53 protein-coding genes and 1 tRNA gene (2 of these 54 running past the window's edge) are annotated in these 56968 nt (G+C 62.6%); 33 read left to right on the top strand and 21 right to left on the bottom strand.

Translation table 11 applies throughout. From position 1 onward, the window contains the following. The 16 genes from rsmH to lpxC all read left to right on the top strand — a co-directional run. On the top strand, nt 1-415 hold the 3' end of the coding sequence (gene rsmH, locus P3T20_RS08250) for a 16S rRNA (cytosine(1402)-N(4))-methyltransferase RsmH (protein ID WP_074262565.1). Its footprint begins 539 nt before the window's first position; 415 of the gene's 954 nt are visible here — the last part of the coding sequence; the start codon falls outside the window, past its left edge; it ends in the stop codon at nt 413-415. Continuing rightward, nucleotides 412-774, top strand: a complete 363-nt coding sequence (ftsL, locus tag P3T20_RS08245) for a cell division protein FtsL (RefSeq protein ID WP_429286658.1) — start codon at nt 412-414, stop codon at nt 772-774. The genes rsmH and ftsL overlap by 4 nt, the downstream gene beginning before the upstream one ends. Then, nucleotides 771-2639, top strand: coding sequence for a peptidoglycan D,D-transpeptidase FtsI family protein (locus P3T20_RS08240; RefSeq protein WP_429286657.1), 1869 nt, complete (start codon nt 771-773; stop codon nt 2637-2639). Before ftsL ends, P3T20_RS08240 begins: the two co-directional genes overlap by 4 nt. Continuing rightward, nucleotides 2636-4195, top strand: coding sequence for a UDP-N-acetylmuramoyl-L-alanyl-D-glutamate--2,6-diaminopimelate ligase (locus P3T20_RS08235; RefSeq protein ID WP_429286656.1), 1560 nt, complete (start codon nt 2636-2638; stop codon nt 4193-4195). Before P3T20_RS08240 ends, P3T20_RS08235 begins: the two co-directional genes overlap by 4 nt. After that, nucleotides 4192-5619: a UDP-N-acetylmuramoyl-tripeptide--D-alanyl-D-alanine ligase gene (locus P3T20_RS08230; RefSeq protein WP_429286655.1), complete on the top strand. Its 1428-nt coding sequence runs from the start codon at nt 4192-4194 to the stop codon at nt 5617-5619. The genes P3T20_RS08235 and P3T20_RS08230 overlap by 4 nt, the downstream gene beginning before the upstream one ends. Nucleotides 5620-5636: 17 nt before the next feature. Next, nucleotides 5637-6806 carry a phospho-N-acetylmuramoyl-pentapeptide-transferase gene (mraY, locus tag P3T20_RS08225; RefSeq protein WP_074262560.1) on the top strand — a complete coding sequence of 390 codons (1170 nt, stop codon included), beginning with the start codon at nt 5637-5639 and terminating at the stop codon, nt 6804-6806. 27 nt (nt 6807-6833) lie between these two features. After that, on the top strand, nt 6834-8348 hold the full coding sequence (murD, locus tag P3T20_RS08220) for a UDP-N-acetylmuramoyl-L-alanine--D-glutamate ligase (protein ID WP_429286654.1): 1515 nt from the start codon (nt 6834-6836) through the stop codon (nt 8346-8348). After that, nucleotides 8345-9607 (top strand): putative lipid II flippase FtsW, encoded by a 1263-nt coding sequence (gene ftsW / locus P3T20_RS08215; RefSeq protein WP_074262558.1) that lies wholly within the window; start codon nt 8345-8347, stop codon nt 9605-9607. Before murD ends, ftsW begins: the two co-directional genes overlap by 4 nt. Further along, nucleotides 9604-10743 (top strand): undecaprenyldiphospho-muramoylpentapeptide beta-N-acetylglucosaminyltransferase, encoded by a 1140-nt coding sequence (gene murG / locus P3T20_RS08210; protein WP_429286653.1) that lies wholly within the window; start codon nt 9604-9606, stop codon nt 10741-10743. The genes ftsW and murG overlap by 4 nt, the downstream gene beginning before the upstream one ends. Next, nucleotides 10740-12146 (top strand): UDP-N-acetylmuramate--L-alanine ligase, encoded by a 1407-nt coding sequence (murC, locus tag P3T20_RS08205; protein WP_429286652.1) that lies wholly within the window; start codon nt 10740-10742, stop codon nt 12144-12146. The genes murG and murC overlap by 4 nt, the downstream gene beginning before the upstream one ends. Then, the gene (locus P3T20_RS08200; RefSeq protein ID WP_074262555.1) at nt 12143-13084 is read left to right on the top strand and encodes a D-alanine--D-alanine ligase; all 942 of its coding nucleotides are present in this window, start codon (nt 12143-12145) and stop codon (nt 13082-13084) included. Before murC ends, P3T20_RS08200 begins: the two co-directional genes overlap by 4 nt. Nucleotides 13085-13094: 10 nt before the next feature. Next, entirely contained in the window at nt 13095-13847 is a 753-nt protein-coding gene (locus tag P3T20_RS08195; RefSeq protein WP_074262554.1) for a cell division protein FtsQ/DivIB, read from the top strand. A gap of 27 nt (nt 13848-13874) precedes the next feature. Then, on the top strand, nt 13875-15107 hold the full coding sequence (gene ftsA / locus P3T20_RS08190; protein WP_074262553.1) for a cell division protein FtsA: 1233 nt from the start codon (nt 13875-13877) through the stop codon (nt 15105-15107). Between the two features lie 129 nt (nt 15108-15236). Continuing rightward, nucleotides 15237-16433 (top strand): cell division protein FtsZ, encoded by a 1197-nt coding sequence (gene ftsZ / locus P3T20_RS08185; protein WP_074262552.1) that lies wholly within the window; start codon nt 15237-15239, stop codon nt 16431-16433. Between the two features lie 272 nt (nt 16434-16705). Further along, nucleotides 16706-17209 (top strand): peroxiredoxin, encoded by a 504-nt coding sequence (locus P3T20_RS08180; RefSeq protein ID WP_429286651.1) that lies wholly within the window; start codon nt 16706-16708, stop codon nt 17207-17209. A gap of 267 nt (nt 17210-17476) precedes the next feature. Beyond that, a complete protein-coding gene (gene lpxC, locus P3T20_RS08175) occupies nt 17477-18394 on the top strand; it encodes a UDP-3-O-acyl-N-acetylglucosamine deacetylase (RefSeq protein WP_074265844.1) in 918 nt (305 codons plus the stop codon). 87 nt (nt 18395-18481) lie between these two features. Here the strand turns inward: lpxC and P3T20_RS08170 are convergent, their stop codons facing one another. Then, complete coding sequence (locus tag P3T20_RS08170) at nt 18482-18979, bottom strand: DciA family protein (RefSeq protein WP_074262550.1); 498 nt, start codon at nt 18977-18979, stop codon at nt 18482-18484. A 279-nt stretch (nt 18980-19258) separates the two neighbouring features. On the opposite strand from P3T20_RS08170, the gene secA reads away from it, so the two are divergent. The 4 genes from secA to P3T20_RS08150 all read left to right on the top strand — a co-directional run bounded on the left by secA (nt 19259) and on the right by P3T20_RS08150 (nt 24789). Then, nucleotides 19259-22060 (top strand): preprotein translocase subunit SecA, encoded by a 2802-nt coding sequence (gene secA / locus P3T20_RS08165; protein WP_429286650.1) that lies wholly within the window; start codon nt 19259-19261, stop codon nt 22058-22060. Nucleotides 22061-22213: 153 nt separating this feature from the next. Then, the gene (gene argJ / locus P3T20_RS08160; protein ID WP_429286649.1) at nt 22214-23455 is read left to right on the top strand and encodes a bifunctional glutamate N-acetyltransferase/amino-acid acetyltransferase ArgJ; all 1242 of its coding nucleotides are present in this window, start codon (nt 22214-22216) and stop codon (nt 23453-23455) included. Nucleotides 23456-23485: 30 nt separating this feature from the next. Then, a complete protein-coding gene (locus P3T20_RS08155) occupies nt 23486-24355 on the top strand; it encodes an ATP-binding protein (protein ID WP_074262547.1) in 870 nt (289 codons plus the stop codon). Further along, nucleotides 24352-24789, top strand: a complete 438-nt coding sequence (locus P3T20_RS08150) for an NUDIX domain-containing protein (protein ID WP_074262546.1) — start codon at nt 24352-24354, stop codon at nt 24787-24789. Before P3T20_RS08155 ends, P3T20_RS08150 begins: the two co-directional genes overlap by 4 nt. Nucleotides 24790-24837: 48 nt before the next feature. On the opposite strand, the gene yacG is transcribed toward P3T20_RS08150, so the two are convergent. The 9 genes from yacG to P3T20_RS08105 form a co-directional block, all read right to left on the bottom strand. Next, nucleotides 24838-25035, bottom strand: a complete 198-nt coding sequence (gene yacG, locus P3T20_RS08145; protein WP_429286648.1) for a DNA gyrase inhibitor YacG — start codon at nt 25033-25035, stop codon at nt 24838-24840. A 98-nt stretch (nt 25036-25133) separates the two neighbouring features. Continuing rightward, nucleotides 25134-25889, bottom strand: coding sequence for a cell division protein ZapD (gene zapD, locus P3T20_RS08140; RefSeq protein WP_074262544.1), 756 nt, complete (start codon nt 25887-25889; stop codon nt 25134-25136). A gap of 202 nt (nt 25890-26091) precedes the next feature. Next, nucleotides 26092-26697 carry a dephospho-CoA kinase gene (coaE, locus tag P3T20_RS08135; RefSeq protein ID WP_429286647.1) on the bottom strand — a complete coding sequence of 202 codons (606 nt, stop codon included), beginning with the start codon at nt 26695-26697 and terminating at the stop codon, nt 26092-26094. Nucleotides 26698-26700: 3 nt separating this feature from the next. Next, on the bottom strand, nt 26701-27630 hold the full coding sequence (locus tag P3T20_RS08130) for a prepilin peptidase (RefSeq protein WP_429286646.1): 930 nt from the start codon (nt 27628-27630) through the stop codon (nt 26701-26703). 28 nt (nt 27631-27658) lie between these two features. Beyond that, complete coding sequence (locus tag P3T20_RS08125; protein ID WP_429286682.1) at nt 27659-28885, bottom strand: type II secretion system F family protein; 1227 nt, start codon at nt 28883-28885, stop codon at nt 27659-27661. Between the two features lie 5 nt (nt 28886-28890). Then, nucleotides 28891-30111: a GspE/PulE family protein gene (locus P3T20_RS08120; protein ID WP_429286681.1), complete on the bottom strand. Its 1221-nt coding sequence runs from the start codon at nt 30109-30111 to the stop codon at nt 28891-28893. Between the two features lie 273 nt (nt 30112-30384). Next, on the bottom strand, nt 30385-31701 hold the full coding sequence (locus tag P3T20_RS08115) for an HlyC/CorC family transporter (protein WP_429286645.1): 1317 nt from the start codon (nt 31699-31701) through the stop codon (nt 30385-30387). Nucleotides 31702-31867: 166 nt separating this feature from the next. Then, a tRNA-Pro gene (locus P3T20_RS08110) sits at nt 31868-31944 on the bottom strand. A 58-nt stretch (nt 31945-32002) separates the two neighbouring features. Further along, on the bottom strand, nt 32003-32995 hold the full coding sequence (locus tag P3T20_RS08105) for a polyprenyl synthetase family protein (RefSeq protein ID WP_429286644.1): 993 nt from the start codon (nt 32993-32995) through the stop codon (nt 32003-32005). A 215-nt stretch (nt 32996-33210) separates the two neighbouring features. Here P3T20_RS08105 and rplU point away from each other — a divergent pair, with 215 nt between their 5' ends. From rplU to proB, 4 genes are all read left to right on the top strand, one after another. Next, complete coding sequence (gene rplU, locus P3T20_RS08100) at nt 33211-33522, top strand: 50S ribosomal protein L21 (protein WP_007180329.1); 312 nt, start codon at nt 33211-33213, stop codon at nt 33520-33522. A 24-nt stretch (nt 33523-33546) separates the two neighbouring features. After that, nucleotides 33547-33810: a 50S ribosomal protein L27 gene (gene rpmA / locus P3T20_RS08095; protein ID WP_074262538.1), complete on the top strand. Its 264-nt coding sequence runs from the start codon at nt 33547-33549 to the stop codon at nt 33808-33810. Between the two features lie 181 nt (nt 33811-33991). Continuing rightward, nucleotides 33992-35116 carry an Obg family GTPase CgtA gene (gene cgtA / locus P3T20_RS08090; RefSeq protein ID WP_429286643.1) on the top strand — a complete coding sequence of 375 codons (1125 nt, stop codon included), beginning with the start codon at nt 33992-33994 and terminating at the stop codon, nt 35114-35116. A 78-nt stretch (nt 35117-35194) separates the two neighbouring features. After that, a complete protein-coding gene (proB, locus tag P3T20_RS08085) occupies nt 35195-36313 on the top strand; it encodes a glutamate 5-kinase (RefSeq protein ID WP_429286642.1) in 1119 nt (372 codons plus the stop codon). 48 nt (nt 36314-36361) lie between these two features. Here the strand turns inward: proB and P3T20_RS08080 are convergent, their stop codons facing one another. Both P3T20_RS08080 and P3T20_RS08075 read right to left on the bottom strand, forming a co-directional pair. Continuing rightward, a complete protein-coding gene (locus tag P3T20_RS08080) occupies nt 36362-36913 on the bottom strand; it encodes a CNP1-like family protein (RefSeq protein ID WP_074262535.1) in 552 nt (183 codons plus the stop codon). 76 nt (nt 36914-36989) lie between these two features. After that, nucleotides 36990-37649 (bottom strand): RNA pyrophosphohydrolase, encoded by a 660-nt coding sequence (locus P3T20_RS08075; RefSeq protein WP_074262534.1) that lies wholly within the window; start codon nt 37647-37649, stop codon nt 36990-36992. A gap of 301 nt (nt 37650-37950) precedes the next feature. Here P3T20_RS08075 and P3T20_RS08070 point away from each other — a divergent pair, with 301 nt between their 5' ends. Together P3T20_RS08070 and P3T20_RS08065 are read left to right on the top strand one after the other, a co-directional pair. Next, nucleotides 37951-39687, top strand: a complete 1737-nt coding sequence (locus P3T20_RS08070; RefSeq protein WP_429286641.1) for a proline--tRNA ligase — start codon at nt 37951-37953, stop codon at nt 39685-39687. Between the two features lie 12 nt (nt 39688-39699). Then, entirely contained in the window at nt 39700-40299 is a 600-nt protein-coding gene (locus P3T20_RS08065) for a MarC family protein (RefSeq protein ID WP_429286640.1), read from the top strand. Between the two features lie 122 nt (nt 40300-40421). Here the strand turns inward: P3T20_RS08065 and P3T20_RS08060 are convergent, their stop codons facing one another. Continuing rightward, on the bottom strand, nt 40422-40973 hold the full coding sequence (locus P3T20_RS08060; protein ID WP_074262531.1) for a hypoxanthine-guanine phosphoribosyltransferase: 552 nt from the start codon (nt 40971-40973) through the stop codon (nt 40422-40424). A 152-nt stretch (nt 40974-41125) separates the two neighbouring features. Continuing rightward, on the bottom strand, nt 41126-42493 hold the full coding sequence (gene ffh / locus P3T20_RS08055) for a signal recognition particle protein (RefSeq protein WP_074262530.1): 1368 nt from the start codon (nt 42491-42493) through the stop codon (nt 41126-41128). A gap of 81 nt (nt 42494-42574) precedes the next feature. Here ffh and P3T20_RS08050 point away from each other — a divergent pair, with 81 nt between their 5' ends. From P3T20_RS08050 to P3T20_RS08020, 7 genes are all read left to right on the top strand, one after another. Continuing rightward, on the top strand, nt 42575-43492 hold the full coding sequence (locus P3T20_RS08050) for a cytochrome C assembly family protein (RefSeq protein WP_429286639.1): 918 nt from the start codon (nt 42575-42577) through the stop codon (nt 43490-43492). A 7-nt stretch (nt 43493-43499) separates the two neighbouring features. Continuing rightward, nucleotides 43500-43850 (top strand): PP0621 family protein, encoded by a 351-nt coding sequence (locus tag P3T20_RS08045; RefSeq protein ID WP_074262528.1) that lies wholly within the window; start codon nt 43500-43502, stop codon nt 43848-43850. Continuing rightward, on the top strand, nt 43847-44443 hold the full coding sequence (gene ampD / locus P3T20_RS08040) for a 1,6-anhydro-N-acetylmuramyl-L-alanine amidase AmpD (protein ID WP_429286638.1): 597 nt from the start codon (nt 43847-43849) through the stop codon (nt 44441-44443). Before P3T20_RS08045 ends, ampD begins: the two co-directional genes overlap by 4 nt. Nucleotides 44444-44971: 528 nt before the next feature. Further along, on the top strand, nt 44972-47983 hold the full coding sequence (locus tag P3T20_RS08035) for a ribonucleoside-diphosphate reductase subunit alpha (RefSeq protein ID WP_429286637.1): 3012 nt from the start codon (nt 44972-44974) through the stop codon (nt 47981-47983). Between the two features lie 521 nt (nt 47984-48504). Beyond that, the gene (locus tag P3T20_RS08030; protein ID WP_429286636.1) at nt 48505-49761 is read left to right on the top strand and encodes a ribonucleotide-diphosphate reductase subunit beta; all 1257 of its coding nucleotides are present in this window, start codon (nt 48505-48507) and stop codon (nt 49759-49761) included. A gap of 102 nt (nt 49762-49863) precedes the next feature. After that, nucleotides 49864-50181 carry a hypothetical protein gene (locus P3T20_RS08025; RefSeq protein WP_074262524.1) on the top strand — a complete coding sequence of 106 codons (318 nt, stop codon included), beginning with the start codon at nt 49864-49866 and terminating at the stop codon, nt 50179-50181. A gap of 30 nt (nt 50182-50211) precedes the next feature. After that, nucleotides 50212-50778, top strand: a complete 567-nt coding sequence (locus P3T20_RS08020) for a histone H1-like DNA-binding protein (RefSeq protein ID WP_074262523.1) — start codon at nt 50212-50214, stop codon at nt 50776-50778. Nucleotides 50779-50921: 143 nt separating this feature from the next. Here the strand turns inward: P3T20_RS08020 and P3T20_RS08015 are convergent, their stop codons facing one another. The 7 genes from P3T20_RS08015 to aroQ form a co-directional block, all read right to left on the bottom strand. After that, nucleotides 50922-51860, bottom strand: a complete 939-nt coding sequence (locus P3T20_RS08015; protein ID WP_429286635.1) for a carbohydrate kinase family protein — start codon at nt 51858-51860, stop codon at nt 50922-50924. Between the two features lie 143 nt (nt 51861-52003). Then, nucleotides 52004-52504: a thiol peroxidase gene (gene tpx, locus P3T20_RS08010; protein ID WP_074262521.1), complete on the bottom strand. Its 501-nt coding sequence runs from the start codon at nt 52502-52504 to the stop codon at nt 52004-52006. Between the two features lie 80 nt (nt 52505-52584). Further along, complete coding sequence (locus tag P3T20_RS08005) at nt 52585-53820, bottom strand: zinc-ribbon and DUF3426 domain-containing protein (protein WP_429286634.1); 1236 nt, start codon at nt 53818-53820, stop codon at nt 52585-52587. Nucleotides 53821-53868: 48 nt separating this feature from the next. Beyond that, nucleotides 53869-54771 (bottom strand): 50S ribosomal protein L11 methyltransferase, encoded by a 903-nt coding sequence (gene prmA / locus P3T20_RS08000; RefSeq protein WP_429286633.1) that lies wholly within the window; start codon nt 54769-54771, stop codon nt 53869-53871. A 3-nt stretch (nt 54772-54774) separates the two neighbouring features. Continuing rightward, nucleotides 54775-56142 (bottom strand): acetyl-CoA carboxylase biotin carboxylase subunit, encoded by a 1368-nt coding sequence (gene accC, locus P3T20_RS07995; RefSeq protein WP_074262518.1) that lies wholly within the window; start codon nt 56140-56142, stop codon nt 54775-54777. A 111-nt stretch (nt 56143-56253) separates the two neighbouring features. Next, nucleotides 56254-56721: an acetyl-CoA carboxylase biotin carboxyl carrier protein gene (gene accB / locus P3T20_RS07990; protein WP_074262517.1), complete on the bottom strand. Its 468-nt coding sequence runs from the start codon at nt 56719-56721 to the stop codon at nt 56254-56256. Between the two features lie 70 nt (nt 56722-56791). Beyond that, on the bottom strand, nt 56792-56968 hold the 3' end of the coding sequence (gene aroQ, locus P3T20_RS07985) for a type II 3-dehydroquinate dehydratase (RefSeq protein WP_074262516.1). Its footprint extends 279 nt past the window's final position; only the last 177 of its 456 coding nucleotides appear in the window; the start codon falls outside the window, past its right edge — the gene reads right to left on this strand; its stop codon occupies nt 56792-56794.

The raw sequence follows: 56968 nt of genomic DNA, 5'->3' as shown, positions 1-56968 counted from the left end.
TCTTGGGCCTCTCGTCAGCACGGGCGAGCTTGCCCAAATCGTGGCTAACGTCGTCAAAACCCGTGAGAAGGGCAAGGATCCGGCAACCCGCACCTTTCAGGCTATACGGATTCACATCAATCAAGAGCTTGCGGAGCTGCAAGTCGTTTTAGAAGCGGCGCTAGCGCTGCTGGAGCAAGGGGGGCGGCTGGTGGTGATCAGCTTTCATTCGCTCGAAGACCGGATCGTCAAACGGTTCATGCAGGCGCACGCCAGTGCTCCGGCGGTGGATCGCCGTCTGCCGATCCGTGCCGTCGACCTGCCCAGCCCGCCGCTAAAAATCATCGGCCGCGTGTTCGCGAGCGACGCTGAAGTCGCCGCGAATCCGCGCGCCCGTTCTGCCGTGATGCGTGTGGCGGAGCGTATCGCGCCATGAGCCGCCTCAATATCTTTCTGCTGATTGTTGTAATGGGCTGTGCATTATCTGTAGTTAACGCGACGAATCAGCAGCGTCAGATCTTTATCCAGTTGCAGCGCGCGGAGTCGCAGGAGCGTCAGTTGCAGCAGGATTATTCGCAGCTTCAATACCAGCAGAGCGCACTGTCGAAAACCTCGCGCATCGAGCAGATTGCGACGGATTCGCTGAAGATGGCGGCCGTCACCACCGGCCGCACTCAATATCTGACGCTCTCCCCGGGCGCCGCCACGGCTGAAGATGCGCCGGTACCGACGTCGGCGCCCGCGCCGGCGACGGCGTCTGCCCCGCACGTCACCCGTCAGGGGAGCGCGCGATGAACAAGAGTTCAACCCGCAAGAGTGTCGCGTTCGCGTCGAACCCGATCCTGTCCGTGCGTTTGCCGATGTGGCGCTCGAAGCTCGTCGTGTTCATGCTGTTCATGGCGTTCGTCGCGCTGGCTGGCCGCGCGTTCTGGATTCAGGGTCCGGGCAACGCGTTTTATCAGAAGCAGGGCGAAAGCCGCTATCAGCGAACGCTCGAGCTGCCGGCTACGCGCGGCAAGATTCTCGACCGCAACGGCCTTGTGCTCGCCACGAGCTTGCCGGTACGCGCCATCTGGGCGATTCCCGAAGCCGTTCCCGACGATCTTGGCGCCGACAAGCTGACTGCGCTCGGCAAGCTGCTGGGGATGTCGAATACTGAACTGCGCGCCAAGCTGTCCGAGGACAAGAACTTCGTCTACGTGAAACGTCAGGTGCCGGTCGACATCGCCGAGCAGGTGACCGCGCTCGACATTCCCGGTGTTTATCAGCGCGACGAATACAAGCGTTTCTATCCGGAAGGCGAGATTGCCGCCCACCTGATCGGTTTCACCAATGTCGAGGACGAAGGTCAGGAAGGCGTCGAGCTCGGCGACCAGAAGCTGCTCGAAGGCATGCCGGGCATCCGCCGCGTCATCAAGGACCGGATGGGGCACGTCATTGAAGACGTCGACGAACAGGTCGTGCCGCACAACGGCCAGGACGTGGATCTGGCGATCGACAGCAAGATCCAGTACATCGCCTATACGAACCTGAAGGCCGCGGTCGACAAATTCAAGGCCAAGGCCGGCGCGGCGATGGTAATCGACGTGCGCACCGGCGAAGTGCTGGCGCTCGTCAATTATCCGACCTTCAACCCGAACGACCGCACTCACCTGACCGGCGATCAGCTGCGTAATCGCGTGCTGACGGACGAGTTCGAACCGGGCTCGATCATGAAGCCGTTCACGATCTCGCTCGCGCTCGATCTGCATCGCGTGGCGCCGACTACACTGGTAGACACGGGGCCGGGACACTTCAATCTCGATGGCGCGACGATCACCGACGATAGCGCGTTCGGCGTGCTGACGGTCGGCGGCGTGATTCAGAAATCGAGCAACATCGGCGCGACGAAGATCGCCATGACGCTCAAGCCCGAAGAGATGTGGAATATGTATACGAGCATCGGTCTTGGCCAGGCGCCGAAGATCGGTTTCCCCGGCGCGACCGCGGGCCATCTGCGTCCGTGGAAGAGCTGGCGTCGTATCGAACAGGCGACGATGTCGTATGGCTACGGCCTGTCGGCTTCGCTGTTCCAGCTGGCGCGCGCCTACACTGCGATTGCTCATGACGGTGAAATTCTGCCGGTGACGATTTTCCGTAACCCGGGCGATCAGCCGGTCAACGGTCCGCAGATTTTCTCGCCGGTCACCGCGCGTGAAGTGCGTGCGATGCTCGAAACCGTGGTTGCGCCGGGCGGCACCTCGCCGGATGCGGCCGTGCCGGGCTATCGCGTAGGCGGCAAGAGCGGCACGGCGTACAAGCACGGCGCGCACGGCTACGACAAATCGAAGTACCGCGCCTCGTTCGTCGGCATGGCGCCGATGCCGAATCCGCGCATCGTGGTTGCGGTCTCAGTGGATGAACCGACCGCCGGCAGCCACTTCGGCGGCCAGGTATCGGGCCCGGTGTTCTCGGCGATCGCCGGCGACACCCTGCGCTCGCTCAATATTCCGCCGGACATGCCGGTCAAGCAGATGGTGGTATCGGACGACTCGGCGCCGGTCGCCCCCGCCGCGCCGACGCTGCCGCCGCCTGCGGCGAAAAAGCTGTCCACCAGCGGTGGCGCCAAGAAAATGACCATCGCGGCCAATGCGAAAAGCCATCCGGGAGTTGTCCGATGAGTGCGCTACGTTCGAAGCATCCAGCGCACCGGCAGATTGCCGACGCCCTCACCTGGCTGCACGCTCGCGTGCAGCCAGGTGCCCATGTGCACGCAGATACGCGCTCGCTTGCCGCGGGCGATGTATTCCTCGCCTATGCCGTCGACGGCGCTGACAATCGCCCATTCATTGAAAGCGCGATTGAGCGCGGCGCGGCTGCCGTGCTGTTTCAACCGGAGAACTTCACGGGTTCGCCGGATCCGGCATTGGCGCGCGCGGTACCTGCGCTGAACGAGCTGGCAGGATCGATTGCGAGCGGCTGGTACGGCGACCCGAGCGATGCGATGCGCGTGGTCGGCGTCACGGGCACCAACGGCAAGACCTCGTGCAGCCAGTGGATCGCGGCGGCGCTGAGCGCGCTCGGCACGCCTTGCGCCATCATCGGCACGCTCGGCAGCGGTATGCCCGGCCACCTTGTCCATACAGGCTTTACGACGCCGGACGCGCCGCAATTGCAACGCAACCTCGCTCAGTTGCGCGATGCGGGCGCGCAGGCGGTGGCCATGGAAGTGTCGTCACACGCCTTGCATCAGGGACGGGTGAACGGCACCGCGTTCGAGATTGCCGTGTTCACCAATCTCACGCAGGATCACCTCGATTATCACGGCACCTTCGAGGCCTACGAAGCCGCCAAGGCGCGTCTGTTTGCGTGGCCGGGGCTGCGCTGTGCCGTGATCAATCACGACGACGAAGCCGGACGGCGCCTGCTTGCCAGCACGCAAGGCCACGCGCGAACCATCGCTTACGGTCTCGGCACGCGCAGTGAGGCACCGGACGCCGCAGCGCCGCAGGCCGACGCATGGCTGCATGCGGCCGACGTGCGCGCCACCGCGACCGGCACCGCGTTTTATCTGACCACCTCGGATTGGGGTGACGCAGAAGTCGAAGTCCAGACGCTCGGCGCCTTCAACGTCAGCAATCTGCTGGGCGTGCTCGGTGCGTTGCTCGCGGCTGATGTGCCGTTCGACGTCGCGCTTGCCGAACTGGCGAAGCTGGAACCGGTCAATGGCCGCATGCAACGGCTCGGCGGCCGCCTGCAGAACGACGAACCACTCGTCGTAATCGACTACGCCCACACCCCGGACGCACTGGAAAAGACTCTCGAAGCGCTACGCCCGATGGCGGCGGCGCGCGGCGGCGAACTGATCTGCATGTTCGGTTGCGGCGGTGATCGCGATGCGACCAAGCGTCCGTTGATGGGCGCGATCGCGGAGCGGCTGGCGGACGGCGTGGTCATGACGAGCGACAACCCGCGCAGCGAAGACCCGCAGAAGATTCTCGACCAGATTGCCGCGGGTATGAAAGATCCGTCGAAGGCGCGCCGTATCGAAGATCGCGCGAGCGCCATCCTGCAGGCTATCCGCGGCGCGGCGCGCGAAGACGTGATCGTGCTGGCCGGTAAAGGTCACGAAGCAACACAGGAAATCATGGGCAAGAAACGCGCTTTCTCCGATCAGGATCACGCACGGCTGGCATTGGCCGCGCGGGCAACGCAAGCTCGCGGAGGTGGCGAATGACACGGCGAGGTGGCGCGATGTTCTCCCTGCGCGAAGCAGCAGCACTGATTCCGTCGGCAACCGTCGTGGGTGACGACGGCGTCACGTTCGAGCACGTCTCAACGGATAGCCGCACCGCGGGTCCGGGCGATCTGTTCGTCGCGCTCAAGGGCGACCGTTTCGACGCACACGACTTCCTGCCCGATGTGGCGGCTCGCAATGTCTCGGCGGCGCTGCTGACGCGCACCCCTGCGGATTGGCAAGTCCCGTCCCTGAAGGTGGCCGATACCCGCACTGCGCTCGGCGCGCTCGCCTACGGCTGGCGCCGTCGTTTCACGATGCCGCTCGTGGCCGTGACGGGCAGTAACGGCAAGACGACGGTCAAGGAAATGATCGCGTCGATTTTCGCGGCGGCGGTCGGTGCCGAAGCGCGTCTTGCTACGGCAGGCAACTTCAACAACGACATCGGTTTGCCGCTGACGTTGTTTCGTCTTACCTCGGCGCATCGACTGGCGGTCGTCGAACTCGGGATGAATCACCCGGGCGAAACCGCCTTGCTCGGCAAGATCGCGGAGCCGACGGTTGCGGTTGTGAACAACGCGCAACGCGAGCACCAGGAGTTTATGGCGACCGTCGAAGCGGTCGCGCTCGAACATGCGAGCGTGATCCATTCGTTGACGCCGGATGGCGTCGCGGTGTTTCCGGCGGACGATGCCTACGCAGGCATCTGGCGCGTCGCCGCTACGGGCAACCGCATTATCGACTTCGCACTCAATAACGACGGTCGCACAACCGAAGCCGCCGTGAAAGGCAGCTTCGCCGGTAACCAGCTGAGCATCGAAACACCGGAAGGCCACCTCGACGTCACGTTGCAAGTGCTTGGCGATCACAACGCGCACAACGCACTGGCCGCTACCTCGGCCGCGCTCGCCTCGGGCGTCTCGCTCGATGCCATCAAGCGCGGGCTCGAATCGTTCGGCGCGGTGAAGGGCCGTCTGCAGGTCAAGCGTGCGGCGCTTGGAGCGCTCGCCGGCGCAACGGTGATCGACGACACCTACAACGCCAACCCCGATTCGATGCGCGCCGCAATCGACGTGCTCGCCTCGCGTCCCTCGCCGCGCGTGCTGGTGATGGGCGACATGGGTGAAGTCGGCGACCACGGCCCCGCGTTTCACCGCGAAATCGGTGCCTACGCCAAAGAGCGCGGCATCGACGCGCTGTACGCACTCGGTGACGCCTCGCGTGATGCCTGCTCCGCCTACGGCGCGGATGCGCATCACGTCGACGATGTCGCCACGCTGGTTGCACAACTGCTGCAGGCTGGGTTCGACGCCTCGGCAACGCTTCTCGTGAAAGGCTCGCGCTTCATGAAAATGGAGGGCGTGGTGGACGCCGTAACGAGTCCACAACCCATCGCACCGGGCGCAGCGCCCGATGCACACTGAAATAGAAGGACCGAAGCATGTTACTGGCGCTGGCGCAATGGCTGCAGAATGACGCAAGCTTCTTGCGCGTGATCAGTTATCTGACTTTCCGTGCGGTGGCGGCGACCATCACCGCACTGCTGATCGGACTCGTCTGCGGCCCGGCGGTAATCCGCAAGCTGACCGCCATGAAGGTGGGGCAGGCCGTTCGCAAGGACGGTCCGCAGACTCACCTCATCAAATCCGGCACGCCGACCATGGGCGGCGTGTTGATTCTGCTCGGCATCGCGGTCTCGACACTGCTGTGGGCCGATCTGACCAACCGCTTTATCTGGATCGTGATCCTGGTGACGTTCGGCTTTGGTGTGATCGGCTGGGTCGACGATTACCGCAAGGTGGTCTACAAGGACCCGCGCGGCATGTCCTCGCGCGAGAAGTATTTCTGGCAATCGGTGATCGGTCTGTTCGCCGCCGTATATCTCGCCTTCAGCGTGTCCGAGGCGAGCAACGTGCGCGTCTACGATCTCTTCATGGCGTGGGTGCGAAGTGGCTTTTCAATTGGCTTGCCGCCGCACGCCGACCTGATGCTGCCGTTCTTCAAGTCGATCAGCTATCCGCTTGGCGTGTGGGGCTTTATCGTGCTGACGTATCTGGTGATCGTCGGCGCAAGCAACGCGGTGAATCTGACCGACGGCCTCGATGGTCTGGTGATCATGCCCGTGGTGCTCGTGGGCGCGTCGCTCGGTGTGTTCGCATACGTGATGGGCAGCTCGATCTATTCGAAATACCTGCTGTTTCCGCATATCGCCGGCGCCGGTGAGTTGCTGATTTTCTGTTCCGCGATGGGTGGGGCCGGTCTCGCGTTCCTCTGGTTCAACACGCACCCCGCGCAGATGTTCATGGGCGACGTCGGCGCGCTGGCATTGGGCGGCGCACTCGGCACGGTTGCGGTGATCGTCCGCCAGGAAATCGTGCTCTTCATTATGGGCGGCATTTTCGTGGCGGAGACGCTTTCCGTGATGCTGCAGGTTACCTGGTTCAAGTTCACCAAGCGCCGCTATGGCGAAGGCCGGCGTCTCTTCAAGATGGCGCCGCTGCATCACCATTTTGAATTGTCCGGCTGGAAAGAGACGCAAGTTGTCGTGCGTTTCTGGATCATCACGTTGATGCTGTGTCTGTTCGGTCTGTCCACGCTCAAGTTGCGTTAAGCCGTTGTCGAAGTAAAAGGGAAAGCGATGTTTGGCGAGAAGTTTCGGGATCGGCAAAAGCCGATGGTGCTCGTGCTGGGACTCGGCGAATCGGGTCTCGCCATGGCGCGCTGGTGCGCGCGGCACGGGTGTCGGTTGCGCGTGGCCGACACGCGTGAAGTACCGCCGAATCTGTCTGCACTGGAAGCGCATGGCGTCGACGCCGACTTTGTCGGTGGACCGTTTTCGCCGGTGTTGCTCGAAGGCGTCGACCTGGTGGCGATCAGCCCTGGTCTCTCGCCGCTCGCCGCAGATTTGCTGCCGCTGATTGCCGCAGCGCGCGAAAAAGACATCCCGGTCTGGGGCGAACTCGAATTCTTCGCACAGGCGCTGAAGACGCTTGGCGAGAGCGGCTACGCGCCGAAGGTGATCGCGATCACCGGCACCAACGGCAAGACCACGACAACGAGTCTGACTGGCCTGTTGTGCGAACGCGCCGGCAAGAAAGTCGCGGTGGCGGGCAACATCAGCCCAGCGGTGCTCGACAAGCTCACCGAAGCAATCGACAACACCGCGCTGCCCGACATCTGGGTGCTCGAACTGTCGAGCTTCCAGCTGGAGACGGCGCACACGTTCGCGCCGGATACGGCGGTCATTCTCAACATCACGCAGGACCACCTCGACTGGCACGGCGGCCTCGATGCCTATGCTGCGGCGAAGGGCAAGATCTTCGGGCCGCAGACGGTGCGCGTGCTGAACCGCGACGACGCTCGTGTGATGGCGCTTGCGCCCGCGGCTGACGGCGCGGCACCCGCGGTCACCTTTGGCGTGACTGAGCCGACGCGTCCTGGCGACTACGGTCTCCTGCGCGACAACGGTATCGTCTGGCTCGTCGAAGCGCTCGACCGCGACGCCACCGACGAACCCGCGCCGACCCGTCGCCGCAAGAACGAAACTGCCGCGCCGCCGAGCATCGCCCTCAAGCGTCTGATGCCGGCTGACGCGTTGCGGATCCGCGGTCTGCACAACGCCGCCAATGCACTCGCCGCATTCGCGCTTGCACGCGCCATCGATCTGCCGGGCGCACCGTTGCTGCACGGTTTGCGCGAATATCGCGGCGAGCCGCATCGCGTGGAACTGATCGCGTCGATCGAGGGTATCGACTACGTGGACGACAGCAAGGGCACCAATGTCGGCGCAACGGTTGCCGCGCTCGATGGCCTCGCACAGCGCGCCGTGCTGATCGCCGGCGGCGATGGCAAGGGCCAGGAATTCGAGCCGCTCGCCGCGCCGGTGATGCGCTGGTGCCGCGCAGTGATGCTGATTGGCCGTGATGCACCGCTGATTCGCGCCGCGTTGGCCGATACCGGCATTGCGCTGACCGATCAGCCCACGCTCGAAGATGCCACCCGCGCCGCGGCAGCGCTCGCGCAACCGGGAGACGCCGTGCTGCTGTCGCCGGCCTGTGCAAGCTTCGACATGTTCAAGGATTACGCGCATCGTGCCGCTGTGTTCCGCAGCACGGTTGAAGACATCGCTGCCGAACGGGGGACGATGATATGAGCTGGTCGGAACGCTTCGGTTCGCGCCTTTCCAAGCAGCGCGGCTCAGTTGGCGATGCCAGCGCAGCACGCACGGCGAGCGGCCTCGCGAGCGCTGTCAACGGTGTGCGTCCGCTGCGCTCGCGCATGCTCGATTACGATCACTCGCTGCTGTGGGTCGTGATCGCACTGCTCGGCCTGGGCATCGTGATGGTGTACTCGGCATCGATCGCGATGCCGGACTCGCCCAAATACGCGTCGTATCGCGACTGGGCGTTCCTCGTGCGCCAGATCGTCTTCGTGGTGCTGGGTTCGGTGATCGGCGTGGTCGCGTTCCGGGTTCCGGTTTCGACGTGGGACAAGTACGCGCCGAAGATCTTCCTGCTCGCGCTGGCCAGTCTCGTCATCGTGCTGATTCCGCACGTCGGCAAGGGCGTGAACGGCGCGCGCCGCTGGATTCCGCTCGGCATCACGAACATGCAGCCGTCGGAAATCATGAAGCTTGCCGTGACGATCTACGCGGCGAACTACACGGTGCGCAAGCAGGAATACATGCACAGCTTCGCCAAGGGCTTCCTGCCGATGGCATTTGCCGTAGGCGTGGTGGGCGCACTGCTGCTGCTCGAGCCTGACATGGGCGCGTTCATGGTGATCGCGGCGATCGCGATGGGTGTGCTGTTCCTCGGCGGCGTGAACGGCAAGCTGTTCGGTGGGCTGGTTGCCACTGCGGTGGGGACATTTAGTTTGTTGGTGTGGGCATCGCCATGGCGCCGCGAGCGGATTTTCGCGTATCTCGATCCATGGGACGACCGTTACGCACAGGGCAAGGCATATCAATTGACGCACTCGCTGATCGCCTTCGGACGCGGCGAGTGGTTCGGCGTGGGCCTCGGCGGCAGCGTCGAGAAGCTCAATTACCTGCCGGAAGCGCATACCGACTTCATCCTCGCGGTGATCGGCGAGGAACTCGGGTTCGTGGGCGTGCTGGTGGTGATCCTGATGTTCTACTGGATCGTGCGCCGCTCGTTCGAGATCGGCCGTCAGGCGCTCGCGCTCGATCGTACGTTTGCGGGGCTGGTCGCGAAAGGCATCGGCCTGTGGTTCGGTGCGCAGACCTTCATCAATATGGGTGTGAACCTGGGGCTTCTGCCGACCAAGGGTCTTACGTTGCCGCTCGTCAGTTACGGCGGCTCGGGCATTTTGCTGAACTGTATTGCGATTGGTCTGCTGATGCGCGTGGATTACGAAAACCGGGTGCTGATGCGCGGAGGGAAAGTATGACCTCCATGCAACAGCGCACGCTGATGGTGATGGCCGGCGGCACCGGGGGACACGTGTTCCCGGGGCTCGCGGTTGCTCACCTGATGCAGGCGTGGGGCTGGAAGGTCGTGTGGCTCGGCAACCCCGCAGGCATGGAAGCGACGCTCGTGCCCAAGCATGGCATCCCGATGGAATATGTGCGCTTTGGCGGTCTACGTGGCAAGGGCCTGATTACCAAGCTGATGCTGCCGGTCAATCTGCTTCGCGCCTGCGCTCAAAGCCTGAGTGTGCTGCGTCGCGTGAAGCCGGACGTCGTGCTCGGCATGGGCGGTTACATCACGTTCCCGGCCGGTTTGATGACGGCGCTGAGCGGCCGTCCGCTCGTACTGCACGAACAGAATTCGATCGCCGGTCTCGCGAACAAGGTGCTGGCAAAGGTCGCGAAACGCGTGCTCGTGGCGTTCCCGAACGCGCTTCCACACGCTGAATGGACCGGTAATCCGATTCGTGAGGAACTTGCGCGCACATTGACACCCAAAGCACGCTACGCACAACGCAGCGGTCCGCTGAATCTGCTGGTTGTCGGCGGCAGTCTTGGGGCCGCGGCGCTTAATGAAGTCGTGCCGCGTGCGCTGGCGATGCTCAAGCCAGAGGAGCGTCCGCGCGTGGTGCATCAGGCTGGCGCGAAGCATATCGATGCGTTGAAAGCGAATTACGCGCAAGCCGGTTTGCTATCCCTGGAAGGTGAAGAGGCGGACGTGCAACTCGTGCCGTTCATCGACGACATGACGAACGCTTACGCGAAAGCGGATCTGGTGATCTGCCGCTCGGGTGCGATGACCGTGGCCGAGATTGCGGCAGTGGGCGTGGCCGCGTTTTTCGTGCCGTTCCCGTTCGCAGTCGACGATCACCAGACAACCAATGCAGCGTTCCTCGCCGATCACGGCGCGGCGCTGGTAGTGCAGCAACGCGATCTGACGGCGGAGGGTCTCGTCGCCTGGTTGCGTAGCCAGACTCGCGAGACGCTCGCGCAGATGGCAGAGCGTTCGCGCTCGCTCGCGAAACCCGATGCCACCGAACAGGTCGCGCAGATTTGCGCCACCGTGGCAGGCGTAGTCCCGAGCCAGAGCCCGAGCACAGAAGGAAGGCAACAATGAAACACATCGTTAAACATATTCACTTCGTCGGCATCGGCGGTGCAGGGATGAGCGGTATCGCCGAGGTGCTGGTGAATCTCGGCTATCAGGTAAGCGGCTCGGACCTCGCGAAGAACGCCGTGACCGACCGGCTCGCCGCACTCGGCGCGCGCATTGCGATTGGTCACGACGCCGGGAACATCGAAGGCGCCAATGCCGTGGTCGTTTCGACTGCGGTGCGCAGCGACAACCCGGAGGTGCTCGCCGCGCGTCATCGGCATATTCCGATCGTGCCGCGCGCAGTGATGCTCGCGGAGCTGATGCGCCTGAAGCAGGGTATTGCCATCGCCGGCACGCACGGCAAGACGACTACTACCTCGCTGGTGGCGAGCGTGCTCGCCGCAGGCGGCCTCGATCCCACCTTCGTGATCGGCGGCCGGCTGATCAGTGCTGGCGCGAATGCGCGCCTTGGCACCGGCGACTTCATCGTGGCCGAAGCGGACGAATCGGATGCGTCGTTCCTGAATCTGTTCCCCGTGATCGAGGTCATCACGAACATCGACGCCGATCACATGGACACCTACGGCCACGACTTTGCGCGGCTCAAGCAGGCGTTTATCGAGTTCACGCATCGGCTGCCGTTCTACGGCATCGCGGTGCTGTGCGTCGACGATCCGAACGTGAAGGAGATCCTGCCGTTCGTGTCGAAGCCGATCATCCGCTATGGTCTCGCGGCCGAGGCACAGGTGCGCGCGGTGAATGTCGAGGCTCACGATGGCCGCATGCATTTCACGGCGCTGCGTGAAGATGCGGCACCGATCGACATCGTGTTGAACCTGCCCGGTACGCACAATGTGCAGAACGCATTGGCCGCAATTGCAATTGCGACTGAACTTGAAGTGAAAGATGCCGATATCCAGCGAGCACTCGCAGATTTTAACGGCGTAGGCCGACGCTTCCAGCGCTACGGCGAGGTGCCGGTTACGACGGTTGATCAACCCGGCGGCACCTACACGCTGGTCGACGATTACGGCCATCACCCGGTCGAAATGGCCGCGACGATCGCCGCGGCACGTGGTGCGTTCCCCGGTCGTCGTCTGGTGCTCGCGTTCCAGCCGCACCGCTTCACGCGTACGCGCGATTGCTTCGAAGATTTTGTGAAAGTGCTGTCCACCGTCGATGCGTTGGTGTTGACCGAAGTCTATTCGGCAGGCGAAGCGCCGATCGTCGCCGCAGATGGCCGCGCGCTTGCTCGCGCAATTCGCGTGGCGGGCAAGACCGAGCCGGTGTTTGTCGAAACAGTGGAAGAAGTGCCGGACGCGCTCACGACGCTCGTGCGCGACGGCGATGTGGTGATCACGATGGGTGCGGGTTCGATTGGCGGTGTGCCGGGTCGTCTCGCGCAAAACGAAGGTGTGAAATGAGCAGTTTCGATCCTAAACAGTTCGGCAAGGTGGCAGTCCTGCTCGGCGGTGAATCCGCCGAGCGCGAAGTGTCGCTCAACTCGGGCCGCCTCGTGGTGCAGGGGCTGCGTGAGGCCGGTATCGACGCTCATCCGTTCGACCCTGCCGAGCGTCCGCTAGCGGCGTTGAAAGACGAAGGTTTTGTGCGCGCGTTCAACGCGCTGCACGGTGGCTACGGCGAGAACGGTCAGATTCAGGGCGCGCTGGACTTCTACGGCATTCGCTATACGGGCAGCGGCGTACTGGGTTCGGCGCTCGGTCTGGACAAGTTCCGCACCAAGCTCGTGTGGCAGCAACTGGGCGTGCCGACGCCGCCGTTCGAAGCGGTGCTGCGCGGCGACGACTACGCAGCGCGTGCAACGGACATCGTCGCGAAGCTTGGCTTGCCGCTCTTCGTGAAGCCGGCGAGTGAAGGCTCGAGCGTCGCGGTGATCAAGGTCAAGAGCGCAGACGCATTGCCGGCCGCGCTCGAAGAAGCTGCGAAGTTCGACAAGATCGTGGTGGTGGAAAAGAGCATCGAAGGCGGCGGCGAATACACGGCGTGTATCGCGGGCGATCTCGATCTGCCGGTAATCCGCATCGTGCCGGCGGGCGAGTTCTACGACTATCACGCGAAGTACGTCGCCAATGACACGCAGTATCTGATTCCGTGCGGCGTGGCGCCGGCCGAGGAAGCACGCCTGAAAGCGCTGGCGCGCCGCGCATTCGACGTGCTCGGCTGCACCGATTGGGGCCGCGCCGATTTCATGCTGGACGCACAGGGCAATCCGTATTTCCTGGAAGTGAACACCGCCCCAGGCATGACCGATCACTCGCTGCCGCCGAAAGCGGCGCGTGCGGTTGGCATCAGCTACAAAGATCTGGTCGTGAGCGTGTTGGCGCTCACGCTGAAGGACTGACGCCGACGCTATGTGGAACAACGTTCGCCAGCTCAATTTCGCCGCCAACGCGTTACACGCGTTGCTGGTGCTCGTGCTGCTGGCGGCCGGCGGAGTGTGGCTGGTGCAGCGGCCGAGCTTTGCGCTGCGCGAAATCCAGATCGACGGCGACACCGAGCACATCAATTCGCCGACGGTGCGTGCAGGCGTAGTGGGCCGCTTAAAGGGCAATTTTTTCACAGTCGATCTGGACGCGGCGCGCCAGGCTTTCGAGCAGATGCCGTGGGTGCGTCATGCGAGTGTGCGGCGCGTCTGGCCGAATGCACTGGCTGTCACGCTGGAAGAGTACAAACCGCTAGCAACGTGGGGCAGCGATCAGCTGGTGAGTGTGGACGGCGAACTGTTCACCGCGAACCAGGGCGAGCTCGAAGAGGATTTGCCGGCCTTCGACGGTCCCGATGGCACGGCGCAAGAAGTGGTCGCGCGATATCGCGACTTCAAGAAGTGGTTTGCCCCGCTGGGTGCGACGCCGGAAGAGGTCACGCTGTCACCGCGTTACGCCTGGACGGTCAAGTTGTCGAACGGTACGCAGATCGAGTTGGGGCGCGAGCGCAATCAGCAGACGCTGCTCGATCGCAGCAAGCGCCTGACAGCGGCGTGGGCAGCAGTGACGCAACGTTGGGGGAAGGATATCGAGTATGCGGACTTGCGCTATCCGAACGGTTTCGCGATTCGCGCAGCAGGGATGCGCTTTATCACCGAACCCGACAAGGGCAAGAAGTAACAGGACATCACACGCAATGAGCACGCTATGAGTAAAGACTATAAAGATCTGCTGGTCGCCCTCGACATCGGGACGTCGAAGGTCGTGGCCATCGTCGCCGAGCTGAAAGGCGAAGGTCACTACGAGGTGATCGGCCTCGGCCAGAGCGAATCGAAGGGGCTCAAAAAGGGTGTGGTGGTGAACATCGAGGCCACCGTGCAGTCTATTCAGCGTGCGCTCGAAGAAGCGGAGCTGATGGCCGACTGCAAGATCACCAATGTATTCACGGGGATCGCCGGCAGCCATATCCGCAGCTTCAATTCGAGCGGCATGGTGGCGATCAAGGAAAAAGAAGTGACGCAGGCCGATGTGGCCCGCGTGATCGAGACGGCCAAGGCGATCAACATCCCGACCGATCAGCAGGTGCTGCACATCCTGACCCAGGAATTCATCATCGACGGTCAGGAAGATGTGCGCGAACCGATTGGCATGAGTGGCATTCGCCTCGAAGTGAAAGTGCATATCGTGACGGGCGCGGTGAGCGCGGCGCAGAACATCGTCAAGTGCGTGCGCCGTTGTGGCCTCGAAGTGAACGATCTGATCTTGCAGCCGCTGGCGTCGTCGCTGGCAGTGCTGACCGAAGACGAGAAGGAACTGGGCGTGGTGCTGGTGGATATCGGCGGCGGCACGACGGACATCGCGATTTTCAGCGAAGGCGCGATCCGCCACACCGCGGTGATTCCAATCGCCGGCGACCAGATCACGAGCGATATCGCGATGGCGCTGCGCACGCCGACGCCGGATGCGGAAGACATCAAGGTGGATTACGGCATCGCCAAGCAGGCTCTGGCCGATCCGGACGAGATGATCGAAGTGCCGGGTCTGGGCGAACGCGGTCCGCGCACGCTGTCGCGCCAGGCGCTGGCGGCGGTGATCGAGCCGCGTGTCGAAGAACTGTTTTCACTCGTGCAGCAGGTGGTGCGCGAGTCGGGTTACGAGGAACTGCTGAGCTCCGGCGTGGTGCTGACCGGCGGCGCGTCGATGATGATTGGCATGGTCGAACTGGGTGAGGACATCTTCCTGAAGCCGGTGCGCATCGGCGTGCCCGAATACGCAGGCGGTCTCGCGGATGTAGTGCGCAACCCGCGCTACTCGACGGCGATGGGCCTGCTGGTGGAAGGACGTTCGCAACGGATGCGCGGCCGCAAGGTGGCGGTGCAATCCGGCTCGATGGGCCAGGTGTTCACGCGCATGAAGGACTGGTTCCTGGGTAATTTTTAAAGCATTCGCAGTACGCACAGATTTCGCAATACGCGCTGGTGCCGGCGGCCGGCGCGCGACAGGAGGTTGCCCGATCTCCTGCCGAATAACGGCCGAGTGGCTGCAATTTTTTATCTTGACGGAGGCAACATGGAATTCCAGATGCTGGAAACCGAAACCAACGGCACCATCATCAAGGTGATCGGAGTCGGTGGCGCTGGCGGCAATGCCGTTCAGCACATGATCAACAAAGGCGTGCAAGGCGTCGACTTCATCGTGATGAACACGGACGCGCAGGCGCTGTCGCGTTCGCGCGCGTCGTCGGTGATCCAGCTCGGCAACACCGGTCTCGGCGCTGGCGCCAAGCCGGAAATGGGCCGCGCCGCAGCAGAAGAAGCACGGGAGCGTATCGCAGACGCATTGCGCGGCGCACACATGGTGTTCATCACCGCAGGCATGGGTGGCGGCACGGGCACGGGGGCAGCTCCGGTCGTGGCGCAGATTGCCAAGGAAATGGGTATCTTGACTGTTGGCGTGGTCAGCAAGCCGTTCGAATTCGAAGGCGGCAAGCGCATGCGTGTAGCAGAAGCTGGATCGCAGCAACTGGAGGATCACGTCGACTCGCTGATCGTCGTTCTGAACGACAAGCTGTTCGAGGTGATGGGCGATGACGCCGAGATGGACAAGTGCTTCCAGTGCGCGGACGACGTTCTGAACAACGCAGTTGCCGGTATCGCTGAAATCATCAACGTCGATGGTCTGGTGAACGTCGACTTCGAAGACGTGAAGACGGTAATGGGCGAGCAGGGCAAGGCGATGATGGGCACGGCGACGGTTGCCGGCGTCGATCGCGCGCGTCTGGCTGCGGAGCAGGCTGTTGCCAGCCCGCTGCTGGAAGGCGTGGACCTGTCGGGCGCACGTGGCGTGCTGGTCAACATCACGTCGAGCCGTTCGCTGCGTCTGTCGGAAACCCGCGAAGTGATGAACACCATCAAGAGCTACGCGGCGGAAGACGCAACGGTGATTTTCGGCGCGGTATACGATGATGCAATGGGCGACGCGCTGCGCGTGACGGTGGTGGCAACGGGTCTGGGCCGTGCTGCGAAGAAGCAGCAATCGGCTCCGATGACGCTGCTGCGTACCGGTACGGACAACCAGCCGGTTGGTGCAATGCAGCACGGGCACGCTCCGCAACATTACGCAAGCACGGCAGACTACGGCGCGCTGGATACGCCGGCAGTGTGGCGCACTTCGCGTGACACGGCGGCATCGCACGTGCAGGCGCTGCAGGAAAAAGGCGTCGATACGTACGATATCCCGGCATTCCTGCGCAAGCAGGCGGACTGACGCATACGAGCAGGCTTTCGCTGCGGCACGTGAATTGCGTGCGAGCAGGGAATGCACGAGCGTGGCGAGTGGACGGCAAAGCAGGCCGCGGTTTCTCCGAAAACGCGGCAAGGACAGGTGCCCCCTTCGGATTCGCGAAGCGGATGGGGCGGCTGTCGCTGGCAGATGCGGCCGGCAGGTAGCGCAAAAGTTGGGGCAGGTGCGCGACTGCACGATTCACTGCGGCACGACGACGTGCGGGCATGCTCCGCATTGACGTGAAGGACTGAGCCATGATTAAGGTGGGTGAAAAGCTACCCGGCGCAACCGTCTTTGAGTTAATCGAAGAGGAGCGTGCGGGCTGCACGATCGGACCGAACAGCTTCGACGTGCGCGAGCAGACGGCGGGTAAGCGCGTGGTGATCTTTGGATTGCCGGGCGCGTTCACGCCGACCTGTTCGGCCAAGCATGTACCGGGTTATGTCGAGCATGCCGAGCAGTTGCGCGCTGCCGGCATCGATGAAATCTGGTGCGTGTCCGTCAACGACGCGTTCGTCATGGGCGCGTGGGGACGCGATCAGCACACCTCGGGCAAGGTGCGCATGATGGCGGACGGTAGTGCGGCTTTCACGCGGGCGCTCGGTCTGGAGCAGGACCTGTCGGCGCGCGGCATGGGGATTCGTTCCCAGCGCTACGCGATGGTGGTCGACGACGGCGTGGTCAAGACGCTGAACGTCGAGGCACCCGGCAAGTTCGAAGTCAGCGATGCGGGCAGTATCCTCGCCACGTTGAGCTAGTACGGGGGTGCCGAACGGCCTTTTCCCGGCGTTACGTTGTGTCGGGGCAACGGCCAGAAGGCATTCATGTGACAAGCCGTAACGCGGGCTGATGACCGGAAACGCCTCCGTTCCGGGACATCGGCCCGTCACGCTTTACCCTCTGGGTAATGTAGAGAAACAGATTGATACCTCCTCGGAAATCACGTTTCCCAGGGTAATGGAGTATACTTCGCGCTATGGAATAAAAAGTCCCGATTGGGATTTTCAATCGAACAGAAGATCACCATGTTGAAGCAGCGCACTATCAAATCGATTGTCAAGACTGTCGGCATCGGCGTTCACTCCGGCCGTAAGGTCGAATTGACGCTCCGCCCGGCCGCTCCTGACACCGGCATCGTGTTTACGCGTGTGGACTTGCCGACTCCCGTTGAGATTCCGGCGGCCACGACGTCGATCGGCGACACACGTCTGGCCTCTGTACTCCAGAAGGACGGCGTGCGCGTCTCGACCATCGAACATTTGATGTCGGCCTGCGCGGGCCTCGGTATCGACAATCTGTACGTTGACGTCACCGCCGAAGAAATTCCGATCATGGACGGCAGCGCCGCCACGTTCGTGTTTCTGATTCAGTCGGTGGGTGTCGAGGAGCAGAACGCCGCGAAGAAATTCATCAAGGTCACGAAGCCGGTCGAAATCATTGACGGCGACAAGTTTGCCCGTCTGGACCCGTTTTTCGGCTTCAAGCTCAAATTCACCATCGATTTTCGTCACCCGGCGGTCGACAAGACCGGCCAGGCGCTGGAAGTGGACTTTGCGCATACGTCGTACGTGCGTGACATCGCACGGGCCCGTACCTTCGGTTACGCGCATGAAGTGGAAATGCTGCGCGAACTGGGCCTTGCCCGCGGCGCCAGCATGGACAACGCCATCGCCCTGGACGAATACCGCATCCTCAACAACGACGGCTTGCGCTACGACGACGAGTTCGTGAAGCACAAGATGCTCGACGCGATTGGCGACCTATATGTGGTCGGCCATCCGTTGCTCGCCTCGTACACGGCGTACAAGTCGGGCCACGGCCTGAACAACGCGCTGCTGCGCGAACTGCTGAAGCACGAAGACGCGTACGAAATCGTCACGTTTGAAGATACGCAAAAGGCTCCGCGTGGCTTTGCGTTCGATACGCAGACGGCATTTGCCTGATTCCTTCCGCTAGCGACCCGCTGCGTGATGCAGTGCGGTCGGGTTTGGCTCTCTCAGGTAGAAAAAATAAGCGGCCCCTTGGGCCGCTTATTTTTTGCTCTCGCGATTCCGTAGATGCCGGGCCGCCATCCTCGCAAGCGCGGCCTGCAACGGCGATGGCGCGAGCGACTCGCTCAGCGCGTGCAAGGCATCGGCGCCTGCCGGGGTCATGCGCGCCTGTTTGACGGGCGGCGGCTCTTTTACCGCCTGCGGACGCACACGGATTCTCAGGGAATTGACCGACCAGCCGCGCTGCTGCAGGTCGGACAACAACCGCGGCTCAAGATGCCGCAAACGTGCCGCCAGCGCGTTATGCGCGGCAAAAAGTGCCAGTACGCCATCCTTGATAAAACCCGGTTCAACGCTCGAACCCAAATAATCCGGCAACAATTCGCGTAGATCCTTCTCGAGCGAGGCGATCTGCTCCACACCGGCGCGCAGGGCGGCAAACGCATCCGTGCGCTTGAGCACTTCGGAGACCGGTTGCGGGCGGCGCGTGTTGAACTGCCTGGGCGGCGGCCTTGAAAACGACGGGGAGCGGCTCATGTAGGATAGTAGGGCGTGGTCGCACACAATGTGCGCTCACGCCGGGATTGTACCGCGCGGGATGTGGCCCGGGCCGGGCTCATCGAGGCTCTGGCCGGAGCTCTACACGCTATCCCTACGTCGCGCCTGTGACACAGGCGCGCTCTGGGGCGCGTGCTAAAATGCCCGATTCGAATTCACTCTTGGACTAAGCCGCCGAGGCACTTCCGACCCCGGACCGGCATGCGATCAAACCGCATGCCGTGAACCAGCCGAAGCCGCGACGCAGACACCGATCCGATGACCACCGGTTTTCTACAAAAGATTTTTGGCAGCCGCAACCAGCGGCTAGTCAAGCAATATCAAAAGACCGTCGCGGCGATCAATGCGCTCGAACCGCAGATCGAGCAATTGACGGATGACGAACTGCGCGCCAAAACGGGTGAATTCCGCCAGCGCATCGCCAGCGGCGAGTCGCTCGACAAACTGCTGCCGGAGGCCTTCGCGGTGTGCCGGGAGGCGAGCAAGCGCGTCCTGAAAATGCGCCACTTCGACGTCCAGCTGATCGGCGGAATGGTGTTGCATTACGGCAAGATCGGCGAAATGCGCACCGGCGAAGGCAAGACGCTCGTCGCTACGCTGCCGGTCTACCTGAATGCGCTGACCGGGCGCGGCGTCCACGTCGTGACGGTGAACGATTACCTCGCGCAACGCGACGCCGAATGGATGGCGCGTCTGTATAACTTCCTCGGTCTGTCAGTCGGCATCAACCTGTCGCAGATGGACCATGGCATGAAGCAGCAGGCCTACGGCGCGGATATCACCTACGGCACGAACAATGAATTCGGCTTCGACTACCTGCGCGACAACATGGTCTACGAGACCGATGCGCGGGTGCAGCGGTCGTTGAATTTTGCGGTCGTCGACGAAGTGGACTCGATCCTGATCGACGAAGCGCGTACGCCGCTGATCATCTCCGGTCAGGCTGAAGACCACACCGAGCTGTACGTGCGCATGAATGCGCTGCCGCCGCTGCTCGAGCGTCAGATCGGCGAGGAAAAGGCGGATGGTACCGGCGTCGAAAAGCCGGGCGACTACACGCTGGACGAGAAAGGCCGTCAGGTGTTCCTGACCGAATCGGGCCACGAAAAGGCCGAGCGCCTGCTCTCCGAGTGGGGCCTGATCGGCGAAGGCGAAAGCCTCTACGCGCCGCAGAACATCACGCTGATGCACCACGTGTACGCCGCCTTGCGTGCGCACACGCTGTTCTACAAAGATCAGCATTACGTGGTGCAGAACGGCGAAGTCGTGATCGTCGACGAGTTCACCGGCCGTCTGATGTCGGGTCGCCGCTGGTCGGATGGCCTGCACCAGGCCGTCGAGGCGAAGGAACACGTCAAGATCCAGAGCGAAAACCAGACGCTCGCATCGATCACGTTCCAGAACTACTTCCGGATGTACGCGAAGTTGTCGGGCATGACCGGGACGGCGGACACGGAAGCGTACGAATTCAACGAGATCTACGGGCTGGAAACGGTCGTGATCCCGACGAACCGCCCGTCCCGGCGGGTCGACAAGCAGGATCAGATCTACAAGACGGCCAAGGAACGCTACGACGCCGTCATTCGCGACATCCGCGATTGCTACGAGCGTGGCCAGCCGGTGCTGGTCGGCACCACGTCGATCGAGAACTCCGAACTGCTGTCGCATCTGCTCAAGCAGACCGGTTTGCCGCACGAAGTGCTGAACGCCAAGCAGCACGCGCGGGAAGCCGAGATCGTCGCGGAAGCGGGCCGTCCGAAGCGCGTGACCATCGCCACCAACATGGCCGGCCGCGGTACCGACATCGTGCTGGGCGGCAACGCCGAGAAGCAGGCTGCATTTATCGAAGCCGACCCGGCTATCCCGTCGGACGAGAAGGAACGCCGTATCCAGAAGCTGCACGACGAGTGGCAGGCACTGCACGATCAGGTGAAGGCCGCGGGCGGTCTGCACATCATCGGCACCGAACGCCACGAGTCGCGCCGGATCGACAACCAGTTGCGCGGCCGTGCCGGCCGTCAGGGTGACCCGGGTTCGTCGCGCTTCTATCTGTCGCTGGAAGATCCGCTGCTGCGTATTTTCGCCGGCGACCGCGTGCGTGCCATCATGGATCGCCTGAAGATGCCGGAAGGCGAGGCGATCGAAGCGGGCATCGTCACGCGCTCGATCGAATCGGCGCAGCGCAAGGTCGAGGCACGCAACTTCGACATTCGTAAGCAGTTGCTCGAATACGATGACGTGTCGAACGATCAGCGCAAGGTGATCTACCAGCAGCGCAATGAATTGCTCGAGGCGAATGACATCACGGAAACCATCGGCGCCATGCGCCATGGCGTGATCACCGACATCGTCCATCAGTTCGTGCCGGCAGGCAGTATCGAAGAACAGTGGGACGTGCCCGAGCTCGAAGAAGTGCTGCGCAAAGAGTGGCAGCTCGATCTCGCCATTCAGGAAATGATCAACGAATCGTCCTCGATCAATGTGGACGAGATTCTCGAAGCCGTGATCGCCGCGGCGGACGAAGCGTACGAATCGAAGGTGACGCTGGTTGGCCGCGAGTCCTTCAGCAACTTCGAACGCTCCATCTTGCTGCAGACGCTGGATCGGAACTGGCGCGAACACCTCGCCGCGCTCGACCACCTGCGCCAGGGTATCCATCTGCGCGGTTATGCGCAGAAGAATCCGAAGCAGGAATACAAGCGCGAAGCGTTCGAATTGTTTGCTGCGATGCTGGACGATGTGAAGCTCAGCGTCACGCGCACGGTGATGAACGTGCAGATCGAATCGCGGGAACAACTGGAACAGGCTGCCGAGGATTTCGAAGAGCAGGGTAGCCACCTCGAGAATGTCGAGTTCCGACATGCCGAAGTTGTGGAAGCCGCCGCGCCTGTAGCGGCTGAAGTGGCGACCGCCGCCATGATCGGCGACGCGATGAGTCACAGCGGAGCGCGTGCAGCGGCCGAACCGTTTGCAGACAACGTGCCGAAGGTGGGCCGTAACGATCCGTGCCCCTGCGGCAGCGGCAAGAAGTACAAGCAGTGCCACGGCAAGATTGCTTGAGATTGACCCAGCGGCGCGCCTCGAGCGCGCCGCATCGTTTTACCCAGCGTTTTGCTGGCGACTCCGCGGTGGTGCGTCGCACGTCGTTCCACCCCATTGTGATTTCCGATGCCGGCTCCATGCCGGCATTTTCAACTTAGACAGGTCGCGACCATGGCTGTCAATTTCCCCTCGATCGATCCCGCTCAACTCCATCCCGTCGCCGGCGTCACGCTAGGCTGGGCTGAAGCGAACATTCGTAAGCCGAACCGCAAGGACGTGCTGGTCATTTCTGTTGAAGAAGGCGCGACGGTTGGCGGCGTGTTCACGTCGAACCGGTTTTGCGCGGCGCCTGTCACGGTGTGCCGCGAGCATCTGGACCACGTTCGCGCGGGCGGCAAGGCGATTCGGGCGCTGGTGATCAATACCGGTAACGCGAATGCAGGCACCGGCGAGCCGGGTCTCGCGCATGCTCGCGAGACTTGCGTCGAACTGGCGCGTCTGACCGGCGTCGCCCCCGAGCAGGTGCTGCCGTTCTCGACCGGCGTGATTCTCGAACCGCTGCCGGTGGATCGCCTGAAGGCCGGCCTGCCTGCTGCGCTGGAGAATCGCCGGGCCGCGCACTGGTACGAGGCGGCGCAGTCCATCATGACCACCGACACGCTGGCGAAAGCAGCCTCGCGCCAGGTGACGATCGACGGCCACACGGTGACGATGACCGGTATCAGCAAGGGCGCCGGCATGATCAAGCCGAATATGGCGACCATGCTGGGCTTCCTCGCGTTCGACGCAGCGGTTTCGCAGCCGGTGCTCGATGCGCTGGTCAAGCATGTCGCGGACCGCTCGTTCAACTGCATCACGATCGACGGCGATACGTCGACCAACGACTCGTTCATCCTGATCGCCTCGGGCAAGTCGAGCCTGCCGGCGGTCACGAGCACCGATTCGCCCGCTTACGCGGCACTGCGCGATGCGGTGACCGAGGTCGCGCAGACACTGGCTCAACTGATTGTGCGTGACGGCGAAGGTGCCACCAAGTTCATGACGGTGCAGGTCGAAGGCGGTGCGAACGTGGCCGAATGCCGCCAGATCGCGTATGCGATCGGCCATTCGCCGCTGGTCAAGACGGCGTTCTACGCGTCGGACCCGAACCTCGGCCGGATCCTCGCGGCAATCGGCTACGCGGGCGTGACGGATCTCGATGTCGGCAAGATCGATCTGTATCTGGACGACGTGCTGGTCGCCAAGGCAGGCGGCCGCAATCCGGAGTACCGTGAGGAAGACGGGCAGCGCGTGATGAAGAAGGCCGAGATCCTGATTCGCGTGGTACTCGGTCGCGGTGACGCGCATGCCACGATCTGGACGTGCGATCTGTCGCATGAATACGTGAGCATCAACGCCGACTATCGCTCGTAAGCCAGTATCCGATCAGCCTAAATTTTCGTCATGGATAAACTCGAACAGTTTTTGACTCGTGCCGAGGCTTTGCTCGGCCGCCTGGAAGCCGTGCTTCCGCCTGCTACGCCCGACGTCGACTGGTCGGCAGCGGTCGCCTTCCGCTGGCGCAAGCGCCAGGGGCGCGGCTACCTGCAGCCGGTGCCGGCCATCTCGGACATCACGCTCGACGATCTGCAGAACATCGACCGCCAGAAAGGGCTGATCGAGCAGAACACACGTCAGTTCGTGCGCAAGCAGCCCGCCAACAACGTGCTGCTGACAGGCGCGCGCGGCACCGGCAAGTCTTCGCTGATCAAGGCCTGCCTGAACGCTTTCGCAAAAGACGGGCTGCGCCTGATCGAAGTAGACAAGGACGACCTGCACGACCTGGGCGATATCGTCGACCTGATCTCGGAGCGCCCGGAGCGCTTCGTCGTGTTCTGCGACGACCTGTCGTTCGAGGATGGCGAGTCGGGCTACAAGGCACTGAAGGTGGCGCTCGACGGCTCGGTGGCGGCCCAGTCCGATAACGTGCTGATCTACGCCACGTCGAACCGGCGCCATCTGTTGCCCGAGTACATGAGTGACAACGAGACGTACAAGCACACGTCCGATGGCGAGATTCACCCGGGTGAAGTGGTCGAAGAAAAGATCTCTCTGTCGGAGCGCTTCGGCCTGTGGGTCAGCTTTTATCCGTTCAAGCAGGACGACTATTTGGCGATCGTCGGGCACTGGCTGCAGCATTTTGGCTGCGCTGCCGCTGAGATCGAATCGGCGCGCGGCGATGCACTGGTGTGGGCGCTCGAACGCGGTTCGCGCTCGGGACGCGTGGCGTGGCAGTTTGCGCGGGACTGGTCAGGCCGGAAGTCGCAGGCATGACGGACGCCACCAACACCACTCACGCGCCTGCTGCGAACCCAACTGGCCGCCCTGTCACCGAAGTCGCGGTCGGCGTGCTGGTGCAGCCCGATGGGCGCTATCTGCTTGCGCAACGGCCGGCGGGGAAGCCCTACGAAGGTTATTGGGAATTTCCGGGCGGCAAGCTGGAGCCGGGTGAATCAGTCGAAGCGGCGCTGGCCCGTGAACTGCACGAGGAACTGGGCATCGAGGTCAAGGCGAGCCATCGCTGGCATACGCTTGAGCACGACTATCCGCATGCCTATGTGCGGCTTTATTTCTGCAAGGTGACACAGTGGACAGGTGATCCGCATGGCCGCGAGGGGCAGGCATTTGTCTGGCAATCGCTGCCTGCGGAGGTTTCGCCGCTGCTGCCCGCGACCATTCCAGTGCTGGAGTGGCTTGCTGCGGAATAACGGCGTGGCGCGCAAGACGCTGGGAAATGCGCCGACGCAACCCAGCACTCAGTGCGGGTTGTAGTCGCCGCTCGGTTCGTCGTCTGAAGGCGCTTCTTCGTCAGTGCCGCCGATCTTGTATTTCTCGGCGGCCCACGCACCGAGGTCGATCTGCTTGCAACGGTCGGAGCAGAACGGGCGGAAGCGGTTTTCAGGCGTCCAGCGGACTTCCTTTGCGCAGGTTGGGCATTTAACGACAGTAATCATTCGGTCAGGCAATCAATCGCAAACGGGACAAGTTTCTAATATAGGGGCATTTTCGCTGTTTGAAAGGCGGCCCCACATGCACAGCCGTGACCATCAGGTTACAGGCTGCAGAGCGTCAGCTGGAACGGCACGTCGACATCAACGGCGCGCGGCCGCAGATCGCCATCTTGCACGGTGAAGCGTACCCACAGCATGTACTTGTTGGCACTTGCCTCGGGAATGACCCGCAGCTCCGGCTGAACCCGAACCTGCATCAACTGGTACGAGCGGCCAGACAACATCTGCTGGTAGCTGCCCTGCATCGCCATCACCTTCGACGCCTGACCCGATTCACGCGCCAGACGCAGAACGATGGTCGCTGCATCGCGCAACGGCAGAAGCGGAGTGACCCATTTGGCGATGTCCTGGCGGCGCTGATCCGGGTGAGTTTGCTGCCAGGCGTAGTAAGACGGCAGGTCAAATTTGCAGGTGCCGCCCGGGATGATTGCACGGCTGCGGATACTCGCGAGCCATTCATTGTCTGCAAGATGCTGGCCAGTCTTGCCCTGCATCTGGGACAGTCCTGACAGCGTCTGTTCGATCTCGCCCAGTACGGCCTCAAGGGCATTCTGCTCGATACCCGGATTGCCGCGGAACGGTGCAAGCGTTTGCCGTTGCCGCTCGAGTTCCTTCATCAGATCCGACTTCAGATCCGCGCGACCCGCGACCTCAGAGATTTCGAACAATGTCGTCAGCGCGACATGATGTTCCCTGGCGTCTTCCTGAGTCAGAAAGAACGTGAAGCGCTCGAACAGGTCTTCGAGGCGCAATAGCGTCCGGATTCGCTCGTTGAAGGGATACTCGTAAAGGATCAAGCGGGCTCGCCTCGGGCGTGGTCGGTGACGGGAATGCAGAACATTCTAATGCCGTGAGACTACCCTAGCAATCACACACTTTTTTGGTGCGCTTTTGCATGTTTCTCTCCGTGTTTTGCGATTGTTTGAATGCGCCCTCTGTTCTTTATTGCGACAGGACTGAACTGTCGCGAGGGGCCATCTCCCGTGCCGTTGATCTGGCTCACGCGCCGGCGAGCGACAGGTACAAAGCGTGCTGCGCCTCGACCTGCCTGGTGAGTTCATCTATCGAGGTGTTGTTGTCGTTCACGATGACGTCGTCGGCCGCGGCGAGACGCGCCTCGCGGGTTGCCTGACGGGCGATGATGGCAAGCACCTGTTCGCGGCCGAAGGCGTTGCGGCGCATCACACGCGAGACCTGAGTTTCGACGCTGCAGTCCACGGTCAATATGCGGTCCACACGTGTTTTCCAGGCGCCCGATTCGACCAGCAGCGGCACCACCAGCATGACGTAGGGTCCGCTGGCCGCGTTTCTCGCACGCTCGGTTTCGGCGCGGATCAACGGGTGCGTGATGCCTTCAAGACGCCGACGCGCGTCCTCGTCGCTGAAGATCAGCGCGCGCATGCGTGCGCGATCCAGGGAACCGTCCGCTGCTACGAACGCGGCACCGAACTCGCTGGCGATCTGCGGCATCGCGACGCCGTTCGGCGCGGTGATCTGATGGGCAATCAGATCGGTATCGACGATTGCCACGCCGTTCGTCGCGAACAGGTCCGCGACAGTGGATTTGCCGCTGCCGATGCCGCCTGTCAGTCCCACAGCAAACATGCGTCAGCCTCCGAGTGCGAGATAGAGAGGGGAGCCGAGAAACAGGGTGATCGCGCCGCCGGCCGCGAGAAACGGACCGAACGGTAACGGTTCTTCGAAGCGCATCCGCCCGCGCCACGTAGCGGCAAGCCCCACGACTGCGCCGGTTACCGCGGCGATCAATACGATCTGCGGCAACGCGGCCCAACCGAGCCACGCGCCGAGCGCGGCGAGCAGCTTGAAGTCTCCGTAACCCATGCCTTCGATGCCGCGCACGAGCTTGAATACCCAGTGGACTACCCACAGTACGAGATAGCCCGCAATCGCGCCGGCGACCGCACTATGCAGGCTGGCGAACATGCCGTTGAAATTGACGATCAGGCCGGCCCAAAGCAGCGGCAGCGTCAGCGAGTCAGGCAGCAGATGTGTGTCGATGTCTATCGCGCTCGTGGCAAGCAACGCGGCGCACAAGCCGAACGCGGCGAGTGCCATCGTGGTAGGACCGAACACGCTCAGAGCTCCCGCCGCGCAGGCAGCGCTAGCGATCTCGATTAACGGATAGCGTATCGACACGTGGGCCTTGCACGCGGAACATCGCCCGCGCAACAACACGTAGCTCACCACCGGGATGTTTTCCCAAGGACGCAGTACGTGTCCGCAGTGCGGGCATGCGCTGCGCGGCAGCCACAGGTTGTAGCGCGCCGGCAGGCCATCGTCCACTGGCGGCTGGTCGGTCGTGCCGCTGACTTCGTCGTGCCACGCCCGCTCGAGCATGATGGGCAGGCGATGCGCTACCACGCTCAGAAAGCTGCCGATGACCAGCCCGAAAACGATAGCGAAGGTGAATTGCAGGCCAGCCGGCAAGATGCCAAAGCTGGCGCCGAAGCCGGCCGCAACGTGGCCATGAAGCGCGCTGAAGGAAGTGTCTGACACGGTTGCGTAGTTAGCCAGCATGGCAAAAGAGTGGGATTCGGCTGCGATGCTACACCACGTTGCCGAGTTGAATGATGGGAAGATACATCGCAATCACAAGGCCGCCGACCAGCGTCCCCAGCACGATGATCACCAGCGGTTCGCACAGGCTGGCAAGTGTGCCGATCTTTTCGTCGACCTGACGATCGCTGAGTGACGCCACGTCGATCAGCATCGCGTCCAATGCACCGGACTCCTCTGCGACCGCAACCGGCTGAACCACTTCGGGCGGAAAGCAATGTACCGCGCGCATCGCCGCGGCCAGGCGTTCGCCGCGCCGCAGGCGGGCGGCGATGTCGACGGTGGCGCGATCGAACCACGCGTTGCCGGTGGCGTGCGTCAGCGAGTCGAACGCGTCGGCGAGCGGCGTGCCGGCGGACAGCAGGGTGCCGAGTGCGCGGCTCCAGCGGGCGGCACATAACGTGGCCAGCAGTGGGCCAGCTATGGGCAATCTTAGCGACAGTCGGCCAAGCGTCATCCGCGCTGCTTCCGAACGACGCAGCAGGTAGGACAGGGCGGCACCGGCCGTTACTGCGCATGCTAGCGCGGGCGCGCTCCACCGTGCTGCGCCGGCGGATAGCGCTATCACTATCTGCGTCGGCACCGGCAAGCGTGCGCCAAAGCCGTCGAAGATCTGCTTGAAGGTTGGCACGACCCAGACCAGTAGTGCTGCCGTGATGGCGAGCGCCAGCAACAGGATCGCGACCGGATAGGTCAGCGCCGCCTTTACTTTGGCGCGTTGTGCGGCGCCGCGTTCGCGGTCCTCCGCGACGCGAGCCAGCACGGCAGGCAGCGCACCGGCCGCTTCACCGACCGCGACCAGCTGGCAATACAGCGCGTTGAATTGCACCGGATGCCGCGCCAGCGCCGCGGAGAAACTCAGGCCGCCGGTGATGTCGCGCGCCAAGGCACCGACGATCCGCGACATGCCGCGCTGACGGGGCGCAGGTGCTTGCGCCAGCAGATCGAGCGAAGCTGCGAGCGGCAATCCGGCGCGCAGCAGGCTTGCGAGCTGGCGCGTGAACCTCGTCACGTCAGCCGCGCGAGCTTTGGGACGCGGCGCCGGCCCAAGCGCCTTGATCTCGACGACGAACAGCTTGTCGCGCTTGAGCACGGCTCGGACGGCGTCCGTGTCTGGCGCAATCAGCGTGCCGCTATGCTGCGTGACGGTTGCGTCGACGCCGCGCCATGCAAAACGCACGTCGAGCATTTCGGTGTCGGAGGATGCACGATTCATCATCGTTATGCGACCTCGGTAGCGCTCAGGGCTTCGGCGAGACTGGTCGTACCGTCCCGCACGCGCGCTAGCGCGGCATCGCGCAGCGTGGTTACGTGCTCGGTGTGAGCAAGGCGGGCGAGCGCATGGGTGCCCGCGCTTGCAACGATCAGCTCGCGCATCGCGTCCGACACCGGCATGACCTGGTGAATGCCGATGCGCCCGCGGTAGCCGATACCGTGACATGCTTCGCAGCCCTTCGCTTCGTAAGGGCACCAGCCGTCGAGTTGGTCATCGGCGAAGCCGGCCGCATTCAAGGCCGTTGCCGATTGCGGCGCCGGCGCCCGGCACGCTACGCACAGTCGCTGCACGAGGCGTTGCGCTGTGACCATCCGTAGCGCCGCAGCGAGGTTGTACGGCTCGACGCCGATATCGATCAGGCGAGCGATGGCAGCGGGCGCGTCGTTGGTGTGCAGCGTGGAGAGCACGAGGTGGCCGGTCTGCGCGGCCTTGACGGCGACGTCCGCGGTCTCTTCATCGCGAATCTCGCCGACCATGATCACGTCAGGATCCTGGCGCAGGAAGGCGCGTAGCGCGACAGCGAACGTGAGGCCGGCCTTCTCGCGCACGCTGACCTGATTGATGCCGGCCAGCTGGATTTCAGCGGGGTCTTCGACGGAGCAGACATTGCGTGATTCGGCGTTCAGCATCTGCAGGAAGCAGTACAGCGAGAGTGTCTTGCCGCTGCCGGTTGGACCGGTCACGAGCACTAGTCCATGCGGTGCGCCGATGGCCGTTTCGAGCGCAACGCGCTGAGCGGGATCGAGCCCGAGCGAATCGAGCGAGAGCGCCGTGGGTAGTGCGTCTAGGCGGCGTAGCACCAGTTTTTCGCCGAATAGCGTGGGCAGAGAGTTCACCCGATAGTCTTCGAAGCGCCCCGGGCTCGTTGCAATGCGCAGGCGGCCGTCCTGCGGAATCCGTCGTTCGGCGATGTCCATGCGCGCCAGGACCTTCACGCGCGTGATGAACGCGTCGCGCAGATGCGCGGGTGGTTGCCCGATGGCATGCAGCACGCCATCGATTCGCAGACGCATCCGCCAACCCTGTTCGGCCGGTTCGATATGCAGGTCGGATGCATTGCGGCGCGTGGCTTCCCGCAGCGTCTCGTTCCGCAGACGGACGGCGGGGGTGTTGTCGGCATCGGCCAGCCCGGGTGCTGCGCTACGACTGGTAACGTCGTCGCGGATTGCCCCGGCAAACGGCCTGACCCCTGACGGTTGAGATGGCGCAGGCGGTGTGGATATGGCCGACCCAGCGATCGCCTCGGCTTCAGTCGCGAGGGCACGGTGCGATACGTTGCCCGCAGCAACATGATTCACCGCGTGATGCGTGGGGGCCGCCGGCGCGGAACGGTAAGAGGATGACATTGGAAACCGGCTGGAGCCGCCTGTAGAACACAACGACTCCATCATCCGTTACGCCGGTCGCGGCCGCTATTCAGCCGGATGGCCAGGCGTGCCTCACGCCTCTCCGGTCAAGCGTCGCGGCGCCTTGCTCTTCGCCCCCGAGCGTGAACCGGGCTTAAATACCTTGACGGTGCGAACCGCCTGATCGTCACTGCGCATCACCTCGAGTTTGATCTCGCCAATCTGCACGCACACATCGCCGTCGGGGATTTCCTCGAGTACTTCCAGAATCAACCCATTGAGCGTTTTTGGCCCGTCGGTCGGCAGCGTCAACTGTAGCCAACGGTTCAGCTCGCGCAACGGCATGCTGCCCGCGACGATGCACTCGCCTTCCTCGTTCCAGCCGCCGCGCGAGTTTGCGCCTCGCGGAATCGACGTGGTGAACTCGCCGATCAGCTCCTCGATGATGTCTTCCGGCGTGACCAGACCCTGCAGTTCGCCATATTCGTTGACGACCAGTGCCGTACGGTGACGGCTTTCCTGAAAATACTGCAACTGCTGGAACACCGGTGTGCCGCTCGGCACGAAATAGGGCTCGGCGAGCAGTTCGCGCAACGTCTCCCGCTCCAGTTCCTGGTTGTGTAGCGCTGATAGTGTCTTGCGTACATGCAGCACGCCGAGCACGCGGTCGATGTCGCCCTGATAGACGATCAACTTGTTGTGATAGCAGGTCTCGAGCTGATGCAGGATCTGCTCGAACGGCGCGTCGAAATCGAGCGCCTCGATCCGGCGACGCGGAATCATCACGTCGTCGACGGAGATGTTTTCCAGATCGAACAGGTTCAACAGGATGCTGCGGTGCTTGGTCGGCATGAAGCTGCCAGACTCGAGCACGATGGTCCGCAGTTCCTCAGTCGAAAGCCGCTGATCGTGCGCGCCTTTGGTATTGATACGCAGGATGCGCAGGATGGTGTTGGCGAACAGGTTGACGAACCAGACAATCGGCCTGGTCGCGCGCATCAGCGGTGCGATCAGCAGGCTCGCCGGCAGTGCGATCTTTTCCGGAAAAGTGGCGCCGACAATTTTCGGCGTGATCTCCGCGAACACGATGATCAGGAATGCGACGATGCCGGTTGCGATGGACAGCACCAGATTGTTGCGCCCGAACGTATGCAGCGCGACCGAGGTGGTGAGCACCGGGATGATCGTATTGAACAGATTGTTGCCGATCAGGATCACGCTCAGCAACTCGTCGGTGTGCGCGAGCAGCCCTTGCGTGGTTTTGGCGCCGAGTGCGCCCTGATTGGAGAGATGCTTCAGGCGGTGGCGGTTGAGTGCCATCATCGCCGTTTCGGAGATGGAAAAGAAACTGGAACAGATAAGCAGCAGGACGACGGCGCCTATCTGCGCCCATAAGGGTAGTTGTTCCACGTGTCGCGAACTGGTAGGGGGCCGGGATGGAAAGAATATAGCAGAGGGGACCGTGCGTGCCTTCCTGGCCAAAAGGCATAGGGACAACAAGGCTAGAAGCGCACGACGATTGCGCAAACGACAGGCGAAAAAAAACCGCACAACATTGCGCGGTTTTTTCAAAATCTGGTCGGGGTGAGAGGATTCGAACCTCCGGCCTCTACGTCCCGAACGTAGCGCTCTACCAGGCTAAGCTACACCCCGATTTGGACTGCTGGATACTGCCAACTCGATTCAGACTGGTTCGGCGTTTAAGTCCCGTTTAGGACTGTCTCGCCGTCGAGTAAGAGCATAATTGTAGCAGGCTCTCTTTAAAAATGGAATCTGGGAACGAAGAAATTGCTGCAGCCGCGGCCTGGGCTTCCTGTTTCGCGCATTCCAGCGTGTGATCCAGCGCGCCGGAGCGGGTGATCGCCTCGAAAATGGTATCGAAACGGTCCGTGCCGCCTTGCTCGATCGCCTCGCGCGCGAGCGCCGACTGCTCCGGCGTGCCGCGTTCGATCAGGTAGATGAGTGGCAGTGTGGGCTTGCCTTCGCGCAGGTCGTCCCCGGCATTCTTACCCATGGATTCGGCCGTGCCGGTGTAGTCGAGCCAGTCGTCCATGATCTGGAAGGCTGTGCCGATGCGCCGGCCAAATTCCGCGGCCGCGGCTTCGGTGGTCGCATCCGAACCTGCCAGCACCGCGCCGAGCTGGGCCGCCGCCTCGAACAGCTTGGCCGTTTTGTAGCGGATTACCTGCATGTAGCGCGCTTCGTCCACGTCGGCGTCATGCATGTTGAGCAATTGCAGGACCTCGCCTTCGGAGATGATGTTGGTCGCCTCCGAAAGAATCTCCATGACCCTCATTTTGCCGACCCCGACCATCATCTGGAACGAGCGCGAATACAGGAAATCGCCCACCAGCACGCTTGCCGCGTTGCCGAACAGGGCGTTCGCTGTCTGACGGCCGCGCCGCAGGTCGGATTCGTCAACCACGTCGTCGTGCAGCAGGGTGGCCGTATGGATGAATTCGACCACCGCGGCCAGTTCGTGCCGGTGCCCCGTCGTCTCACCCAGCGCGCCGGCCACCAGCAACAGCAGCGCGGGCCGCAGGCGTTTGCCGCCGGCGCTGATGATGTACTCGGAAATCTGGTTGATCAGCATCACCTCGGACGCCAGGCGGTGCCGGATGACGCGGTTCACCTGCTCCATGTCTTCGGCGATCGGAGCGAGCAGGCTGGCGGCGTTGGGAGAGGGGGTGGCAGTCGACGACATGATGGCTGAATTGGGTAGTGCCGCGAATTATAAGGCGAATCGCGACAGTTCCGGGCCGCAGCCTGCGGGATCGAAGCACGGCGCCCCGTCCGGCCGGGCTCTGCGAGGCCTTGCGGCGCCGGTCAATGAGTTTTGACCGCGCAGCTAACTCTATGTATAATCACGGGTTTCCGCGCGTGGTGCGTAGGAAAAATGAACACAGAGTGAGGTTCTCAATGTACGCGGTCATAAAAACCGGTGGCAAGCAGTATAAAGTTGCCGTCGGCGAAAAACTTAAAGTAGAACAGATACCGGCAGACATTGACGCTGAAATCACGCTCGACCAGGTTCTCGCAGTGGGCGAAGGCGAATCGATTAAGTTCGGTACGCCGCTGGTCAGTGGGGCTTCCGTCAAGGCTACCGTCGTGTCGCAAGGTCGTCACGCGAAAGTGACCATCTTCAAGATGCGTCGCCGGAAGCACTACCAGAAGCATGGCGGCCACCGCCAGAACTACACCGAACTGCGCATCGACGCGATCAACGCGTAAGCGCACCGGTTAAGGAGCTATCAAATGGCACACAAAAAGGCAGGCGGATCGTCACGTAACGGCCGCGACTCCGAGTCGAAGCGTCTCGGCGTGAAGGTTTACGGCGGTCAAGCCATCAACGCTGGCGGCATCATCGTACGTCAACGCGGCACGCGTATGCACCCGGGCGAAAACGTCGGCATCGGCAAGGATCACACCTTGTTCGCGCTGACGGACGGCCACGTCAAGTTCACGACGAAGGGCGCAGCGAAGAAGCAAACGGTCAACGTAGTCCCGGCAGCAGCCTGAGTTTATTCAGGCACGGGCTTCAGGACCGGAACAAAGGCCCCGCGAAGTTAGCGGGGCCTTTTTCATTCCAGGTTCACGGCTGAGAAGGGTGTCGTGAGCCCGCGCGGATGGCCGATCGGTCGATTGTCCAACGCACGGCGGGCACGGCAAAATAGCAACACGATACGGGACGGAGTTAGGCATGAAGTTCATTGACGAAGCGAGGATTGAAGTCATCGCCGGCGACGGAGGGGATGGCAGCGCGTCGATGCGCCGCGAGAAGTTCGTCCCGTTCGGCGGTCCGGATGGCGGCGACGGTGGCCGCGGCGGCAGCGTGTACGCTGTGGCGGACCGCAACATCAACACTCTGATCGACTACCGGTACGCCAAGAAGCATCTGGCGCGCAACGGCGAAAACGGTCGCGGTGCGGATTGCTACGGCAAGGGTGGCGACGACGTTACGCTGCGCATGCCGGTTGGCACGACTATCTCGGACATGGAGACCGGCGAGCTGATCGCCGACCTGACCGAGCACAATCAGAGCGTCCAGATCGCGCAGGGTGGCGCGGGTGGCCTCGGTAACCTGCATTTCAAGTCCAGCACGAACCGCGCGCCGCGTCAGAAGACCGACGGCAAGCCGGGCGAACGCCGCATGGTGCGTCTTGAGCTGAAGGTGCTGGCCGATGTCGGCCTGCTCGGCATGCCGAATGCCGGCAAATCCACCTTCATTTCCTCGGTGTCGAACGCGAAGCCGAAGATTGCCGACTATCCGTTCACCACACTCGCGCCGAATCTGGGCGTGGTGCGCGTCGGGCCGAGCCGCAGCTTCGTGATCGCCGACATCCCTGGGCTGATTGAGGGCGCCGCAGAAGGCGCCGGCCTGGGGCACCAGTTCCTGCGCCATTTGCAGCGTACGGGGCTGTTGCTGCACATCGTCGACATCGCGCCGTTTGATGCTGAGGTCGATCCGGTTGCGGAAGCCAAGGCGATCGTCAACGAACTGCGCAAGTACGACGAACTGTTGTACGAAAAACCCCGCTGGCTGGTCCTGAACAAGCTCGACATGGTGCCGGAAGACGAGCGTGAAGCGCGCGTCGCGGCCTTCCGCGAAGGCTTTGGCTGGGACGGCCCGGTATTCGAAATCTCGGCGTTGACGGGTCAGGGATGCGAAGCGCTGATCTACGCGGTGTACGACTATATCGCCGCGCATTCGGACGCGCAGCGCCAGGCGGAAGCCGAAGATCTCGCCGCAGACGTGCGTTTCCGTGAGAAGCAACAGGGCGCGGCGTCGGGTGAAACCGGTGACCCGGTCCAGCCGCAGGAATAAACGGGCATAGCTTGGGCGCCGGCGTGTCCGAATAGGGTCGCCGGCCAGCATCCGCATCATCTTGGGAGACCGCGCAGAATGCGTTCCGTCATCGCAGACTCCAGGCGATTGGTAGTGAAAGTCGGGTCGAGCCTCGTCACTAATGACGGGCGCGGCCTGGACCATGCCGCGATCGGCCGCTGGGCGGCGCAGATCGCCGCCTTACGGGCGCAGGGCAAAGAGGTCGTGCTGGTGAGTTCTGGGGCTATCGCCGAGGGGATGCAGCGGCTTGGCTGGACCAAACGCCCGCGCGAGATCGACGAGTTGCAGGCGGCTGCCGCTGTCGGGCAGATGGGGCTCGCGCAAGTGTACGAGAGCCGCTTTGCCGAACATTCGATCCGCACAGCGCAGATCCTGCTGACCCATGCCGACCTGGCCGACCGCGAACGCTATCTGAACGCACGTTCCACATTGTTGACGCTGCTGCGCCTGGGCGTGGTGCCGATCATCAATGAAAACGACACGGTCGTTACCGATGAAATCAAGTTCGGCGATAACGATACGCTGGGCGCACTGGTGGCGAATCTGATCGAAGGCGATGCGCTGATCATCCTTACCGACCAGCAAGGTCTCTTCACCGCTGATCCGCGTAAGGACCCGTCAGCCACGCTCGTCCAGCAGGCCGACGCTGGCGCACCAGAGCTTGAGGCGATGGCCGGTGGCGCGGGCTCGAGTCTCGGCCGCGGCGGCATGCTGACCAAGATTCTCGCTGCCAAGCGGGCGGCCCATAGCGGCGCCAATACGGTAATCGCGAGCGGTCGGGAGCCTGATGTGCTGGCGCGGCTCGCCACCGGCGAGGCGATCGGTACCCAGTTGATTGCCCGCACCGCGCGGATGGCGGCGCGCAAGCAATGGATGGCCGATCACCTGCAGGTGCGCGGACACGTGGTGATCGACGACGGCGCGGTCGAAAAGCTGACGGAAGGCGGCAAGAGCCTGCTGCCGATCGGCGTGGTCGGCGTGCAGGGCGCGTTTGCGCGTGGCGAGGTGATTGCCTGTTTAAGCGCGGCGGGACGCGAGGTCGCGCGGGGACTCACGAACTACAGCAGCGCCGAGACCAAGCTGATTCAGCGCCGCCCGAGTGGCGATATCGAAGGCGTGCTGGGCTATATGCTGGAGCCCGAACTGATCCACCGCGACAACCTCGTACTGGTCTGATATCACGCTAACCCGAAAGGAAAGGTAAGCGTGCAAACCGCGCGAAACTCAATGAAGTTGCGACGCCGCGGTACGGTGCATGCGCAAGTTATCGACGATCGTCTTGGCTGAGCCCGTCGGAATCTTGTTCGCGCAGAAGTAGTCCTGATAGAGCGACGCCTGATAGCCGTTCAGCGTACTGTCTTCGATACGCGCAAACGCCGTGGCGACGGTGTTGTCCCAGCCATCGTGATCCGCATTGAGAGCGGCGTACTGGCGCCACTCATAGGTATCGCAGCGAATTCCTTCGTAGTTCACGTTGTGCGCGCCGCTCGGGCTCGTCACGACCACCGTGTAGCGCACCACACCGTCATTGCCAACCGACAGCGATTTCGCGTCGACCGCAAACTTCAGCGGCGTGTTGCCGGATACATCGAATGGGATCAGATTGGAAGCCAGCGGCAGCGAGGGCAGTGTGTCGACCTTGTCTTCGGTCCAGTTAGGCTTGCGATCCAGCAGATACGTAAACGCGCTGTCATCCTTGTTGGTGGGGGTGTTCGAACAACCAGCCAGCAGGGCGCCGGTGGCGACGCACGCCACGACGAGAGCAAATGCTTTCAATATGATTTCCTCGAAACGCCGGCGCGGCTTTTCATGAGCCGCACCGGCAGATGCGGCGCAGAAAGCCGCACAGGGTTTAGTCGCGCAGACCTGGCTGGGTCAGGGTGTTGTCGGCAGGTCCGCAGTCGGACTCGATCGTCGTGCGAATCGTAGTCTCAACCGTTACGGTCGTTACCGACACTTCCTGCATCTCCGTCACGGTCGACGCTATCCGGGGATAGCGCGGCCCGTGATGGCCGCCAGGTTTATCCGAACGCGGCGCAGCACGGCGCAGAAAACGGGACAACTCCGTCAACGCCAACTGATACACATCCCGCTTGAACTCGATCACACAGTCGAGGGGTACCCAGTACTCGTTCCAGCGCCACGCATCGAACTCCGGATGATCGCAGGCGCGCAGGCAAATATCGCAGTCGCGCCCCACCATCCGAAGCAGGAACCAGATCTGTTTCTGGCCGCGGTAATGACCGCGTACTTCACGCTTGATGAACTTGTCCGGCACCTCATAGCGCAACCAGTCGCGCGTGCGACCGATGATCTTGACGTGCTCCGGAAGCAGACCGGTTTCTTCGTGTAACTCCCGATACATCGCTTGCACGGGGGTTTCACCATACTTGATGCCCCCTTGCGGAAACTGCCAGGAATGTTCACGGAGCCGTTTGCCCCAAAACACCTCGTTGTGCGCGTTCAAGAGGATGATGCCGACGTTCGGGCGAAAGCCTTCACGATCCAGCATACAACCACCTTCGAATCCTTTAAAATTGCTTTGATTATAAACAGATAACGGGCCTGACGCAGCGGATCGCTCTGGATTGGACTGATTCGCCGCAACATAGGCGCGTTTGCTATAGCCTTTGTCTGTGGGCCATCCGGCGCAACGGCGCCGTGGTGGCACGTATGGCGATGGCTTCGGCCTAAGGGTTTTTCACAGGTCTGCGAAGCGTTTGTGACGTCTTTGTCGCGCCTTTGTCGAGTTCCCCACCGTTTTCACCTTTCGGGCGGTCGCTCCGGCGCCGCCGCTTTTGGAAAAATTCTGAATGAAAGCTTCCCGTTTCTTTATCGGCACCCTCAAAGAAGCCCCGGCCGACGCCGAAATCGTCAGCCACCAGCTCATGGTGCGCGCCGGCATGATCCGTCGCGTGGCAGGCGGCATCTATAACTACCTGCCCGTCGGCCTGCGCTCGATCCGCAAGGTGGAAGCCATCGTGCGCGAGGAAATGAACCGGGCAGGCGCGATCGAACTGCTGATGCCGGCGGTGCAACCGGCCGAGTTGTGGCAGGAATCGGGTCGCTGGGAGAAATACGGGCCGGAACTGTTGCGTTTCAAGGACCGTAAGCAGTCCGATTTCGTGATCGGGCCGACGCACGAGGAAGTGGTCACGGACATTGCCCGCAACCAGATCAAGAGCTATCGGCAGATGCCGGTGAACTTCTATCAGATCCAGACGAAGTTCCGCGACGAGATCCGTCCGCGTTTCGGCGTGATGCGCGGCCGCGAATTCATCATGAAAGACGCGTACTCGTTCGACAAGGACTTGGACGGTCTGAAAGAGTCGTATCGCAAGATGTACGACGCGTACGTGCGCATCTTCACGCGCCTCGGTCTCGACTTCCGTGCAGTGGCGGCGGACAACGGGTCGATCGGCGGCAGCGGCTCGCACGAGTTCCACGTGATTGCCGACACGGGCGAAGACGCGATCGCTTACTGCCCGACCTCGGAGTTCGCGGCGAACGTCGAAGCGGCGGAAGCGCTGCCGCTGATCGCGCAGCGCGCCGCGCCCGCCGAAGAGATGAAGAAGACCGCCACGCCCGGCAAGGCAAAGTGCGAGGCCGTAGCCGAGCTGTTGAATATCCCGCTCGAGCGCACCATCAAGTCGATCGTGCTGGCGACCGAAAACGAAGGCGCCGAGCCGACGGTCTGGCTGTTGATGCTGCGCGGCGACCACGATCTGAACGAGATCAAGGCGAGCAAGCTGCCGGGTCTGGCTGACTTCCGCATGGCGACGGAAGCGGAAATTGTCGCGACCTTCGGCACGCCTCCTGGTTATCTCGGTCCCATCAATACGAAGAAGCCGGTCAAGGTGATCGCGGACAGCACGGTCGCGAACATGAGCGACTTCGTGGTCGGCGCGAACGAGGTGGATTACCACATCGCTGGTGTGAACTGGGGCCGCGATTTGCCGGAGCCAGTCGTCGCAGACATCCGCAATGTCCAGAAGGGCGACCCGTCGCCGGACGGCAAGGGCGTCATCGACATTTGCCGCGGTATCGAAGTGGGCCACGTGTTCCAGCTCGGCAAGAAATATTCGGAAGCCATGAACGCCACGTTTCTGGACGAAACCGGCAAGCCGCAGCGGATGGAAATGGGCTGCTACGGCATCGGCGTCACGCGTATCCTCGGCGCGGCGATCGAACAGAACTTCGACGACAAGGGCATTATCTGGCCGGAAGCAATCGCCCCGTTCGAAGTCGTGCTGTGCCCGATGGGCTACGACCGCAGCGACGCTGTGCGCGAGCAGGCCGACAAGCTGTATGCGGAACTGGTCGCAGCTGGCGTGGACGTGATCCTCGACGACCGCGGCGAGCGCCCGGGCGTGATGTTCGCCGACTGGGAGCTGATTGGCGTGCCGCACCGTCTGGTGATCGGCGACCGCGGCCTGAAGGAAGGCAAGGTCGAGTATCAGGCGCGCCGCGATACCGAAGCGACGCTGCTGCCGGTTGAGAGCGCCGTGCAGACGGTGTCGGAGAAGATCCGCGCAGCACTCGCGCATTAACCGGGGCGGACGGTGGAGTACAACTTCCTGTCTGCGACCGTCCTGCTTCTTCTGATCACCGACCCGCTGGGCAACATCCCGCTCTTTATCAGTTGCCTGCGCGGGGTGGCGCCGGATCGGCGGACCGTCGTCATCCTCCGCGAGGTGGCGATCGCGTTTGCGATCCTGCTGGTGTTCATGGTGGTCGGCGACCGCTTTCTGCGGATGATGAGTCTCACCGACCAGTCGTTGCGGATCGGCGGGGGCATCGTGCTGTTTCTGATCGCGATCCGCATGGTCTTTCCGCATCCGGACGGCCCATTCGGCAACGACACGCGCGGCGGCGAGCCACTGATCGTGCCGCTCGCGATCCCCGCGCTCGCAGGTCCGTCGGCGCTGGCAACGGTGATGCTGCTGACCTCGCAGGCGCCCGGCAAGACGTTCGAGTGGATCGGTGCGTTGACCGTGACCATGCTGGTTTGCGCGATTGTTTTGATGCTGGCGGAGCGCATCCAGAAGTGGCTAGGCGAGCGCACGATGATGGCGTTCGAACGGCTGATGGGACTCGTGCTGGTGGCGATCTCGGTCGAAATGATTCTCGGTGGGATCCGGTCCTTCGTGCATCAGCTGTGAGTTGCGCGTCGCCGGTTTCAACGCGCTGAGATCAACAAAAAAGCGGCCACGCAGGCCGCTTTTTTGTTGCCGGGCGCTGACCGCTGACCAGACCACAGCCGCCGCGGTTTAAGCGCAGTCCCTCACGCCCCGTCGGTCAAAGCACGAATCGTGGGCAAATTGCGCCAGTATCCCTTCGCATCCATCCCGCAGCCGAACACATAGCGGTCCGGCACTTCGAAGCCACAGAAGTCCGGACGCAGCGGCTTGGCCTTCGGGATGATCTTCTCGCACAGTACCGCGCTCATGAAGCGTTTCGCGCCCATATCGAGGATGCGGTCGCGGATCGCGGCCATCGTCTCGCCTTCGTCGAGGATGTCGTCGAGCACCAGCACGACGCGATCCTTTACCGATTCGGCCGGCGCCACGCGCCACTGCATCTCGCTGCCACCCTTGGTGGTGTTGCGATAGCGGGTGAGGTGGATGTAGTCGAACTCAAGCGGGAAATCGAGGTGCGGCAACAGCATGCCGGTGAACACCGCCGCGCCGCCCATCACCGAGAGTACGAGCGGAAACTCCTCGCTCATTTCGGCGGCGATGGCCGCAGCCATTCCGCTGATCGACGCATTGACGTCGTGGGCCGAAACGATTTCTTCGGAGTGGCGGAATATGTGGAGAGCTTCTTCGCGATTCATGACGTCTGGCGGGCGGTAGCTGTATACATTAGTGTGAGAAATAACGACGGCGCGCGCTACAGCATATACCCGTGCGTCCCGAAACGCGCGCGCTGGTCGTTGGGACGATCCGGCGGACCCGGATCATGCAGCCCGAATGCAGGCAGCGAGGCCTAGCGCATGCCAGGCAGCATGCCCTTCATACCGCGCATCATCTTCTGCAGGTTGCCGCCCTTGAGCTTCTTCATCATCGTGCGCATCTGCTCGTATTGATTCAGCATGCGGTTGACCTCCTGCACCTGCACGCCCGCGCCCGCTGCAATGCGGCGCTTGCGGGTAGCCTTGATCAGCTCCGGCTTGGCGCGCTCAGTGGGCGTCATGGAATTGATGATGCCTTCCATGCGGCGCATCTGCGACTCGGCCATGCCCATGTTGGCGCCGGCGGCGGCCTGCTGGAACTGCGCGGGCAGCTTGTCCATCAGCGACGACAGGCCGCCCATGCTCTTCATCTGCGTGAGCTGCGCGCGGAAATCGTTGAGGTCGAAGTCGCCGCCTTTCTTGACCTTGTTGGCGAGCTTCTGCGCGGCTTCCACGTCGACGCCGCGCTGGGCTTCCTCGACGAGGGCGAGAATGTCGCCCATGCCGAGAATCCGGTTCGCCATCCGGTCGGGATAGAAAATTTCCAGACCGTCGAGTTTTTCGGCGACGCCGACGAACTTGATCGGCTTGCCGGTCACGTGACGCACCGACAGCGCCGCGCCACCGCGCGAGTCGCCGTCGAGCTTGGTAAGCACCACGCCGGTGAGCGGCAGCGCGTCGCTAAACGCTTTGGCGGTGTTGACCGCGTCCTGGCCGAGCATCGCGTCGACCACGAAGAGCGTTTCGGCGGGATTCAGCGTGCTGTGCAGCGCAGCGATTTCCTGCATCATCGCTTCGTCGATACCGAGACGGCCGGCGGTGTCGACCAGCAGCACATCGTGATAGTGACGCTTGGCCCAATCCACGGCGGCGCGGGCGATGTCCACCGGCTTCTGATCGGGTTCCGACGGGAAGAAATCCGCGCCGACCTGCTCGGTCACCGTCTTCAACTGCGCGATAGCAGCCGGACGGTACACGTCGCACGAAACGGTCAGGACTTTCTTTTTGTATTTTTCGCGTAGTAACTTGGCAAGCTTGCCGACCGTGGTTGTCTTGCCGGCACCCTGCAGACCCGCCATCAGGATGACAGCGGGTGGCGTGACGGCGAGATTCAGTTCGACCGCTTTGCCTTCGTAGTCGCCGCCGATAATCGCGGTCAGCTCGCGCTGCACCACGCCGACCAGCGCCTGACCAGGCGACAGGCTGCTGATGACTTCCTCGCCGAGCGCCTTCTCCTTCACCTTGGCGATGAATTCGCGCACGACAGGCAGCGCCACGTCGGCCTCAAGGAGCGCGAGGCGCACTTCGCGCAGCATCTCCTGGGTGTTCGCCTCGGTGAGCCGGGCTTCGCCGCGCAGCGTCTTGACGACGCGCGCCATCCGTTGAGTCAGATTGTCGAGCATGGGGAGCGATGAACTGTGCGGCCGGAGCAGGGCGCGACGCGGGACACGTCGCGGAGCAGGGGCCTAGTGTAAACTTCGAATATGGATATTGTACTGTATGCCCTCACTGCGCTCCTGTACGGCGGTCTCGCCGTCGCGGGCTGGCGCTCGCACCGGCACACCGCGTTGCGTCCGGTGCTCGAGAGCGTGCCCGCGCTACCACCCGTGGCGAGCACGCCGTCGGTCGCCGCGTTCAGCGCGCCGGGCCGGTTGCTGTTGTTTGTAGCGCTGCTCGCACATGGCGTATTGCTGCATACCACCATCTTCCCGCAGAACGCGATGGTGTTCGGTTTCGCGTTCGCGCTCTCCGCGATGTTCTGGCTCGGCGCCGGGATCTACTGGATCGAAAGTTTTTTCTTCCCGCTCGACGGTCTGCAACTGCTGGTGTTGCCGCTCGCCTGCGTGGCCTCGCTGCTGCCGCTCGCCTTCGGCGGCGTGCGGGTGCTGTCGTATTCGGCCGCGCCGATGTTCAAGCTGCACTTCCTGATCGCCAATGTCGCCTATGGCCTGTTTGCGATTGCCGCGCTGCACGCGGTGCTGATGCTGCTGGTCGAGCGGCGCCTGCATGCGATGCGCGGCGGTGAACTGCAGCGCCAGGGCGCCGCGGCCGGCAACGGCTGGCTGTCGAGCTGGCTCGACACGCTGCCGCCGCTGCTCACGCTGGAGAAGCTCCTGTTCCGTCTGATCAGCGCCGGCTTCGTGCTGCTCACGCTGACCTTGCTCTCCGGGATTATGTTCAGCGAACAACTGGTCGACCGCGCGCTGCGGCTCGATCACAAGACCGTCTTTGCGATTCTCTCGTGGCTGATGTTCGGTGCGCTCCTGACCGCCCGCAAGGTGTCAGGGTGGCGCGGCCGTGCGGCGCTGCGCTGGGTGCTGGCGTCATTCGTGGCGCTGCTGCTGGCGTACGTCGGTAGCCGTTTCGTTTTCCAGGTGCTGTTGCACCGTCCTGTAGTGTGAGCGGTTCATGCGACAAATTTTTCTGCTGATCCTGATGTTCGTCATCGGCCAATGGCTGGTGAAGGCGCTGCGTCGCTCCGACGCGCAAAACGCACAGCGTACCGGCGCGCCCGGTGGTCCCGCAGGTGGGTCTGCAGGCGGCCGCGCTTCCAGCAACGGAGCCGGAGCGACGGCAGGCGGCGGTGCGCAGGCCCGTGCGTCGAGACCCCTGCAACTGCCTGAGCCGATGATCCGCTGTGTCGAGTGCGGCGTGCATGCGCCGGCGAGCGATTCGATTGTCGTGGCGGGCGAGCCGTTCTGCTGCACCGCTCACGCGCAACGTCGCGCTGCGCGACCGACGGGCCGCGACGCCCGATGAACGGTGGCTTCACCGTCGACGCCGATGGCTGGGTGACGCTCGCGTGCAAGCTGCCGTCGCCGAACTTCGAGGCGCGTCCCGCAGGCGCGGTGCCGAGCCTGATCGTGGTGCACAACATGAGCTTGCCGCCCGGCGAGTTCGGCGGCACCGCGATTGCGGACCTGTTCCTGAACCGTCTCGATTGCGATGCACACCCGTACTACGACACCCATCTGCGTGGCGTGCGGGTCTCCGCGCATTTCGTGATCCATCGCGACGGTGCGCTTGAGCAATATGTCTCGTGCGAGCAGCGTGCATGGCATGCCGGTGCGTCGAACTTTTTCGGCCGCGAGCGCTGCAACGATTTCTCGATCGGCATCGAACTGGAAGGCAGCGACGCAACCGCATTCGAAGCCGCGCAATACGAGACGCTGGGAGCGCTCGTGAAAGCGCTGACGCTCCGCTATCCGGTCGAATCGCTCGCCGGTCACTCGGACATTGCACCCGGCCGCAAGACCGATCCTGGGCCACATTTCGAGTGGTGTCGCCTGCGGCGCGACACACAACTCGCGGATCAGTACTTCCCCTATCTAAAGTTTTCCAAAACGCGGTAACGACCCTCCGTCCCCATTTGCGAGATAGGTGGAGAGCCAGGCCCAGCCTCGTTTTCCGGGCCATGCATGAGGGCATCGCAAGCGCAAAAGTCAACCCCGCAAGGCGAAATAAATCAATTTGCGCTGTCCCGAAACTCCACTATACTTGGTGCTAGGGGTTCAGTTTTGCACTATATGTTGTGTGTCCTGTGCATAACCATGTGAATAACCGGGTGCATAAGTTATGCGGTGTCCCGCTCTGTAGCGGGGCGCCGTAAGCATTCCCGACAGCAAAAATATTCCTGCGGTGCAGCCGGAGAGACCGCCGGCCGCGTCCAGAAAGAAGCATTCAGGAAAGGGGCTTAGCAAGTGATCGCGACACGGACAATGAAGACCATCAACAACTCGAATCTGGCTTCATTGCTGTCGCATCCCGCCACCTGGCTCAGCCGGTCTTTTTCCTGCACCTCATCGCTTGCGCTGGCGGCGCAGCGTTCGTATTAATCCGCGAATTCTCTTCGCACACTTCCAGGACCAGGAGCTTTGCACATGCAAACCACCGATAACGCGTCGACCCGGTACGAGGGCGCAACCGCTGGCCAGAACTTCGGCGGCCAGGTGCCGGGCACGCAGGCGCTCGCGCCGCAAGCGACCTTCGCTGACTACAAGGTGATCCGCCGCAACGGCAGCGTAGTGTCGTTTGAGCCGTCGAAGATCGCCATCGCCGTGACGAAGGCCTTTCTGGCCGTCAATGGTGGGCAAGGCGCGGCGTCGGCACGCGTGCGCGAACTGGTCGAGCAACTCACGCAAAGCGTGGTGCGCGCGCTGCTGCGCAGCCGCCCGAACGGCGGCACCTTCCATATTGAAGACATCCAGGATCAGGTCGAACTTGCACTGATGCGCGGCGGCGAGCACAACGTCGCTCGTGCGTACGTGCTGTATCGCGAGAAGCGCACTCAGGAGCGTGGCCATGATGCGGTCGAAGCGCCGAACGGTTCGCTCGGCCTCACCGTCACCGACGGTGGCGTGTCGCGTCCGCTGGATATGGTGGCGCTGCGCGGCATCATCGAATCGGCCTGTGCAAACCTGGGCGACGCGGTGAGCGCCGAGCCGATCGTCACGGAAACGGTGAAGAACCTGTACGACGGCGTGCCGATGAGCCAGGTCTACGACTCGGCCATTCTCGCTGCGCGCACGATGATTGAAAAAGATCCGGCGTACAGCCAGGTCACCGCACGCATTCTGCTGCATACGATTCGCCGCGAAATCCTCGAAGAGGAAGTCACCCAGGCGCAAATGGGTGAGCGCTACGCCGAGTACTTCCCGACCTTCATCAAGCGCGGCGTGCAAGCCGAGCTGCTCGACGAGAAGCTGCAACAGTACGATCTGAAGCGCCTGGGCGCCGCGCTCGACGCCGATCGCGACCTGCAGTTCGGCTACCTCGGCCTGCAAACGCTGTATGACCGCTACTTCCTGCATCACGACGGCGTGCGTATCGAAATGCCCCAGGCATTCTTTATGCGTGTAGCGATGGGCCTGGCGCTGAACGAGATCGACCGCGAAGCGCGCGCCATCGAGTTCTATAACGTGTTGTCGAGCTTCGACTTCATGTCGTCCACGCCTACGCTGTTCAATTCGGGCACGCGCCGTTCGCAACTGTCGTCGTGCTACCTGACGACGGTCGACGACGACCTCGACGGCATCTACGAAGCGCTGAAGGAAAACGCGCTGCTGTCGAAATTCGCCGGCGGTCTGGGCAACGACTGGACGCGCGTGCGTGCGCTCGGCTCGCACATCAAGGGCACCAACGGCAAGTCGCAAGGCGTCGTGCCGTTCCTGAAGGTGGTCAACGACACGGCTGTCGCGGTGAACCAGGGCGGCAAGCGCAAGGGCGCGGTGTGCGCGTACCTGGAATCGTGGCACCTGGATCTCGAAGAATTCCTCGAGCTACGCAAGAACACCGGTGACGACCGTCGCCGCACGCACGACATGAACACGGCGAACTGGATTCCCGACCTGTTCATGAAGCGTGTGCACGAAGGCGGTGACTGGACGCTGTTCTCGCCGTCCACCTGCCCGGATCTGCACGACAAGTTCGGCGCCGAGTTCGAAGCAGCTTACACAGCTTACGAAGACAAGGTCGCGCGCGGCGAGATCAAGCTGTTCAAGAAGATCCCGGCGGCGCAACTGTGGCGCAAGATGCTCGGCATGCTGTTCGAAACCGGCCATCCGTGGATCACGTTCAAGGATCCATGCAATATCCGTTCGCCGCAGCAGCACGTGGGCGTCGTCCACTCGTCGAACCTGTGCACGGAAATCACGCTGAACACCAGCGACACCGAAATCGCCGTCTGCAATCTGGGTTCGGTGAACCTCGTCGCCCACCTGAAGACTCAGGCCGACGGCACGCTGGTGCTCGACCACGACAAGCTGAAGCGCACCGTCAGCGTGGCCATGCGCATGCTCGACAACGTGATCGACATCAACTATTACGCTGTTGCCAAGGCGCGTAACTCGAACCTGAAGCACCGTCCGGTGGGTCTGGGCATCATGGGCTTCCAGGACTGCCTGCACCTGCTGCGCACGCCGTACGCGTCGCAAGAGGCGGTCAAGTTTGCTGATACGTCGATGGAAGCGGTCTGCTATTACGCCTACTACGCGTCGACGGAGCTGGCGCAGGAACGCGGCCGTTACTCCAGCTACCGCGGTTCGCTGTGGGATCGCGGCATCCTCCCGCAAGACACGCTGAAGCTGCTGGCCGACGCGCGTGGCGGCTACGTGGAAGTGGATTCGAGCGAGTCGATGGACTGGACGGAGCTGCGTTCGCGCATCGCAACGTACGGCATGCGCAACTCGAACTGCGTGGCGATCGCGCCGACGGCGACGATCTCCAACATCATCGGCGTGTCGGCCTGCATCGAACCGACCTTCCAGAACCTGTATGTGAAGTCGAATCTGTCGGGCGAATTCACGGTGGTCAACGACTACCTGGTGCGCGACCTGAAGGCGCGCGGCCTGTGGGATGAAGTGATGGTCGCCGACCTGAAGTACTTCGACGGCACGCTCTCGCGCATCGACCGCATCCCGGCCGACCTGCGCGCGATCTACGCGACGGCGTTCGAAGTCGACGCCACGTGGCTGGTCGAGGCGGCCTCGCGTCGTCAGAAGTGGATCGACCAGGCGCAGTCGCTGAACATCTATATGGGTGGCGTGTCGGGCAAGAAGCTGGACGAGGTCTACAAGCTCGCCTGGTTGCGCGGCCTGAAGACGACCTACTACCTCCGCACGATGGCGGCGACGCACGTCGAGAAATCGACGGTGGCGCACGGCGCGTTGAACGCGGTGAGCTCGGGCGGCGGTGAAGGTGCTGGCGGCGCGGGTGGTATCGGCGGCGGCGCTGCAGGTGGCTTCGGCGTGAGCGGTGGCGCAGCGTCGGGCGGTCTGCAGGCGGCAGCAGCTGCGCCGGCAGTCGCAGTCGAAGCGGCGCCTGAAGCCGATGGTCCGGTGTGCATGATGCGTCCGGGCGATCCTGGCTTCGACGAGTGCGAGGCTTGCCAGTAATCGTTCAGGGTCGATGCCTGGCTTTCGCCAGGCGTCGACCCGATTTCGACCGGGCACTTGTCTTGCGATCAGCATCAGCGAAAAGCAGCAACAAACAGTAACGAACAGCAGCACGCACTACCAGGCAACCCCAGGCGCTCGACACGAAGAAGCGCGCAGCACGCGAGCAACATACGGGCAACACGCGCTCGCCAGCTCTCACGACTCATTGAACTTTGCCTTGCTCGTGCTGACGAACTAGCAACAGCCAAGGCAACGTGCAAAAGCCAGGCAGTACATCAGGCAACACAGCACAGTTTTCAGAGCATCGGGATCGCTTCGATTCGATGTTCTCTCGAGAGAGCGAAGCACTTCGACAACACATGTTTGGGTCACCTCACATGAGGTATCAGAGACAGTCTGTTGACCAAAGTGTTGTATGAAGGTCGCAACGCGAATCGAAAACAGGATTTTTCATCAGCGAACTCTTTTATCGCTCGTGAAAAGATGGTACAAACCGTTCTAAATTGATGGTGACATTTATGCTCAACTGGGATGACGAGATCACTGCCGTAACTCCCTCGAGCGCTACGCAACTGAATGAGTTGCGCAACGCCTCGGGATCGGCTGTCGGTACGCAAGTCGGAACGCGTGCCCCTCATCAAGCTCCCTCGGCCCAGGAAATCTTCGCGAACGACATCGCTGTCGCTCCCGTTGCCACCCGTGCCGCTACTCCATCTACCGCTCAAACCTCCGCCGACACATCCGCCGCCGTCTCCGAAGCGCGCGTGAATGTCGCCGACAAGCGCATCATCAACGGCCAGACTGACGTCAATCAGCTGGTGCCGTTCAAGTACAAGTGGGCGTGGGAGAAGTATCTCTCCGGCTGTGCGAACCACTGGATGCCGCAGGAAATCAACATGTCCCGCGACATCGCCCTGTGGAAAGACCCGAATGGGCTGACCGAGGACGAGCGCCGCATCGTCAAGCGCAACCTCGGCTTCTTCGTGACGGCCGACTCGCTCGCCGCCAATAACATCGTGCTGGGCACCTACCGCCACATCACGGCGCCCGAATGCCGCCAGTTCCTGCTGCGCCAGGCATTCGAAGAGGCGATCCACACGCACGCCTACCAGTACATCGTCGAATCGCTGGGCCTTGACGAAGGCGAAATCTTCAACGCGTACCACGAGGTTTCCTCGATCCGCGCGAAAGACGAATTCCTGATTCCGTACATCCACGTGCTGACCGATCCGGCCTTCAAGACCGGGACCGTCGAGGCAGACCAGACGCTGCTGCGTTCGCTGATCGTGTTCGCCTGTGTGATGGAAGGGCTGTTCTTCTACGTCGGCTTTACCCAGATCCTGGCGCTTGGCCGTCAGAACAAGATGACCGGCGCGGCGGAACAGTACCAATACATCCTGCGCGACGAGTCGATGCACTGCAATTTCGGCATTGACCTGATCAACCAGATCAAACTCGAAAACCCGCACTTGTGGACGGCTGAGTTCCGCGCGGAAATCCGCGAAATCTTCAAGCAAGCGGTCGACCTTGAATATCGTTACGCAGAAGACACGATGCCGCGCGGGGTGCTCGGCCTCAATGCGTCGATGTTCAAGAGCTATCTGCGCTTCATCTGCAACCGCCGTTGTCAGCAGATCGGTCTCGATCCGCTGTACCCGAACGAGGAAAACCCGTTCCCGTGGATGAGCGAGATGATCGACCTGAAGAAGGAACGCAACTTCTTCGAAACGCGAGTGATTGAATATCAGACCGGCGGTGCGCTGAGCTGGGAGTAATCCCGGGTGCGCTGCGGTTGAACGCAGTTGGAATGCGAACTCTTTGATGGGGATGCCGCCGGCCGAGCCCGCGGCAGTTATGGTTAGGAGCAGAACCGCCTGATGCAAAGCGTGCCCGGTGCCTTAGCGGCCCACAAACATGATAGGCACTTTGCGAACCCTTCAGTGGGATGGGCAAACTTCCCCCCGGAAAAAGCCGCTGGCCTGACGGCCGGCGGCTCGATCAAACGATTGCCGGCGTCGAGATCCGACGCTGACTGGACTTGGCGCGCGGTGCCCGATGGCACGGCGCGCCTTACCGTATTCATTAGCGTAAGCGCGCAGCACCTGCGTACGCCGATGAATAGCCCGCTTCGTAGCGCGCGCCCTGAGAAGCGTCCGCGGGAAGCGGGTTTTGACGAAGGGTGTAGTTTGAACTGACTCTCATCTGAAAACCTGAAGGAGAAAATGATGGCAACTGCAAAAAAAGCCGCCGCTAAGAAAGTCGCTGTGAAGAAGGTTGCAGCGAAGAAGGCAGCACCGGCAAAGAAGGCCGCAGCGAAGAAAGTCGCAGTGAAGAAGGTTGCTGCGAAGAAAGTCGCTGTGAAGAAGGTTGCAGCGAAGAAGGCGCCGGCTAAGAAGGCCGCAGTGAAGAAGGTTGCAGCCAAGAAAGTTGCAGTGAAGAAGGTTGCAGCGAAGAAGGCAGCACCGGCAAAGAAGGCAGCAGTAAAGAAGGTTGCAGCGAAGAAGGTTGCCAAGAAGGCAGCACCGGCCAAGAAGGCCGCTGCCAAGAAGGCGCCTGCCAAGAAGGCTGCCAAGGCCCCCGCGAAGAAGGCCGCCAAGGCCCCTGCGAAGAAGGCTGCGAAAGCCCCCGCTGCGCCTGCCAAGAAGGCTGCTGCTCCGAAGAAGGCTGTTGCCAAGAAGGCTGCACCGGCACCTGCTGCTCCCGCTGCAACGAGCGCAGCACCGGCAGCTACGGTGAAGACCGCGTTGAACCCGGCTGCAGCATGGCCGTTCCCGACCGGCAGCCGTCCGTAACTGGCTGAGTCGTTAGGCACATTTCGATGTGTCCGATGATTGAGTAGCCCTTCAGTCTCGCTGCTCAATCACCGTCCCGTCGCCGGGTTTCCGGCGGCGGGATTTTTTTTGCCCGCTGTGTTTCGTGCGCGGGCGCTTTGGCGTTACGTCAGATCGTAGCCAAATGCCTGCTTGAACCGCTCGTTGATCTCTGCCCGGGTGGGCGCATAGTTTTGCGGTCCGAGATGCTCTATCTTGAGCGTGCCCATCAGGCCTGCGAGACGGCCCGTAGTGGCCCAGCCGAGCTGCTTCTCGATACCGTAGAGCAAACCGCCGCGGAAGGCATCGCCGCAGCCGGTCGGGTCGAGTACCTGCCTGGCCGTGACGGGAGGGATCTCCTCAATACCGCCCGCGTGATGGATTTGCGAGCCATGCTCGCCGCGCGTCACGATCAGCGCTTCGACCTTTGCGGCAATTTCTTCGACTGACCAGCCGGTCTTGTCGCTCACCAGTTTGGCCTCGTAGTCGTTCACCGCCACGTAAGTGGCGAGCTCGATCATGCGGCGTAGCGTTGCGCCGTCGAACAGCGGCAGCCCCTGGCCCGGATCGAAGATGAACGGCACGCCGGCAGCGGCGAGTCGTTCGGAGTGCTGGGTCATCGCGTCGTAGCCGTCCGGTCCTACGATCGCGAGCGTGATGTCTTTCGCTTCGTCAGCGTGGTTCAGATGTGCCTGCATCATCGCGCCGGGGTGGAAGGCGGTGATCTGATTGTTTTCCAGATCGGTAGTGATCATCGCTTGCGCGGAGTAGGTGTTCTCCAGCACGAGCACGTGCTCGCGCGAGAGGCCCAGCTGGTCGAAGCGATCCAGGTAGCGTTGTGCGTCGACCGCGCCGAGCGCGCCCATGATGCGTGCGTCGCCGCCCAGCAGATTCAGCGAGTAGGCCATGTTGCCGGCGCAACCCCCGAACTCGCTGCGCATCGTCGGCACCAGGAAGCTCACGTTGAGGATATGGACCTGCTCGGGCAGGATGTGCTCCCGAAAGCGGCCCTCAAAGGTCATGATGTTGTCGTAGGCGAGCGAGCCGCAAATCAGCGTAGCCAAGGCGAGTAGTCCTGTAGAAATCTGCAAAGATAAAACCCGGGAGGGCGCTTCCGGACCCCCTCGCTTCGCGCACCGTACAAACCGTGCGACGGATGCGAAAGCGCCGCGCAAAAAGGCGCGGCGCGGGTCCGGGTGCTGGACGCTTACTTCAGTGCGTCGAGTGCCGCGTCGTAGTTCGGTTCGTTCTTGATCTCGCCGACGAGCTCAGCGTGAACCACATTGTCGTTCTCGTCGATGACGACCACGGCGCGCGCCGTCAGGCCGGTCAGCGGGCCGCTCGTCACGTCGACACCGTAGGCCTGCGCGAACTCGTGGCCGCGGAAAGTCGAAGCGGTCGAGACGTTTTCGATGCCTTCGGTCGTGCAGAAGCGCGTGGCCGCGAACGGCAGATCGCCCGACACCACGATCACGGCCGTATTCGACAGCTTGCCGGCCGCTTCGTTGAACTTGCGGGTGGAGGTGGCGCAGGTCGGCGTGTCGAGACTCGGCACGATGTTCAGCACTTTGCGCTTGCCGGCGAAATCGGCGAGCGTGACCGGCTTCAGATCCTTGCCGACCAGCGAAAACGCAGGCGCTTTCTGGCCCACGGCCGGAAACGTGCCGGCGACTTCGATCGGGTTGCCACCCAGCGTGACTTGACTCATGTTGTGCTCCGAAGATTTATCAGGGATTGACGGTGAACGCGCCCGCTGTGTCGCGGGCGCAAGAAAACTGCGGCTTATGTTCAGGGGTAGAAGATCTGTACGCGGAAATTCGATGCGACTGCGTTGCCGGTATCCAGGTGCACGACCATGGTTTGTGTCGTGCGTGGCGGCAGGCCGGCTGCGATCGGCGTTCCGGGTTTCACGTAGTCCTGCGGCCACAGTACACGGCGCACGGCGACGTTGTTCTGATCGTCGAGCAGCGTGAGTTCGATAGCCGGATAGGCGAGCGCGACGTTGTAGCGGTTGCGCAGCGGCATCTTCAGCTCGAGCTTGTGCGGCCCGTCGATCTGGCGGAGATCGGACGGCTCGACCTGCAGGCCATCAATATCGTGCGGCGGCATGACGGTGCAGCCAAGCGGCGCACAAACCTGTGCATAGAGCGACTGCGAGGCCGGCCAATCGACCATGATGAGTTCGCGTTGCCACCAGGAGAGCTGCGCGAGCAGACCGAGCAACAGGATGAAAGCAACCAGCGCGCCGAAGATCGTCCAGCCGATACGGCGCGGCGGGGCCGCACGCGTCTCGCGGATCACCTGGAACGGATCGGCTTCATCCGCCGGCGGATTGGTGGCGAAGGGCGTGGCGCTGGCAGTGGCAGCGGCGGTACCGAAATGCGGTTCGTGGTCTGGAGCGGTGCGTAGCGTTTCAGCGGCGGCATGCGCGTCCTGCAAGGCAGGCTCGTCGTCCGCGCGATGTTCCGGCTGACGCCATACCGGCGCAGGCTCGGGCGCGACCTCGGGAGTGGCCTCGGACACGAGTTCCGGTTCTACCTCGGGCGCCGCGTGGGACACGAAGTGATCGTCATCCACGCTGACCGGTTCCGGCTCGGCCGCGAATACGGGTTCCCGATGATCGGCAGCATCCCGGTCCGAGGCGTGCCACGGGGTGACAGCGAGGTTGCCGGAGACAGGCGCCAGCGGCAGGTTGCCTGCGTTGTGCAGCAAGCTCTGGTCGATGACGGCGTCGGCCTGTGGTGCCCACGGGTCCCATGCCTCGGCGCTGAAATTCGGTGCTTTCGGGCGCGGAGCCGGTGCGGGGGCCGCACTCGGAGCCGGGTTCAACGCAGTCACGGCTGTCGGAGAAATCGGCGTAGCCGTGGCGAAGTCGCCGCCCTCGGCGGTCTCATACAGACTACTCGATGCGTCGAACACTTCCTGGCAATGCCCGCAGCGCACAAGGCCGCGGCGCAGCGCGAGCTGCGCCGGCTGAAGCCGGAAGACCGTTTCGCAGAAAGGACAGCGCGTCGCCAGGAGCATATTGAGCCGATTGGCCGCAGGGCCGGTGGTTGGACAATACGTCTTATTCTAATGGCTTTCCCGACGCGTTCCCGTCAGGCATACCCAACCTTCGTGTTCACGCCATACGGCGATGTCGATCCACTGTTGATAAACGCGCGCGACTTCATCGGCCTGGCGCGCCAGAATCCCCGACAGCGCAAGGCGTCCACCCGGCTTCACCTTCGACGATAGCATCGAGGCCATCAGCTTGAGCGGATTGGACAGGATGTTGGCGACGACGATATCGAACTCGCCGGCCGGGCAGTTTTCGGGCAGGCCGTAGATGACTTCGGCGCGGTTACGCTCGCTGTTATGGCGAGCCGATTCGACGGCTTGCGGGTCGATGTCGATACCGTAGACGGGATTCGCGCCGCACTTCTTCGCGAGGATCGCGAGAATGCCGGAGCCGCAACCGTAGTCGAGCACCGACTGGTTCGGCTTGACCGACTGCTCGAGCCATTCCATACACAGGCGCGTGGTCGGATGACTGCCGGTGCCGAAGGCGAGACCCGGGTCGAGTTCGAGCACGAGCGCATCGGGGTCCGGTGCATCGTGCCATGACGGCACGACCCAGATGCGTTCGCCGATCGGAATCGGATCGAACTGCGACTGCGTGAGCCGCACCCAGTCCTGTTCTTCGACTTCACGCACGCCGAACGTAGGCGCGGGACTTAAACCCAGTTCGTTCGCGGCGGCGGTCAGCAGAACCGCCGGCTCGTGTTCCGGCGCCAGCAGCGCGATCACGCGCGAATGCTGCCATGCCGTGCGATCAGGTGTGAGACCGGGTTCGCCGAAGAGCGGCTGCTCGTCGGGCGTATCGGCATCCGCATCTTCCACCGACACGGACAACGCGCCGAGCTCGAGCAACGCGTCGGACAGTTCCTCCGCGTGCTCACGTGCCAGCTCGACGATCAGTTCCCGGTAACTCATGGCTTACGCTTCTTCCGGCGCGGCCTGCTGCTTTGCGGCCAGACGGTTTTCGAGGTAGTGAATGCTGGTGCCGCCCTCGACGAACTTCGCGTCGAGCATCAGCTCGCGGTGCAGCGGGATGTTGGTCTGAATGCCTTCAACCACCATTTCCGACAGCGCGATGCGCATCCGCTTGATGGCCTGCTCGCGCGTCGCGCCATAGGCGATCAGCTTGCCGATCATCGAATCGTAGTTCGGCGGCACGAAGTAGCCGTTGTACGCGTGCGAATCGACACGGATGCCGGGGCCGCCCGGCATATGCCAGGAGGTCAGGCGTCCCGGCGACGGCGTGAACTTGAACGGATCTTCGGCGTTGATCCGGCATTCGATTGCATGGCCCTTGAACACGATGTCGCGCTGGCGGAAGGCGAGCTTTTCGCCGGCCGCGATGCGGATCTGTTCCTGGACGATATCGACACCGGTAATCAGTTCGGTCACCGGATGTTCGACCTGCACGCGCGTGTTCATCTCGATGAAGTAGAACTCGCCGTTTTCGTACAGGAACTCGAACGTGCCCGCGCCGAGATAGCCCATCTTCTTGCAGGCATCCGCGCAACGATCGCCGATCCGGTCGATCAGGCGGCGTGCAATTCCAGGCGCCGGCGCTTCTTCGATCACCTTCTGGTGACGGCGCTGCATCGAGCAATCGCGCTCACCGAGCCAGATAGCGTTCTTGAACGAATCGGCGAGGATCTGGATTTCGATGTGCCGCGGGTTCTCCAGGAATTTCTCCATGTAGACCTGCGGGTTGCCGAAAGCGCGGCCGGCTTCTTCGCGCGTCATGTTGACCGCGTTGACGAGCGCCGCTTCCGTGTGGACCACGCGCATGCCGCGGCCACCGCCGCCGCCAGCTGCCTTGATGATCACCGGATAGCCGACCTGGCGGGCAATTTTCACGATCTCTTTCGGATCGTCGGGCAACGCGCCTTCAGAACCCGGCACGCAGGGCACGCCGGTTTTGATCATGGTCTGCTTGGCCGTGACCTTGTCGCCCATCATCCGGATCGTTTCCGGGCGCGGGCCGATGAAGGTGAAGCCGGACTGTTCGACGCGCTCGGCGAAGTCGGCGTTCTCGGAGAGAAAGCCGTAGCCGGGATGGATCGCTTCGGCGTCGGTGACTTCCGCCGCGCTGATCAGCGCCGGCATGTTCAGATAGCTCAGGTTCGAAGGCGCCGGGCCGATACAGACGGCCTCGTCGGCGAGCTTCACGTACTTGGCTTCTTTATCGGCCTCGGAATAGACGACGACCGTCTTGACGCCGAGCTCACGGCAGGCGCGCTGGATACGGAGCGCGATCTCGCCGCGATTGGCAATGAGAATTTTTTCAAACATAGCGGATTTTCGACTCATCAATGGGCGCCGCAGGGTAGCGGGAGCCTCAGAGGATCGGTCGCGCACCCCGTTCCTGCAGGTGCGCGGACGGCAAACGCAAAGCGTGCCGCGTTAGCCGACCACGAACAGCGGCTGACCGTATTCGACGGCTTGCCCGTTGTCGACGAGGATTTCCTTGACCACGCCGGACTTGTCCGACTCGATCTCGTTGAGCAGCTTCATCGCTTCGATGATGCAAATGGTCTGGCCTTCCTTGACCGTATCGCCCACCTGGACGAACGCCTCGGCACCCGGCGACGGCGCGCGATAGAACGTGCCGACCATCGGCGAGGTCACGACATGGCCTTGCTGTGCGACGGGGGCGGGCGTTGCCGGAGCAGCCGGCGCTTCAGCGGCGGGGCCTGCTGCGGCCGGCGCCGGCGCGGCGTACTGCGGTGCATAGGACGCGGACGGCTGCACGTAAACCGGCGGCGCATTCTTGACGATGCGGACCTTGCCTTCACCTTCAGTCACTTCCAGTTCCGAAATGCCGGACTCGGAGACGAGGTCGATCAGAGTCTTCAGTTTACGTAGATCCATTGGGCACATCCCCTTTCAATACATGAAGTGCCGGCGGCGTTGCCTGCCGGCTAAAAGTAGTTTGTTGGAATCAGCCGCGCGACGAGCCGGCGGCGAGCCGGTCCAGCGCGAATTCGAGCGCGTACAGATATCCCTTCCAGCCGAGGCCGCAAATGACGCCCTCGGCCTGGTCGGAGAAATACGAGTGATGCCGGAACGGTTCGCGACGATGCACGTTCGACAGATGAATCTCGACGAACGGGATGCC

This window comes from Paraburkholderia sp. GAS206C (assembly GCF_050435645.1).
In the GTDB taxonomy this organism is placed as follows: Bacteria; Pseudomonadota; Gammaproteobacteria; order Burkholderiales; family Burkholderiaceae; genus Paraburkholderia; species Paraburkholderia phenazinium_B.
The sequence above is the reverse complement of the archived record's forward strand: the minus strand, read 5'-3'. Positions and strand labels throughout refer to the sequence as shown.

Excerpts from the sequence above, each read along its gene's own strand:
- mraY (WP_074262560.1), top strand. The coding sequence starts at position 5,637 with ATGTTACTGGCGCTGGCGCAATGGCTGCAGAATGACGCAAGCTTCTTG.
- accC (WP_074262518.1), bottom strand. The coding sequence starts at position 56,142 with ATGTTTGAAAAAATTCTCATTGCCAATCGCGGCGAGATCGCGCTCCGT.
- P3T20_RS08195 (WP_074262554.1), top strand. The coding sequence starts at position 13,095 with ATGTGGAACAACGTTCGCCAGCTCAATTTCGCCGCCAACGCGTTACAC.
- murG (WP_429286653.1), top strand. The coding sequence starts at position 9,604 with ATGACCTCCATGCAACAGCGCACGCTGATGGTGATGGCCGGCGGCACC.
- ftsA (WP_074262553.1), top strand. The coding sequence starts at position 13,875 with ATGAGTAAAGACTATAAAGATCTGCTGGTCGCCCTCGACATCGGGACG.
- P3T20_RS08005 (WP_429286634.1), bottom strand. The coding sequence starts at position 53,820 with ATGCTCCTGGCGACGCGCTGTCCTTTCTGCGAAACGGTCTTCCGGCTT.
- ffh (WP_074262530.1), bottom strand. The coding sequence starts at position 42,493 with ATGCTCGACAATCTGACTCAACGGATGGCGCGCGTCGTCAAGACGCTG.
- lpxC (WP_074265844.1), top strand. The coding sequence starts at position 17,477 with ATGTTGAAGCAGCGCACTATCAAATCGATTGTCAAGACTGTCGGCATC.
- P3T20_RS08200 (WP_074262555.1), top strand. The coding sequence starts at position 12,143 with ATGAGCAGTTTCGATCCTAAACAGTTCGGCAAGGTGGCAGTCCTGCTC.
- P3T20_RS08235 (WP_429286656.1), top strand. The coding sequence starts at position 2,636 with ATGAGTGCGCTACGTTCGAAGCATCCAGCGCACCGGCAGATTGCCGAC.
- cgtA (WP_429286643.1), top strand. The coding sequence starts at position 33,992 with ATGAAGTTCATTGACGAAGCGAGGATTGAAGTCATCGCCGGCGACGGA.
- P3T20_RS08025 (WP_074262524.1), top strand. The coding sequence starts at position 49,864 with ATGCAAAGCGTGCCCGGTGCCTTAGCGGCCCACAAACATGATAGGCAC.
- P3T20_RS08180 (WP_429286651.1), top strand. The coding sequence starts at position 16,706 with ATGATTAAGGTGGGTGAAAAGCTACCCGGCGCAACCGTCTTTGAGTTA.
- yacG (WP_429286648.1), bottom strand. The coding sequence starts at position 25,035 with ATGATTACTGTCGTTAAATGCCCAACCTGCGCAAAGGAAGTCCGCTGG.
- P3T20_RS08230 (WP_429286655.1), top strand. The coding sequence starts at position 4,192 with ATGACACGGCGAGGTGGCGCGATGTTCTCCCTGCGCGAAGCAGCAGCA.
- coaE (WP_429286647.1), bottom strand. The coding sequence starts at position 26,697 with ATGTTTGCTGTGGGACTGACAGGCGGCATCGGCAGCGGCAAATCCACT.
- P3T20_RS08150 (WP_074262546.1), top strand. The coding sequence starts at position 24,352 with ATGACGGACGCCACCAACACCACTCACGCGCCTGCTGCGAACCCAACT.
- murD (WP_429286654.1), top strand. The coding sequence starts at position 6,834 with ATGTTTGGCGAGAAGTTTCGGGATCGGCAAAAGCCGATGGTGCTCGTG.
- secA (WP_429286650.1), top strand. The coding sequence starts at position 19,259 with ATGACCACCGGTTTTCTACAAAAGATTTTTGGCAGCCGCAACCAGCGG.
- P3T20_RS08240 (WP_429286657.1), top strand. The coding sequence starts at position 771 with ATGAACAAGAGTTCAACCCGCAAGAGTGTCGCGTTCGCGTCGAACCCG.
- P3T20_RS08155 (WP_074262547.1), top strand. The coding sequence starts at position 23,486 with ATGGATAAACTCGAACAGTTTTTGACTCGTGCCGAGGCTTTGCTCGGC.
- P3T20_RS08050 (WP_429286639.1), top strand. The coding sequence starts at position 42,575 with ATGGATATTGTACTGTATGCCCTCACTGCGCTCCTGTACGGCGGTCTC.
- argJ (WP_429286649.1), top strand. The coding sequence starts at position 22,214 with ATGGCTGTCAATTTCCCCTCGATCGATCCCGCTCAACTCCATCCCGTC.
- P3T20_RS08125 (WP_429286682.1), bottom strand. The coding sequence starts at position 28,885 with ATGAATCGTGCATCCTCCGACACCGAAATGCTCGACGTGCGTTTTGCA.
- P3T20_RS08060 (WP_074262531.1), bottom strand. The coding sequence starts at position 40,973 with ATGAATCGCGAAGAAGCTCTCCACATATTCCGCCACTCCGAAGAAATC.
- P3T20_RS08130 (WP_429286646.1), bottom strand. The coding sequence starts at position 27,630 with ATGCTGGCTAACTACGCAACCGTGTCAGACACTTCCTTCAGCGCGCTT.
- proB (WP_429286642.1), top strand. The coding sequence starts at position 35,195 with ATGCGTTCCGTCATCGCAGACTCCAGGCGATTGGTAGTGAAAGTCGGG.
- P3T20_RS08075 (WP_074262534.1), bottom strand. The coding sequence starts at position 37,649 with ATGCTGGATCGTGAAGGCTTTCGCCCGAACGTCGGCATCATCCTCTTG.
- P3T20_RS08045 (WP_074262528.1), top strand. The coding sequence starts at position 43,500 with ATGCGACAAATTTTTCTGCTGATCCTGATGTTCGTCATCGGCCAATGG.
- ftsZ (WP_074262552.1), top strand. The coding sequence starts at position 15,237 with ATGGAATTCCAGATGCTGGAAACCGAAACCAACGGCACCATCATCAAG.
- ampD (WP_429286638.1), top strand. The coding sequence starts at position 43,847 with ATGAACGGTGGCTTCACCGTCGACGCCGATGGCTGGGTGACGCTCGCG.
- P3T20_RS08020 (WP_074262523.1), top strand. The coding sequence starts at position 50,212 with ATGGCAACTGCAAAAAAAGCCGCCGCTAAGAAAGTCGCTGTGAAGAAG.
- prmA (WP_429286633.1), bottom strand. The coding sequence starts at position 54,771 with ATGAGTTACCGGGAACTGATCGTCGAGCTGGCACGTGAGCACGCGGAG.
- rplU (WP_007180329.1), top strand. The coding sequence starts at position 33,211 with ATGTACGCGGTCATAAAAACCGGTGGCAAGCAGTATAAAGTTGCCGTC.
- accB (WP_074262517.1), bottom strand. The coding sequence starts at position 56,721 with ATGGATCTACGTAAACTGAAGACTCTGATCGACCTCGTCTCCGAGTCC.
- P3T20_RS08030 (WP_429286636.1), top strand. The coding sequence starts at position 48,505 with ATGCTCAACTGGGATGACGAGATCACTGCCGTAACTCCCTCGAGCGCT.
- ftsW (WP_074262558.1), top strand. The coding sequence starts at position 8,345 with ATGAGCTGGTCGGAACGCTTCGGTTCGCGCCTTTCCAAGCAGCGCGGC.
- ftsL (WP_429286658.1), top strand. The coding sequence starts at position 412 with ATGAGCCGCCTCAATATCTTTCTGCTGATTGTTGTAATGGGCTGTGCA.
- P3T20_RS08070 (WP_429286641.1), top strand. The coding sequence starts at position 37,951 with ATGAAAGCTTCCCGTTTCTTTATCGGCACCCTCAAAGAAGCCCCGGCC.
- murC (WP_429286652.1), top strand. The coding sequence starts at position 10,740 with ATGAAACACATCGTTAAACATATTCACTTCGTCGGCATCGGCGGTGCA.
- rpmA (WP_074262538.1), top strand. The coding sequence starts at position 33,547 with ATGGCACACAAAAAGGCAGGCGGATCGTCACGTAACGGCCGCGACTCC.
- P3T20_RS08035 (WP_429286637.1), top strand. The coding sequence starts at position 44,972 with ATGCAAACCACCGATAACGCGTCGACCCGGTACGAGGGCGCAACCGCT.
- tpx (WP_074262521.1), bottom strand. The coding sequence starts at position 52,504 with ATGAGTCAAGTCACGCTGGGTGGCAACCCGATCGAAGTCGCCGGCACG.
- P3T20_RS08170 (WP_074262550.1), bottom strand. The coding sequence starts at position 18,979 with ATGAGCCGCTCCCCGTCGTTTTCAAGGCCGCCGCCCAGGCAGTTCAAC.
- P3T20_RS08105 (WP_429286644.1), bottom strand. The coding sequence starts at position 32,995 with ATGTCGTCGACTGCCACCCCCTCTCCCAACGCCGCCAGCCTGCTCGCT.